Here is a 54,852-nt window from a genome sequence, read left to right as displayed (position 1 = left end):
CGCCCACGGCCCACCGCCACGGCCCGCCGCGCCGTGACGAACCGGCGCACGCGCCCCGCTCCGCGCCCGCCCGAGGGCACACCGCCGACCGCGGAGCTGGCCGGCCAGGCACGCGAGGTACTCGCCGACGCGGTGCGCATCGCCCGCTGGGCGGCCGCCCACCACGCGGAGGGCAGCGCGGCCGAGCGGGAACGGGCCGCCGAGGACCTGCGGCTGACACCGGGACAGGTCCACGCGGGCTGGGACCGCGCCCGGCTCGCCGGGCTCGTGGAACTGCATGCGGGCACGGCGCGTCCCGGCTGGCGGCTGAACGCCTGGGACCGCGACGACAGCGCCGTCCTGCGCGGCTGGGTCGCGCTGTTCGACGCATGGCCCCTCGTGCACCCCGCCCCCGCGGACGTGGTGCCCGCCGCGGTCGCCGAGGCCGTGGAGGCCGTCCCGCAGGTGCTCTCCCTCCTCCAGCTCTCCGCCGGGCCGGTGCTCCTGCCCGTGCTGCTGGACCTGCTCCAGCAGCGGGTGGCGGAACTGCGCGAGGAGCGCTGCGAGGTGCCCTACGGGCCCGAGCCCGACCCCGCCGCCCCCGCCGGCCCGCCGGAGACCGTTCTCCCCGCGCTGCTCGACTGGGCCATGGAGGGCCTTGCGGCCGTCGGCGCGCTGACCCTCGGCGAGGGCCACGCCACCCTCACCCCGCTCGGCAACTGGGCCGTGTGGGTCAAGCTCGAGCAGATCTGCGTCGCCGCGCAGAGCCCCGCGGGCCACATCGAGCAGTCCGCCGAGGAGATGCTGAGGGGCTGCGCCCGGCTCAGCCCGGGCCCCGCCCGCGCCGAGTACCGGGCCTGGCTCGCGGCCCGTTCCGTCTCCAGCGCGGTCACCGAACTCGTCGCCGCCGCCCGGGGCGAGGACGCCCTGCTGCGCGGACTGGCCTTCGAAGCCCTCCGCGTCGTCGGAGCCGCCGCCGAGGCAGATGTCCGTGCGGCGGCGGAGGAGCCCTCGCTGCGCCCGTACGCCCTGCTGTGGCTGGCCGAGTACGAAGGAGCCGACCCCGAGGACACCGCCGAGGTACTCACCCGGGAGGAGGCGACCTGGCTCTGGGTGGACACCGCAGCCGCCGTCGCGGACCACGGCGAGAGCGCCCTGCTGGTGCGCCATCTGGACTCGGCGGTGCAGGGCACCGTCCCCGCCCTGCTCGACGAGGTCAGGGCCGTGGGCCATCCGCGCACCGTGCAGGTCCTGGTCGCCCTCGCGGCCGCGCACCCCGACCCGGCCCTGGCGAAGGCCGTCCGGCGGGCGGCCTTCCAGGTGCACACCGGAGGCGCGTGACCGCGGTCGCCCGAGCCGCCGTGCGGGGAGGGGGACGCGGCCGCGGCGGCCCTCAGGACTCCCCGGCCCCGGGCCGGTACGTGCCGAAGCTCCAGACGTTCCCCTCCAGATCGCGGGCCATGTAGTCGCGGGCGCCGTACTCCTGGTCGGTGGGCGGCATCAGGATCTCCACCCCGTGCTCCACCGCCCGGTCGTGGTGCGCGTCCGCGTCGTCCACGTGGACGAAGACCCCGGCCGGGCCCGAGGACGCCATGACTCTGTCGAACTCGCTGCCCGTGCCCTTGCTGCCCAGCATCACCACCCCGTTCCCGTAGGCCAGCTCGGCATGCGCCACCGCGCCGTCCTCGCCCTCGTACACCGCGCTCCGGGTGAAGCCGAAGGCCTCGGTGAGCTGCTTGATGGCGGCCCTTGCGTCCCGGTAGAGCAGCGTGGGGCAGATGCTCGGTGCCTCCGCCACGCCGACCACCCCCTCTCCTCTTCACCGCTTCTCGGCGGTCTTCTCATGGACGGTGGGATGTGACCCGCGTCTCAGTCTGGCAGGGGGCACCGACATCGCCCGGCAGCCGCCGGGACGTTCAGCGGAAGGTGTTGCACCGGGCCATGTCACCGGTGCGGTAGCCCTGGTAGAACCACTGCTGGCGCTGGGCGGCCGAGCCGTGCGTCCAGGTCTCCGGGGTGACCCGGCCCTGGATCCGCTCCTGGATCCGGTCGTCGCCCACCGCGGCGGCCGCGTCGAGCCCGTCGCGGATGTCCTCGTCCGTGAGCCGGGTCAGCAGCGGCCGTCCGGTCCTGTCGTCCGGCGTGGCCGTCGCGTGCCGCGCCCACACCCCGGCGTAGCAGTCCGCCTGCAGTTCCACGCGCACCGCGTTGCTGCCCTCGCCCTGCCGCTGGTCCTGGGCACGGGCGAGGGTGCCCATCTGGTTCTGGATGTGGTGGCCGTACTCGTGCGCCACGACGTACGCCTGGGCGAACGGGCCGCCGGTCGCCCCGAACCGGTTGCGCAGCTCGTCGAAGAAGCCGAGGTCCAGATAGACCTTCCGGTCGGCCGGGCAGTAGAAGGGCCCCACCGCGGAGGTCGCCGTCCCGCACGCCGTGGCGACCCGGCCGGTGAAGAGCACGGTCGAGGCGTCCGTGTAGCGGCCGCCGCGCCTCGTGTACTCGGCCCGCCAGAAGTCCTGCAGGCTGTTGACCACGGCGACGATCCGGCAGTCCTCGCGGGTGTTCGCGTCGGAGCCCTTGCGGCAGGTCTGCGCCACCTGGGCGGCGGACTCGGACGTCTGCTCGGGGGCGGTGCCGTCCTCCGTGAGCCCGAGCTGCTCGGGGCCGACACCGAAGAACAGGCCCAGGATCAGGGCCAGAAGACCGGCGATGCCGCCGCCGACGGTCGCTCTCCCGCCGGGGACGCGGCTGCGGCGCACATCCTGGACCTCCGAGGTGTCCAGGTCGGCGTCGTCGTCGAACTGCATGACCCGAGTATCGATCAGTACGGTGCCCCCCGCCCGTTTTGATCGCCTGTGCCGGGACCCCCGGCCGCCGTGCCCCGGCACCTGCCCGCGTCCCCCGTTGGGCCCCGCGCCCCTGCCGGACGCCGGCACGCTGCCCCCGGCGGTTCCGTCGCCGCCCGGCCGACCGCCGGCTCCGCGCCCTGGCCGCCCGAACTCCCGCCCGCAGTGCGCCCGGGCACCTCCGCGCCGTGGCGGGCGCCACAGAAATCCGGTTGCCGGGGCCCGGTAGACTGGCCGTATGGCAATTCTCCTCATGGATTAGACGGCGTCGAAGCCTCCGCACGCCCCGTCGTCCTTCCGTCGTCCATCCGTCCTGGAGTCTTTCCGTGATCACCGCTTCCGGCATCGAGTTGCGTGCCGGCGCCCGCGTCCTCATCGAGTCCGCCACCTTCCGCATCGCCAAGGGCGACCGGATCGGCCTGGTCGGCCGCAACGGAGCGGGCAAGACGACCCTCACCAAGTGTCTCGCCGGCGAGGGCATCCCCGCCGCCGGCCAGGTCGCCCGTTCCGGCCCGGTCGGCTATCTGCCGCAGGACCCGCGCACCGGCGACCTGGACGTGTTCGCCCGCGACCGCATCCTCTCCGCGCGCGGCCTCGACGTCCTGATCCGCAAGATGCGCGAGAACGAGCACCGCATCGCCACCGGCCAGGGCGCCACCCGCGAGAAGGCGCTCAGGCAGTACGAGCGCCAGGAGACCGAGTTCCTGACGAAGGGCGGGTACGCCGCCGAGTCCGAGGCCGCCACGATCGCCGCCGCGCTCAACCTGCCCGACCGGGTCCTCGGCCAGCCGCTGCACACGCTCTCCGGTGGCCAGCGCCGCCGCGTCGAGCTCGCCCGGATCCTGTTCTCGGACGCCGACACGCTCCTGCTCGACGAGCCCACGAACCACCTCGACGCCGACTCGATCGTCTGGCTGCGCGAGTACCTGAAGACCTACCGTGGCGGTTTCGTCGTCATCTCCCACGACGTCGACCTCGTGGAGACCGTCGTCAACAAGGTCTTCTACCTGGACGCCAACCGGTCCACGATCGACGTCTACAACATGGGCTGGAAGCTCTACCAGCAGCAGCGCGAGGCGGACGAGAAGCGCCGCAAGCGCGAGCGCCAGAACGCGGAGAAGAAGGCCGCCGCGCTCAACGCCCAGGCCGACAAGATGCGCGCCAAGGCCACCAAGACCGTCGCCGCGCAGAACATGGCCCGCCGAGCCGAGCGGCTGCTGGCGGGCCTGGAGGACGTGCGCCTCTCCGACAAGGTCGCGAAGCTGCGCTTCCCCGAGCCGGCGCCCTGCGGAAAGACCCCGCTGACGGCCGAGGGGCTGTCCAAGTCCTACGGCTCGCTCGAGATCTTCACCGATGTCGACCTGGCCATCGACAAGGGCTCCCGCGTGGTCGTGCTCGGCCTCAACGGCGCCGGCAAGACCACCCTGCTGCGGCTCCTCGGCGGGGTGGAGAGGCCCGACACCGGCGAGGTCCTGGAAGGCCACGGGCTGAAGCTGGGCTACTACGCCCAGGAGCACGAGACGCTCGACCCGGACCGCACGGTCCTGGAGAACATGCGCTCCGCCGCGCCCGATCTCGACCTCGTCGAGGTCCGCAAGGTGCTGGGGTCGTTCCTGTTCTCCGGCGACGACGTCGACAAGCCGGCCGGCGTGCTCTCCGGCGGGGAGAAGACCCGGCTGGCACTGGCCACGCTGGTCGTCTCCTCGGCGAACGTCCTGCTGCTCGACGAGCCGACGAACAACCTCGACCCGGCCAGCCGCGAGGAGATCCTCGGCGCCCTGCGCACCTACAAGGGCGCCGTCGTCCTGGTGACCCACGACGAGGGCGCGGTCGAGGCCCTGCAGCCGGAGCGGATCATTCTGCTGCCGGACGGGGTCGAGGACCTGTGGGGCGCGGACTACGCGGATCTCGTCTCCCTGGCCTGAGGGCTGCGCGGCGGGATCGGCGGCCGGACGGCTCCAGAGGCGGCTCGGCGACCGGCCGGGCTGCTTCCCGCGCCTGCCGAGTGCCCCCGTCCGGGAAGATCGATCCGGACTGATCCACTCCGTATGGATCATTCGGCTCACGCGTGATCCTTCATCTGAGTGAGTGCGTCTCGTACCGCGGCGTGGCGGTGCGCCGAAACGGTCCGCCACCCGCACGGGCGAGCGGTGCGGGCGAGGGCGCCCCTGACCTGGAATTTCGGCCTCCGGGCCGCCGGAGTTCCCTCGCGGCCGCCGCCGGAATGACGCATTCCGGTCGCGCTCGGGCGCGTACGACGGTCAAAGCTCGTCGTACGGACCTTGTCGAATGGGTGGCCATGAAGCCCTGTAGGGGTGATCATGAGAGTCCAGAGCGCACTTCCCATGAGGAGGCACGGGTGGCCGAGACTCTGAAGAAGGGCAGCCGGGTGACCGGCGCCGCGCGCGACAAGCTCGCGGCAGACCTGAAGAAGAAGTACGACTCCGGTGCGAGCATCCGGGCGTTGGCCGAGGAGACCGGCCGCTCCTATGGATTCGTCCACCGGATGCTCAGCGAGTCCGGAGTCACGCTGCGTGGACGCGGCGGGGCGACGCGAGGCAAGAAGGCGGCTTCGACCTGACGACCGATTTCCCGAGCGTCGTCTGAGGCCGGCCGGTCTCCGGTGCCGGCCACCCGGCCGATCCAGCGGTCGGCCGGGTGGTTACTGTGCAGTCACTTGATGTTTGCTGCACTGACCGCACCGGAACCGGAGGCGCCTCATGACTTCGCTGGACTCTGTGCTCGACAAGGACGGCGTACGGCTCACCGTCGAAGACGCGGTGGCCACGGTGACCCTCACCAACCCGGCCAAGCGCAATGCCCAATCCCCCGCTCTCTGGCGGGCGTTGGCCGAGGCCGGGCGGTCGCTGCCGGGTACCGTGCGGGTCGTCGTGCTGCGCGGCGAGGGCAAGTCCTTCTCCGCGGGGCTGGACCGGCAGGCCTTCACGCCGGAGGGATTCGACGGCGAGCCGTCGTTCATCGATCTCGCACGCGGCTCGGACGCCGAGCTCGACGCCGTCATCGCCGAGTACCAGGAGGCGTTCACCTGGTGGCGCCGCAACGACATCGTGTCGATCGCGGCCGTCCAGGGGCATGCGATCGGTGCCGGGTTCCAGCTCGCCCTCGCCTGCGACCTGCGGGTCGTGGCGCAGGACGTGCAGTTCGCCATGCGCGAGACCGGGCTGGGCCTGGTCCCCGACCTCACCGGGACGCACCCTCTCGTCTCGCTGGTCGGCTACGCCCGTGCGCTGGAGATCTGCGCCACGGGCCGCTTCGTCCTGGCTGACGAGGCGGAGCGGATCGGACTCGCCAATCTCGCCGTGGCCGCCGAGGAACTCGACGGGTCGGTGCGGGACTTGACCGCAGCGCTGCTCGCCGCGCCGCGTGACGCGGTGATCGAGACCAAGGCGCTGCTGCGTGGTGCCCAGTCGCGTGCGTACGAGGACCAGCGCACCGCCGAGCGCGCCGCGCAGGCACGCCGGCTGCGTGATCTGGCGGGGCTCGCCGACTGAACGACGCGGGCCGGTCCCGCTCGCACCGGCCGGCGCCTTCGCGCCGGCCGGTGCCGTTCGCGCCCTTTTCCGGGCGGACCCCGGCCGGGAGTGTGGGGGCGGTTCCGTGCCCGCGTGGATACGACGCGCGTAGGCAAGGGAGGCCGGCTCCCGGCGGCGGGGCCCCACCGTCGCCCGGGGACGTCCATCAGCGGGCGCCGTCACGCCCCGCAGTCGACCTCGGTGACGAGGACCGTGACCGGGAGGGGCGACAACAGGACCGAGGTGACCGCGGCGCGGACCGCGCGGGCCACCTCCACGGGACGGTGCCCCGACGCCGTCGCGCACTCCACCCGTACGCCGGACTCCTCGACCCGTACGGCGGCCCCGAGCGTGCCGGTGAGGCGGGCGACGCCCGGGACTGCGGCCGCGGCGGCGGCGATCACGTCCCGCGGTTCCGCCGCACCGGCGCCGCCCCGCCGCTCAGCGGCACCCTCCACCGGCCTCTCGGCTGCTGCCGTCCCCCGTGACCCCCGCAGGGCGTCCCCGGCGCGTGCCCCGTCACCCGGCTCCTTCGCCGCGGCAGGCGCCTCTTCCGGCCGCAAGCCCTCTGACCCGGGGGCGGGTACCGGCGCCGGTGCTCCCGCGGGTTCCGGCGGCGCGTCCAGCAGGGTCGTCACCCGGAGATCGACGACCGTGACCGGGAGTCCGAGGTGTTCCCCGGCGGCGGTGAGCAGCGCGGTACGCAGCTGCTCGGCCAGTTCGGGAAGGGGCGCCGCGGTGGCCGAAGCGAACTCCGCCTCGATCCGCAGCGGCCCCGGCGGCAGCGCGGCCGGGGGAGGCGGGACGGCCGGCGTCCCGGCCGAGCCCGGGTCGGCGAGTCCGGTCCTGATCGTGCCGGGCACCACGCCCGGCACTTCCGCCGCGGCCCGCCGCAACACCGGCTCCGCCGCCCGTTCCGCCAGCCAGGCGCCGTCCTGCGCGGTACCGAGCGGAAGCAGTCTGCCCAGCCCCAGCCGGGCCCGCACCGCCCCGGTCCAACCCTCGGCCGTCGTCATCGGCACCGCCTCGTCATTGCTCCAGCCTGCCGCATCCACCGGCGCGGGAGCGTGCAAGCGGACTTAGTGTGGTCAGCGTAGTCGGGAGTTCACCACCGCCCGGAAAGGTACGCATGGCGATGACCGACACGGATGTCAGTGTGACCAAGGAACCGGCCGGCACGGTCCGGCGAGGCGGCGGCGACCCGGCGACCCGGGGCCGCACCACCATCGCCGACGGCGTCGTCGAGAAGATCGCCGCGCTCGCGGCTCGGGACGTGGTCGGTGTCCATGCCATGGGCAGCGGACTGTCCCGCACCTTCGGCGCGGTGCGCGACCGGGTGCCCGGTGGCAAACCGCCCGTCACCCGCGGGGTGAAGGCCGAGGTCGGCGAGAAGCAGACCGCCCTCGACCTGGAGATCGTCGTCGACTACGGCGTCGCGATCGTGGACGTGGCCCGCGCCGTCCGCGAGAACGTCGTCGCCGCCGTCGAGCGGATGACCGGCTTGGAGGTCGTCGAGGTCAACATCGCCGTCGGCGATGTGAAGCTGCCGGACGAGGAAGACGAAGAGACGGAACCGCGGATCCAGTAGCGGAGCTCGAGAGAGGGGCCCGTAATGAGCATGGCGGTGGCCGGTCTGCTGGCCGGAATGGCGCTCGGATTCGCCGGGTACTTCGGCGGGTTCGCGGCGTTCCTGCTGGTGGCGGCACTGGGTGCGGTCGGTTTCGTCGTCGGGCGCGTGCTCGACGGCGATCTCGAACCGAGCGACTTCTTCCGGGGCCGCGAGCACGGCGACCGGCGGGGGTGACCCGGCGTGGCCGCCGAGACGCCTCCCTCCCCGGTCCCTTCGGCACCGGCCGCGGGCCCGCCCGCACCGGCGTCCTCGAACCACGGGGGGAAACGGATCCCCCCGGCCGAGCGGGGTGCGACCGCCATCGCCGACCGGGTGGTCGCGAAGATCGCCGCCCAGGCGGCCCGTGAGGCACTCACCCATGTGCCGGAGGGCGGCTCCGCACCGCATGCGACGGTCACCGTGCACCATGACCACGCCCGGGTACGGATCAGCCTCGAGCTCGACTACCCGTGCGACATCGGCGGGCAGTGCCGTGCCGTGCGTCGTCATGTCGCCCAGCGGGTAGAGGCGTTGGCGGGAATGGCGGTGCCGGAGGTCGCCGTACGGATCGAGCGGCTGCACTCCGTCCACACGCGCCGGGCTGCCCAGGGGAGGCTCCGATGAGCGAACCGGTGAAGGGATCCGTCCGGGGGAGCGGCCCGGTCACGGAATCCGCACGGGAACTGGACCAGTCGGCCTCCGCCGCCGCGTACCGGCCGCTGCCGGCGGCCGACGACGACGGCGGCGCCGGGCGCTTCTGGTCGCGGCGGCGGGTCCCCGCCGCGCTGCTCGCCCTGGTGGTGACGGCCGGGGCGGGGCTGCTGCTGTTCGACGTCGCCTCGGTACGGGCCGAGCGCCCCGGGATGGGCTGGCGGCGGTCGCTCGCCGGCGAACTGGCGAGCCGACCGGTGGACGACACCTGGGTGCTGGCGGGTGCGGGTGCGGCCGTCGCGGTCGGAGTCTGGCTGGTGGTGCTCGCCGTGACGCCGGGGCTGCGGAATCTGCTGCCCATGCGCCGCCGGGCGGGCGACGCGGACGTGCGGGCCGGGCTCGACCGGGACGCCGCCGAACTCGTCCTGCGCGACCGGGCGATGGAGGTCTCCGGGGTGCAGTCGGTACGGGTGCGGGTACGGCGCTCCCGGGTCGCGGTGCGGGCGGTGTCCCACTTCCGCGAACTGGACGAGGTCAGATCCGATCTGGACACCGTGCTGGGCGAGGGCATCCGTGAGCTCGGGCTGGTGCGGCGGCCGGCTCTGTCCGTACAGGTGCGCCGCCCGGCGAAGAAGGGGTGAGCGGGATGCTGCGGGTCGTCAACCGGGTGCTGATCGGGCTGGCCGGTCTGGTGCTCGTCCTGCTGGGGGGAGCGGTCCTGGCGGCGGGGCTGCGGCTGCCGGTGCCGTCCTGGTGGCCGTGGCCGGGGGCCGACGCCGTCCTGCTGAGCGATGGCCGCCGGCAGCGGTGGGAGGACCAGGGCTGGTGGTGGCCCGTGGCGATCGCGGTACTGGTGGTCGTCGTCCTCCTCGCTCTCTGGTGGCTGCTGGCGCAGTTCCGCCGTTCGCGGCTGACCGAGGTGCTGGTGGACAGCGGTGACGGGGAGGGGGCGCTGCTGCGGGGCCGGGCCATGGAGGCCGTGCTCGCGAGGGAGGCAGAGGACCTGGACGGTGTGGCCCGGACCCAGGTCGTCCTGCACGGCCGCCGCACGGCCCCGGCGGCCCGTGTGCGGCTTCTTCTCGAACCCTTCGCGTCACCGGGCGAGACCCTGCACCGCCTCTCGGCCGAGGCCCTGACCCACGCGCGCGACTCGGCGGGGCTGGCGTCGCTGCCCGCGGAGGTGCGGCTGCGCGCCCAGAAGCACCGGGCGAAGCGCGTGACGTGACCTGGGGCGACGGGTCAGGCCGGCGTGTGGCCTGGGGCGACGGTTCCGGGCGGCGCGTGGCCTGGGGCGACGGCCGTCGTGCGGCGGGTGGTTCGGCGGGCAGGGCTGTTGCGGGCCGTGCCGGGAGCGCGGGGCACCGGGAGAGCGCGCTCGGGCGGTGGGTGTCCGGGGCGCGGTCGGCGTTCGGGATGCGAGCGGGCAGGTGCCCTGGTTCGCTGAGAGTGGTCCGCTGGAAGCGACGTCCGAGGAGGGCATGAGCATGTCAGACGAAATCGGCGGCCGGGTCCGGCAGATGCGGCAGAAGGCCGAGGAGCTGAAGCAGGCCGCGGAGCGCGTGAACGATCCCGAGGAGAGCAAGCGGCTCAAGGAGAAGGCGCGCAGGCTCCAGGAGCAGAGCGAGCAGGAGAGCGCGATGGGGTCCGGGGACATCTACCCCATGGAGTGACCGCCGTGCCGTACGCACCGGCCGGTGACCGTCCGCGTCACCGGCCGGTGCGTGTACGGGCCCGGCACCGGCACGCGGCGCGGGGCCGTGTCCGTGAAGGGCCGCCCCGCCCGCCGGCGGACGGCCGCTGCCCTCCGGACCGGGCCTCGCACGCACGCGTCAGAAACCGGACCTCGCCCCGCCGTCCACCGGCAGCATCACACCCGTGAGGTACGACGCGGCGGGCGACAGCATGAACGCCGCCGTGCGCCCGAACTCCTCCGGAGTGCCGTAGCGCCGCAGCGGAATACGGGCCTCGTTGGCGGCACGGGCCGCGTCCGCGTCTCCGGACAGCGAGTCCAGCTCGCGCACCCGGTCGGTGTCGATACGGGCGGGCAGCAGTCCCACGACGCGGATGCCACGCGGGCCCAGCTCGTCGGAGAGCGACTTCGCGAAACCGGCCAGGCCGGGCCGCAGGCCATTCGAAATGGTCAGCCCGGGAATCGGCTCGTGGACCGAGCCGGACAGCACGAAGCCGACGACGCCGCCCTCACCCAGTGCGGCAGCCGCGCCCCGCGCCAGCCTGACCGCGCCCAGGAACACCGACTCGAAGGCCGCCTGCCACTGCTCGTCCGAGTTGTCGGCGACGAAGCCCGGCGGCGGGCCGCCGACGCTGATCAGCACGCCGTCGAAACGGCCGAAGTGCGCTCGGGCGGCCCCGATCAGCCGCTCGGCGGTCTCCGGGTCGGCGTTGTCGGCCGCGATGCCGACGGCGTCCGGGCCGATCTCGGCCGCCGCGTCCGCCGCGGCCTTCGTGTCCCGTCCGGTGATGATCAGCTTCGCGCCGTCGGCTGCGAGCGCCCGGGCGGCGGCGTTGCCCAGCCCGCGGGTCGCCCCGGTGACGACGTAGACACGGTCCTTCAGTCCAAGATCCATGGGCCCTATCCTGCCGCGCCGCGTGCGGCGAGGGCCAGGGCTGAGCCCACCAGCCCCACATGGCTGAACGCCTGGGGGAAGTTCCCGAGCTGCCGCCGCGCCACCGGGTCGTACTCCTCGGCCAGCAGCCCCACGTCGTTGCGCAGTTCCAGCAGCCGCTCGAAGAGGTCCTTGGCCTCCTCCACCCGGCCGGTCGCACGGAGCGCGTCGACCATCCAGAACGAGCAGACGAGGAACGTTCCTTCACGGCCGGGCAGCCCGTCGACGGACGGACCCTTGGTGCTGTAGCGGTCGATCAGCCCGTGCCGGCTCAACCCGGCCCGCACCGCGTCGACCGTGCCCACGACCCTCGGGTCGTCCGGCGGGAGGAAGCCCAGCCGGGGAATGAGCAGGGCCGCGGCGTCCAGTTCGTCCGAACCGTAGTACTGCGTGAAGGTGTTCCGCTCCGCGTCGAAGCCCCTGTCGCACACCTCCCGGTGCACCGCGTCCCGCATCGCCCGCCACCGCGTCACGTCACCGGGCAGACCGGGGTCGTCCTCCAGCGTCCGTACGGCACGGTCGGCCGCGACCCAGGCCATCACCTTGGAGAACACGAAGTGGCGCCGCGGCCCGCGCACTTCCCACAGGCCCTCGTCGGGCTCACGCCAGGTCGACTCCAGGAAGCCCAGCAGGCTCAGCTGGAGGTTCCAGGCGTGCGGCGGGGACTCCAGACCGGCCTCGCGGCCCAGCCGCAGCGAGTCCATGACCTCGCCGTAGACGTCGAGCTGGAGCTGGTCGACGGCGCCGTTGCCGATCCGGACCGGGGCGGAGCCCTCGTACCCGCGCAGCCAGGGCAGTTCCGTCTCCGGCAGTCGGCGCTCCCCGGCCACGCCGTACATGATCTGCAGGTCCGAGGGGTCGCCCGCCACCGCGCGCACCAGCCAGTCGCGCCAGGCGGCGGCCTCGTCGGCGTAGCCGGTGGCGAGGAGTGCGCCGAGGGTCAGGGTGGAGTCGCGCAGCCAGCAGTAGCGGTAGTCCCAGTTCCGTACACCGCCCGGATCCTCGGGCAGCGAGGTGGTGGGGGCGGCGACGATCCCGCCCGTCGGGGCGTACGTCAGCGCCTTGAGGGTGATCAGGGAGCGGACCACGGCATCCCGGTACGGACCCTCGTAATCGCACCGCGCGGACCACTCCTGCCAGTCGGCGACGCTCGCCCTCAGCGCCTCGAAGGGATCGACGAGCCGGGGAGCCTCCTCGTGCGAGGGGTGCCAGGTGAGGACGAAGGCCACGGTCTGCCCGGCGCCGACGGTGAACGACGAGACGGTGCTGAACTGCTGTCCCCAGGTCTTCACCGGCACGGAGTCGGGGTTCTCCAGGCGCAGCCACACGGAGTCGGGGCCGGCGACCGCGACCCGGTGGTCGTTCGTCCGCCGCATCCACGGGACGACAGAGCCGTAGTCGAAGCGCAGCCGCAGGGTCGCGCCCATTTCGACGGTGCCGCTGACGCCCTCCACGATCCGTACGACGTCGGGGGCCTTGTCGCGTTGCGGCATGAAGTCGGTGACCTTGACCGTGCCGGTCCGGGTTTCCCAGAACGACTCCAGGACGAGAGTGCCCGGCACATAGCGGCGGCCGGTGCAGTGCCCGGCGCCCTTGGGGGCGAGCCGCCAGTGGCCGTTGTTCTCGTCGCCGAGCAGGGCCGCGAAGCAGGCCCCGGAGTCGAAGCGCGGCAGGCACAGCCAGTCGACCGAGCCGTCTCTGCCCACCAGACCCGCGGTCTGCAGATCGCCGATCAGGGCGTAGTCCTCGATGCGTTGGGTCACGACATGCCGTTTTCCCTCGCCTGCGGCCGCCTAAGCGGTTGCGTTGCCCACGTGCGCGACGGCCGTCGCGGAGCCGAGCCGGCCCGGGGCTCGTGCGGGGGATCGGCGGGCTGTCGTGAGGGAGGGGCTCGCGTCGGCCGCGAGGGGTGCGGCACTCGGCCGCCGGGCGGGCCGGACCGCGGGTGTCCCGGCCGGGTCCGTCGGGTTGCCGCAGCCCGGGTCGACCATGTCCGTCGGACCGGGCCCGGAGGGTCAGCCTGCCGCCGCGCCCGCCGTCGCGGGCGTCTCCTCGGCGGCGGGCGCGACGGCCGCCGAGGCCCGGTCGCGCTTCTCGCGGCGTACGAGGACGACCCAGCCCACCGGGACACCGGCCGCGAACAACCACCACTGCACCGCGTACGCCATGTGCGCGCCGATGGAGTCGTGGTCGGGTTCCGCGATCAGCTCGGGGGTGCCGCCGGCCGGCTCCGGGGAGGTCTGCTGGAGGTAGCCGCCGAGCACCGGCCGGCCCAGGCCCTTGGCCTGCTGCGCGCTGTCGATCAGCATGATCTGACGCGGAGGCAGCCCGCTGAGGTCCTTGATCCCGCTCGCGCCGGTGGTCTCGTCGGCCATCAGCCGGCCCGTGACGGTGACCTCGCCCTTCGGCGCGGGGGGCACGGCCGGGTAGGCGGTCTGGTCGGCCGCCGCGGGCACCCAGCCGCGGTTGACCAGGACGGCACGGCCGTCGGCGAGGACCAGCGGGGTGACGACGTGCACCCCGACCCGCTCGTCGTTGTCGGTGCGGCGGCGTACGACGACCTCGTGGGCGGTGTCGTACGTGCCCGTGGCCGTGACGTGCCGCCAGTAGTCCGCGCGCGGGACGGTGTGTCCCGGGGAGGTCAGCTCGGTGACGGGGACAGGCCGTGCGGCGAGGTTGTCCGCGATCAGCTCGTTCTGCGCGACGCGGCGCTCGTGCCGGTGCATCTGCCAGAAGCCCAGCTCGACCATCACGGGAATGAGGACGAGGCTGACGAGGGTGAGGATCACCCACTGCCGGGACAACAGGAAGCGGTACACCCCACGACCGTACAACTCGGTCGTGGGGTGCCGGGCAGCAGGGTCCCGGGCGTGGCCCGGGATCGTGCCGGGCGGGCGGGGGAGTGCTGCGGGGCCGGGGAACCGGCCGCGTCACACCTTGTCGACGATGCCCGTCCTCCCCTCGGCGCGGGCGCAGTGCCCGCCGCAGTACCAGTGGCCCTGGACCTCGACGCCCTGGCCGATGATCTGGACCCTGCAGTGCTCGCAGATGGGGGCCATCCGGTGGATGGCGCAGGAGAAGCAGTCGAAGACGTGCACCGCGCCCTGCGCGTGCACCTCGAAGGACATGCCGTAGTCGTTTCCGCAGACCTCGCAACGTGCCATGCGCCGCATGGTCCGGAGGGCGGCGGACCGGAGCAAGATCCCTCCGGGCGGGTCGGGGCGGCTGCACCCGACCGGCGCACGCGCACCGGGCCGCGCGTCGCCCGGCCGGGGCCCGGCCGGGAGAGAGGCCGTGAGCGAGACCGGCGGGGGCGTCGGCGAGGCGTCACTCCCCGGCCGGGGCCACGTCCCTGAGCAGCTGGGTGAACGCGGCCTCGTCGATGATGGGCGTCCCGTACGACTTCGCCCGGACCGTCTTCGACGTGGGCGCGTCCGGGTCGTTGGTCACGAGGAGGCTCGTCAGCCGCGAGACGCTCGTCGCGACATGGAGACCCGCCTCGACAGCACGGTCCTCCAGCAGCTCCCGCTCCACCGAGGTGTCACCCGAAAAGGCCACCCGCATGCCCTGTTTGAGTGGCTTGTCCGCTTCGTAGCGACCCGGGTTCGGGTGCGGGCACGGTGGCCGCTTGCGTGCCGGGCGCCAGCCGTTCGGCCGGTACGAGGACCCCGACGCCTGCCGCCCGATCCGCGGCGCGGAGGGCGCGGTGGACCACTCCGTGAGCGGACGGCACTCCAGCAGCGGCAGCCGCACGCCGCGTTCGGCCGCCGTGTGCAGGCTCGGCCGGAAGGCCTCGGCCAGCACCCGGGCATCGTCCAGGGCGTTGTGCGCATGACGCTGGACGACGCCGAAGTGCGCCGCGAGCGACTCCAGCTTGTGGTTGGGCAGCGGCAGCGACAGCTCCTTGGACAGCGCGATCGTGCACAGCCGCTGGCGCACGGGCGCGACGTGCTCCGCCCGTGCGTACTCCCTGGCGATCATGGACCAGTCGAATACGGCGTTGTGCGCGACGAGCACCCGGCCGTCCAGCCGGTGCGCGAACTCACGGGCGATGTCGCCGAAGAGCGGCGCGCCCTCCAGCATGTCGCTCGTCAGCCCGTGGATCCACACCGGACCGGGATCCCGCTCCGGGTTGACCAGGGAGTACCAGTGGTCCTCGACGTTTCCCTGTGCGTCCAGGCGGTAGACGGCAGCCGACACTATCCGGTCGTCACGGGCGAGTCCGGTGGTCTCCACGTCGACGACCGCGTACCCCTGTGGATACGCGGCCGGCCACGCTGCTGCTGTCGTACGGTCGTCGAGCATGGTCACAGAGCTTACGGGCCGCCACTGACACGGCCGATCCGGACCGTGTGCCGCCGGGCCCGGCGCCCGTCCGGCGGGGCGCATGTCTGGGGCCCCGTCAGTCCCGTACGGAAACGGCGGAATTCACCACGGCCGACTGATGCGGATCTTGCCTGATACGTCCGGAATTCCGTGACGAGGCGGTGCACCGGCTCCCCCTCCCTCAGTTGTTCCCCTGGGCCAGCAGGGACTTCACCAGCGCCCTGACGGACGCGGTGAACAACCGCTCGGGGTCCACGGGGCGCGCCAGCGCACGGGCCAGGGCCGGGTCCTTCCTCGCGCTCACGGTCTTCCCCGGCCGCTCCCGCCCGGTCGCCTGCGCCGGCGCCAGTTCGCGGGCACACTCGACCAGGACGAAACCGACCACCTGGAACTGCACCGCGCGGACCGCCTCGGCGGCGCGCGCTCCCCGCAGCCCGGCGCTGTGCACCTCGCGTACGAGCGCGCGCTGCGCGGGCAGGAACACCCGCTCGGTCAGGCCGCGTTCATGGACCACGGCGATCAGATGGGGCCGGGCGTGCAGCTCGCCGCGCAGCCGCCGGGCGACCGAGACGATCCGGGTGGCCGGGGTGCGGCCGGTCGGCTGTATCGCCCCCATCTCCTCCACCGTCCGCTCGACGAGCGCGTCGAGCAGCGACTCGCGATTGCCGACGTGCCAGTAGATGGACGTCACGGCCGTACCGAGCCGGGCGGCGAGCCCCCGCATGGTGAGTGCGTCGGGACCGTGCTGTTTCACGAGGTCGTCCGCGGCCTCCAGCACCTCCTCGCGGGTCAGTGCGGTACGTGACATGAAACCCCCAGCTTCGGTCAACTACGTTGCACAACTGCCTCTTCGCTCTTCATCGGCCGACGGTGTAACTGCGTTACAGGCAGGTGCTCCGGTCTGTGTCCCGCGTGACTGCCCCGCCTTCACGCGCGTGTGGCGGCTGCGCCCGCGGCGCCCGGAGTGAGACCCTCCCGGCGTGACGCAACCGACACCCCACCACGAGCCCCACGGCGCATCCATGGGCACCCGTCTCAACTGGCTCCGCGCCGCGGTCCTCGGCGCCAACGACGGCATCGTGTCGACCGCCGGCATCGTCGTGGGCGTGGCGGGTGCGACCGGCGACCGCGCGACGCTGCTCACGGCCGGACTCGCGGGACTGCTCGCCGGATCCATGTCGATGGCCGCCGGCGAGTACGTCTCGGTCTCGACCCAGCGCGACTCGGAGAAGGCGGCACTGGCCCTGGAGAAGCGCGAGCTCAGGGAGCAGCCCGCGGCCGAACTCGACGAACTGACGGCCCTCCTGGCCGCCCGCGGCCTCTCCCGCGAGGTCGCCCGTGCGGCCGCGGAACAGCTCACCGCACGCGACGCGCTGCGCGCCCACGCCCGGGTCGAACTCGGTATCAACCCCGACGAGCTCGCCAACCCCTGGCACGCGGCCGGCGCCAGCTTCCTGGCCTTCACCGTGGGCGCGCTGCTGCCCCTGCTGGCCATCGTCCTGCCGCCGTCCACCGCCCGGCTGCCGGTGACCGTCGTGTCGGTGCTGGTCGCCCTCGCCTTCACCGGCTGGTGGAGCGCCCGCCTCGGTGTGGCACCGGCCGGGCGGGCGATGGTGCGCAACGTGTGCGGGGGCGCGCTGGCGATGGGAGTGACGTACGCGGCGGGCTCGCTGCTGGGCGCTGCGGGGATCTGAGCGCTGCTGCCCCGCGGTCCCGGCGGGCGTACGGTGCGGCACCGGGCCCGCCGTCCGGCCCCCACCCGGCCGCTCCGGCCTCCGCGCCGCGCGTCCGCCCCCCCCGGGGCCGGTTGGCGGAAGTCGCCAAAACTTCCTGACAACCCGTCTCACAAACTTGTCGGTAACACCATCTGGCCGAGCCGCCGCACCCGCCTCTACGGTGCCCGCATGCCGTCCAACCTGCCCGATGTCGTGCTGTGGTCGATCCCGGCCTTCGTCCTGCTCACCGTCGTGGAGATGGTGAGCTACCGGCTCCATCCCGACGACGAGGCCGCCGGTTACGAGGCACGCGACGCCGCCACCAGCATCGGCATGGGACTCGGCAGCCTGTTCTTCGACCTGCTGTGGAAGATCCCCGTCGTCGCGATCCACACCGCCGTGTACGAACTCACGCCGCTGCGGGTGCCCGTCCTGTGGTGGACCGTGCTGCTGATGCTGCTCGCACAGGACTTCTGCTACTACTGGTCCCACCGCGGCCACCACGTCATCCGCGTTCTGTGGGCCTGCCACGTCGTCCACCACTCCAGCCGGAAGTTCAACCTCAGCACCGCGCTGCGCCAGCCGTGGACCGCCTTCAGCTCATGGCCGTTCTACCTCCCGATGATCGCGTGCGGAGTGCACCCGGCCGCCCTGGCGTTCTGCTCCTCCGTGAATCTCGTCTACCAGTTCTGGATCCACACCGAACGGGTCGGCAAACTGCCGCGCCCCGTCGAGTACGTGCTCAACACCCCGTCCCACCACCGGGTGCACCACGCTTCCCAAGGCGGCTACCTGGACCGGAACTTCGGCGGGATCCTCATCCTCTGGGACCGGCTCTTCGGGTCCTTCGCGGCCGAGACCGAGCGGCCCGTGTACGGGCTGACCAAGAACATCGCGACGTACAACCCGCTGCGGGTCGCCACGCACGAGTACGTGGCGATCGTCCGTGACGTACGGTCGGCGGCCGACTGGCGCGAGCGGGCCGGGCGGTTGTTCCGCGGGCCCGGCTGGCAGCCGCAGGGCGCCGCCCCGGTGGCTGCCGCCACCGCTCCGGGACCCGCCGGCGCCCCCGGACCCGCGGGCACGGCCGGTGCCCCCGCCGCCGCGGAGCGCCTCGCGTGAGCACTGCCGGCCGCGCGCTCGGCGGCCTTGTCCGGCCGACGGCCCGGGCGGTGCGGCTGCTGCCGGCCGCCTTCGCGGCGGCCGTCCTGCTCGACCTCGCCTCCCTCCTCGTCGGCTGGGAAACCGGGCACCTCGTCGCGAAGCCGCTGCTCATGCCGCTGCTCGCGGCGTACGCGGCGGCCCGGGGCGGTCCGCGGACCCTGGTCGCCGCGCTGCTGTTCGGCTGGGTCGGCGACGTGCTCCTGATGGCCGGAGCGGACCTGGCGTTCCTCCTGGGCATGGCGGCGTTCGCCGCCGGGCACTGCTGCTATCTCACGCTGTTCGGACGCGGGCGGACCAGTCCGCTGCTCGGTGCCGGGTACGCCGTCGTCCTCGCCGGTGCCCTCGTGGCGCTGTGGCCGGACCTCCCCGCGGGACTGCGCCTGCCCGTCGCCGCGTACTCGCTTCTGCTCACGGCCATGGCGTACCGGTCGAGTGCCGCGGGCGCCCTCGCGGGCCTCGGCGGGGCGCTCTTCCTGCTCTCGGACATGCTCATCGCCACCGGCCTCGCCGCCTGGCCGCGGCTCCCGGCCGCCGACTTCTGGATCATGCTCACCTATGCCGCGGCCCAGTGCCTGCTCACGCTGGGTGCCCTCGGGCGGGCGTCCGCCGGGGACCGGGCGTACGGTGAGGCGCGTACCGACGTCTGAGCAGCGAGGATCCGCCCGACATGCGCGCCACCACCATCCACGCCCCGTTCGACCTGCGGGTGGAGGAGGTGCCCGACGCCCGTGTCCGGGAACCTACCGACGCGGTGGTGCGCGTGGTGCGTGCCTGCATCTGCGGCAGCGACCTCTGGGCCTACCGCGGCGAGGCCGAGCGGCAGCCCGGCCAGCGCATCGGCCACGAGTTCCTGGGCGTCGTCGAGGAGGCCGGCCACCAGGTGACCGGCTTCGCCCCCGGCGACCTCGTCGTCGCGCCCTTCGTCTGGTCCGACGGCACCTGCGAGTTCTGCGTGGAGGGGCTGCAGACGTCCTGCCCGCAGGGCGGCTTCTGGGGATCGCCCGGCAGCGACGGCGGCCAGGGCGAGGCAGTGCGCGTCCCGTTCGCGGACGCCACGCTGGTCGGGCTCCCCGCCGCGGCGCTCTCCGACGAACGGCTGCTGACCGCGCTCCTCGCGCTCTCCGACGTCCTGGGCACGGGCCACCACGCCGCACTCGGCGCGGGCGTCACCAAGGGCAGCACGGTCGCGGTCGTCGGCGACGGCGCGGTCGGGCTGTGCGGCGTCCTCGCCGCCCGGCGGCTCGGTGCCGAGCGGATCATCGCCCTCGGCCGCCACCGCGTCCGCACCGACATCGCCCGCACCTTCGGCGCCACGGACGTCGTCGCCGCGCGCGGCGACGAGGCCGTCGCGGCCGTGCGCGAGCTGACCGGCGGTCACGGCGCGCACGCAGTGATCGAGGCGGTCGGCACGGAGGAGTCGATGCGCACCGCCGTCGGCATCACCCGGGACGGCGGCGCCGTCGGCTACGTCGGCGTCCCGCACGGCAGCGGCACCGGACTCGACCTCGGTGTGATGTTCGACCGCAACATCGCGCTGCGCGGCGGGGTCGCGCCGGTCCGCGCCTACATCCCCGAACTGCTCCCGGACGTCCTGGACGGCACTGTCGACCCGTCGCCCGTCTTCGACATGACGGTCGGCCTGGACGGCGTCCCCGAGGGCTACCGGGCCATGGACGGGCGCACGGCCCTGAAGGTGCTCGTCAAGCCCTGAGCCGCACCTGGCCCCCGCGGCCCCGGCGTATCCGCCCGTGCCCGTCCGGCCACGCGAAGGGCCCGGGCGTGTTCCCCCACGCCCGGGCCCCTCGTCCGTGCCCGCGCCGTCCGACGGACGGCGCGCCGCCTACCGGACGACGTGACCGGCTACCAGCGCACGGCGTCCAGCGCGTCCGCCATCCCGGCGCCGTAGAAGCCGTTCTTGCCCTTTCCGCCCTCGCACACCGCGTCGACCGTGCCGTCGCCGTTGATGTCGTACGGGTTGGTGCAGGCACGGTCGTCGGCCTGTGCGTACAGGAGGGCCTTCACCCCGGCCGCCGACAGCTTCGGGTGCTTCGACTTGATCAGCGCGACGACACCCGCGACGTGCGGCGACGCCATCGACGTGCCCGCCTTGTAGTTCCAGGTGTGGCCGCCCCTGAACGTGGTCGAGAGGATCAGCCCGCTGGTGGCGGGGGCCTCCGGCGGCTGGAGGGCGGTGGAGTCACCGCCCGGCGCCGTGATGTCCACGACCCCGTTGCCGTAGTTCGAGTACGACGACTTGAGGCCCTTGGCCCCGGTCGCCGACACCGTCACCACACCCGGCAGCATGGCCGGGATGTCCGGGCACTCGCGCGGGTTGACGACCCGTGAGACCGGAGTGGTGTCGTTCGGGCTCGTCGTGTCGGTGACCTGGTCGGCGGCGAGGTCGGCACGGGAGTTGCCGGCCGCGGCGACGTTCACCACGCCCTTGCGCTCCGCGTACCTGGTGGCCCGGGCGAGGGTCTCGACGAGGGCCTTCTGGTCCTCGTCGTTCTTGCAGTTGTACAGCCACGGGTCGACGTAGTAGCTGTTGTTGGTCACGTCGGCGCCGTGGTCCGCGGCCCAGACGAAGCCGCAGAGGACCGCCTCGGTGTAGAAGAACCCGTCCGGGTTCGCCACCTTGAGGCTGGACACCTTCACTCCGGGCGCCACGCCGGTGACCCCGAAACCGTTCTTCGCGGCGGCGATGGTGCCCGCCACGTGCATGCCGTGGTCGCTCTCGTCCGCGGCCGGACGCCATGCGTCGTTCTCCGTGACGGGCACGCCGCTCACGCAGTTCGCGGACGCCCGGCGGTCGAAGTTCGGCGCGATGTCCGGGTGGGTGTCGTCGACACCCGAGTCCAGGACGGCGACCGTGACCTTGCTGCTGCCCAGCGAGCGCTGGTGGGCCTTGTCGGCCTTGATGGCGGGCAGATCCCACTGCAGGGGCTCCAGCGGGTCCTGCTCGTCCGTCGCCTTGGCCGCGGCCGCCTTCGCCTGAGCGGCGGTCAGGGGCTGTTCGGCTTCGATGGCGTTGTCCCGCTGGGGGACCAGCGGGTTGGTGCGCGTGGCGCCCGCCGAGGCGACGCCCTTCACCGTGCGGATCTGCTTGGCGAAGTCAGGGTTCTGCGAGTGGACGACGACGACGCCGATCCGGTCGTAGGCGATCACCACCGTGCCGCCGGCCTTCGCGACCGCCCTCTTCACCTTGGCGACGGCCGCTCGGCCGCCGTCGACGTTGACGACGTAGGACAGCTTCGGGCCGTTGGTCGAGACGGCTGCGGGCGTGTCGTCGGCGGGGGCGGCGGTCGCCGCGCCCGCGGGCAGGAATCCGAGCGAGGCCGTGAGCGCCAGACCCGCGGGCAGTGCTATCGCGCGCGTTCGTCTGGATCGCAGATGAGCCATGGGATCTCCACATCATCCGGTTGGCCGCCCAGACACCCCGTGCGTATGGGCGGGTACATGACGAGTGAAGCTATCGCCGATCATCCACGCGCATCAACGACTTCGGGAACTCGGTTCCGAAAATCGGGCAGAAATGCGGTCGCGATTACGGCGGGAGGTGAACCGCTCCGCGGTGCGCTCCGTGCCGTTGTCAGGGGAAGGGGCGAGCCGCCCCGCTCCCCGCAACGAGACCCCGTCCCGTCCATGTCTGCCGCACCGCGGCGCGAGGAGAGTCCGTGACCACCGATGCACCGCCGCCCCCCGGGGGCAAGGACCTCGGTCCCGCCCAGCCCACGACCGAACAGTTCGTCGAGGTGCAGGAGAGCGCGGAATTCGCCGAACTGCGCCGCACCTACCGGTCCTTCGCCTTCCCCCTGACCGTCGCCTTCATCCTCTGGTACCTGCTGTACGTCCTGCTGTCCAACTACGCGGGCGGCTTCATGGGCGCCAAGCTCTTCGGCAACATCAACGTGGCCTTCGTCTTCGGCCTCGCCCAGTTCGCCACCACCTTCCTCATCGCCTGGTTCTACGCACGGCACGCGGCCGAGAAGCTCGACCCCAAGGCGGATGCGATCAAGTCCCGTATGGAGGCCGACGCATGAGCAACACGACACTCCAGGCCGTCGGGCTCGCGGCGGCGAGCGACGCCAGTGAGCACCGCCCGCTGATCATCACCCTGTTCGCGGCCTTCGTCGTCGCGACGCTGTTCATAACGGTCTGGGCCGGCCGGCAGACCAAGGACGCCGCCGACTTCTACGCCGGCGGGCGCCAGTTCACCGGCTTCCAGAACGGACTCGCCATCTCCGGCGACTACATGTCCGCCGCGTCCTTCCTCGGCATCGCCGGCGCCATCGCCCTCTTCGGCTACGACGGCTTCCTGTACTCCATCGGCTTCCTCGTGGCCTGGCTCGTCGCCCTGCTTCTCGTCGCCGAACCGCTGCGCAACTCCGGCCGGTTCACCATGGGCGACGTCCTCGCGTACCGCATGCGGCAGCGGCCCGTCCGCACCGCCGCCGGCACGTCCACGATCGTCGTCTCGATCTTCTACCTGCTCGCCCAGATGGCGGGTGCGGGCGTGCTCGTCTCGCTGCTGCTCGGCATCACCAGCGACGCGGGGAAGATCGCCATCGTCGGCCTCGTCGGCGTGCTGATGATCCTCTACGTCACCATCGGCGGCATGAAGGGCACCACCTGGGTGCAGATGGTCAAGGCCGTCCTGCTGATCGCGGGCACCCTGCTCATCACCTTCCTGGTGCTCTGGAAGTTCAACTTCAACGTCTCCGACCTGCTCGGCACCGCGGCGGAGCAGAGCGGCAAGGGCGCGGCGTTCCTGGAGCCCGGCCTCAAGTACGGCGCCACCGGCACCTCCAAGCTGGACTTCATCTCGCTCGGCATCGCCCTGGTGCTCGGCACCGCCGGTCTGCCGCACATCCTGATCCGCTTCTACACCGTGCCCACCGCCAGGGCCGCCCGTAAGTCGGTCATCTGGGCCATCGGGATCATCGGTGCCTTCTACCTGATGACGATCGCGCTGGGGTTCGGCGCGGCCGCCCTGGTCGGACCCGAGGAGATCACGGCCTCCAACAAGGCCGGCAACACGGCGGCACCGCTGCTCGCGCTCCACATCGGCGGCGCCGACTCCGCGGGCGGCGCGATCCTGCTGGCCGTCATCTCCGCGGTGGCCTTCGCCACCATCCTCGCCGTCGTCGCCGGGCTCACGCTGGCCTCGTCCTCGTCGTTCGCGCACGACATCTACGCCAACGTCATCCGCAAGGGACAGGCCACCGAGAAGGAGGAGGTCCGCGCGGCCCGCTGGGCGACGGTCCTCATCGGCATCGTCTCCATCGCGCTGGGGGCCATGGCCCGCGATCTGAACGTGGCCGGCCTGGTGGCGCTCGCCTTCGCGGTCGCCGCCTCCGCGAACCTTCCGACGATCCTGTACAGCCTGTTCTGGAAGAGGTTCACGACCTCGGGCGCCCTGTGGTCCATCTACGGCGGTCTGGTCTCGTCGGTGGTCCTGGTGCTGTTCTCCCCGGTCGTGTCCGGCAAGCCCTCGTCCATGTTCCCCTCGGTGGACTTCGCCTGGTTCCCGCTGGAGAACCCCGGGATCGTCTCCATCCCGCTGGGCTTCCTGCTCGGCTGGCTCGGCTCCCTGCTGTCCAAGGAGGAGCCGGACAAGGGCAAGTACGCGGAACTGGAGGTCAAGTCCCTCACAGGCGTCGCCGCCCACTGAGGAGGAAGACGTCATACGCCTGTACGCGGCCGCGTCGTAGGGTCCTACGACGCGGCCGCGCCGTACCTCGTGGCAATCGACCCCTGCCGTTGTCGGAGGTCTCGCGTAGGCTCGCTTGTAGTAGTTCCTCACTCACGCGACGAGTGCCAGTACGACTTCCGGACACGGGGAGGGGGCCCACAGTGCTCATCGACACCTACGGCCGTGTGGCCACTGACCTGCGGGTCTCGCTCACCGACCGGTGCAATCTGCGCTGTTCGTACTGCATGCCGGAGGAGGGCCTGCAGTGGCTCTCGAAGTCCACGCTGCTCACCGACGACGAGATCGTCCGGCTCGTCCGCATCGCGGTGACCCTGCTCGGGATCACCGACGTCCGGTTCACCGGAGGTGAGCCGCTGCTGCGGCCCGGGCTCGTGGGGATCGTGGAGCGCTGCGCCGCGCTGGAGCCCCGCCCCAAGCTGGCGCTGACCACGAACGGGATCGGACTGAAGCGCACCGCGACGGCCCTGAAGGCCGCCGGGCTCGACCGGGTCAACGTCTCGCTGGACACCCTCCGCCCCGAGGTCTTCAAGACCCTCACCCGCCGCGACCGCCACCACGACGTCATCGAGGGCCTGGAGGCCGCCCGTGACGCCGGTCTGACCCCCGTGAAGGTCAACACGGTGCTGATGCCGGGGCTCAACGACGACGAGGCCCCCGAGCTGCTCGCCTGGGCCGTCGAGCACGCCTACGAACTGCGCTTCATCGAGCAGATGCCGCTGGACGCCCAGCACGGCTGGAAGCGCGACGGGATGATCACCGCGGGTGACATCCTGCAGTCGCTGCGCACCCGCTTCGAGCTCACGCCCGAGGGCGACCAGGCACGTGGCTCCGCGCCCGCGGAGCGCTGGCTGGTGGACGGCGGCCCGCACCGGGTCGGGGTCATCGCCTCCGTCACCCGGCCCTTCTGCAGCGCCTGCGACCGCACCCGCCTCACCGCCGACGGGCAGGTCCGCACCTGCCTGTTCGCCCGCGAGGAGACCGATCTGCGCGGCGCGCTGCGTTCCGGCGCGCCGGACGAGGAGATCGCCCGGATCTGGAAGCTCGCGATGTGGGGGAAGAAGGCGGGATCGGGCCTGGACGACCCGGAGTTCCTTCAGCCGCAGCGCCCGATGTCAGCCATCGGCGGCTGAGCCGCGCCCTTCGCCGGACGCCCGCCCCTCCCACTCGCCGAGCGTCACGACGTCCTTCAGGAACCCGCGCACACCAAGGAACTTGGACAGGTGCTCGCGGTGCTCCTCGCAGGCCAGCCACGTCTTGCGGCGCTCCGGCGTGTGCAGCTTCGGGTTGTTCCATGCCAGCACCCACACGGCGGCGGCTCGGCAGCCCTTCGCGGAGCAGATGGGGAAGTCGGCGCTCACCGGGTCAGTACTCACCGGATCATTGTCCACAACGAGGCGACGCCGAGCAGCCACGGGGGGAGCTGCCCGGCGTCGGTCCGTCGCTCCGACGGGGGATGCGGAGCGCACTGGCAGTATGTCACGCGGAACGGGCCGTGGTGCACCGGAACTTCATGATTGATCTGAGCTTTTCCTGAGCTTCGCGGCGCGGGTGCGGACGGCCTCGCGGAACCGCCGTTCAGCCGTGCCGGAACTGCCGTTCCGGGGCGTCCTCCGCTCGGCGTTCCGCATCGTCCTTCGCGGGCTCCGCCCAGGTGGCGCCCGCGGTGTGCGCCGTGTCCTCCGGAGCCGGCCGCGGCGCCGGCGTGCCGCTCTCCAGAGCGGGCCTCGTGGGGGCCGGCACGAAGGTGGCGAGCGGCCTCGGCGCGCTCTCGCGGCCCGCGTTGGCGATCACCACGGCGATGTACGGCAGCGTCACACCCAGGACCAACGCCACGATCGCCACATGGCGCTCGACGTTCCACAGGACCGCGGCCAGGACCACCGCGAGGGTGCGGATCGACATCGAGATCACATAACGGCGCTGACGGCCGCGTACGTCGTCGGCCAGACCCTGACGGGCACCCGTGATCCGGAAGACCTCGGTCTCCTTGTGCTTCCGCATGTCGTTCCGCCGCTCAACCGCCGCACCGGGCCCTCCCCGGCGCGAACCTGTTTCCACGGTACGCCGGAGCTCCGGCGCATTCGAGACCGGGTCCCCTGTGTCGGGCCTATGGCGGCATCGCGTACCGCAAGCGCAGCTGTCCGACATGCGCTGTATAGCAGATACGTCGAAACTGTCCGTAACTGCTCACGTCGATCCGAAAGCGGGAGGCAGCCATGGGCTGGTTGTGGGCGATCATCGTCGGATTCGTGCTGGGGTTGCTCGCCAAGGCGATCCTGCCGGGGAAGCAGCACAGTCCGCTCTGGCTGATCACGATCTTCGGCATCATCGGCGGCATCGTCGGCAACGCGCTCGCGGGAGCGTTCGGGATCAGGGAGACGCCCGGTATCGACTGGGGCCGCCATGCCCTGCAGATCATCGCCGCCCTGGTCATCGTCGGCGTCGGCGACATGCTCTACATGTCGCTGCGCGGCAGGAAACAGACGGCCTGACGGGCCCGCGCGCACGGCCGGGGGACGCGAGGCGCGTGCCCCGGCGGGCGGATGGGCCGGCGGCCTGAGCGCGGCGGGACCACGGGCGCGGGCGGCACGGGCCGGGACCACGGCCGCGGCGGCGGGTCCGGGCGTGACACGTCCGGACCCGCCGGCCCCCGTACGACGAGCCGCGGTACGACGCGCTCCGGTACGACGACGACGACGGCGGACGGGCGGGAATCCGCCCGGCCGCCGCCTCACGCTCTGCCGTGTGCCGTGTGCCGTGTGCCGTGCCCGGGGCACGGGCGCGGGCTCAGCCGCCCGTGACCTCGACCGCGGCCAGGTTCTTCTTGCCGCGCCGCAGCACCAGCCAGCGCCCGTGCAGCAGCTCGTCCGCGGCCGGGACCGCGTCCTCGGCGGCCACCTTCACGTTGTTCACGTAGGCACCGCCCTCCTTGATGGTGCGGCGGGCGGCCGACTTGCTCGCCACCAGGCCCACCTCGGCCAGCAGGTCCGCCACCGGCGCCGGCTCCGGCACCCGTGCGTGCGGCAGCTCGGAGAGCGCCGCCGCCAGGGTCGCCTCGTCCAGCTCCTTCAGCTCGCCCTGGCCGAACAGCGCCTTGGACGCGGCGATGACCGCGGCGCACTGGTCGGCGCCGTGCACCAGCGTCGTCAGCTCCTCGGCCAGCGCACGCTGTGCGGCGCGGGCCTGCGGACGCTCCTCCGTGAGCCTCTCGAGCTCCTCCAGCTCCTCACGGCTCCGGAAGCTCAGGATGCGCATGTATCCGGAGACGTCGCGGTCGTCCACGTTCAGCCAGAACTGGTAGAACGCGTACGGCGTCGTCATCTCCGGGTCGAGCCAGACCGCGCCGCCCTCGGTCTTGCCGAACTTGGTGCCGTCCGCCTTGGTCATCAGCGGCGTGGCGAGCGCGTGCACGCTCGCATGCGGCTCCAGGCGGTGGATCAGGTCCAGACCGGCGGTCAGATTGCCCCACTGGTCACTGCCGCCCTGCTGCAGGGTGCAGCCGTAGCGCCGGTACAGCTCCAGGAAGTCCATGCCCTGCAGCAGCTGGTAGCTGAACTCCGTGTAGCTGATGCCCTGGTCGGACTCGAGCCGGCGGGCGACCGAGTCCTTGGTCAGCATCTTGTTCACCCGGAAGTGCTTGCCGATGTCCCGCAGGAACTCGATGGCGGACATGCCCGCCGTCCAGTCCAGGTTGTTGACCATGACCGCCGCGTTCTCGCCCTCGAAGGACAGGAACGGCTCGATCTGGGCGCGGACCCGCTCCACCCAGGCCGCGACGGTCTCCGGGTCGTTCAGGGTGCGCTCGGCCGTCGGCTTGGGGTCGCCGATCTGCCCCGTCGCCCCGCCCACCAGCGCCAGCGGGCGGTGTCCCGCCTGCTGGAGCCGGCGCATGGTGAGCGCCTGCACCAGATGACCGACGTGCAGGCTGGGCGCGGTCGGGTCGAAACCGCAATAGAACGTGACGGGACCGTCCGCGAGCGCCTTGCGCAAAGCGTCCTCGTCGGTGGACAGGGCGAACAGCCCGCGCCACTTCAGCTCGTCGACGATGTCCGTCACGGTTCCGGTTCTCCTCGAACAGTGGAAAGAAGGTGATGGTCGCCCAGGGGGCATCCAGCAGTCTATGGGTTCGCCCGCGGCCTCAGACGCCCTGGCTGACCGAGCTCATGTTGAAGTCCGGGACGCGCAGCGCGGGCATCGCCGCCCTGGTGAACCAGTCGCTCCACTCACGCGGCAGCGTCTTCTCCGTCCGCCCGGCCTCCCGGGCCCGCGACAGCAGATCGACGGGAGACTCGTTGAAGCGGAAGTTGTTCACCTCGCCGGTGACCTCGCCGTTCTCGACGAGGTAGACGCCGTCCCTGGTCAGCCCGGTCAGCAGCAGCGTGGCCGGGTCGACCTCCCGGATGTACCAGAGGCAGGTCAGCAGCAGCCCCCGCTCGGTCGAGGCGACCATCTCCTCCAGCGAGCGCTCACCGCCGGCGTCCATGATCAGATTGTCGGCGGCCGGGGAGACCGGCAGCCCGGTCAGCCCCGCACTGTGCCGGGTGGTGATCAGCCGCTCCAGCGCACCCTCCCGCATCCACTCGGTGGAGGGCACCGCGAGGCCGTTGTCGAACACCGAGGCGTCGCCGCCGGATGAGTGGGCGATCACGAACGGCGCGCACTCGAGACCCGGCTCGTCCGGGTCGCTGCGGAGCGTCAGCGGCAGCTCGGACAGCCGCTCGCCGATCCGGGTGCCGCCGCCCGGCTTGGAGAAGACCGTGCGGCCCTCCACCGCGTCCCGGCCCGAGGAGGACCACAGCTGGTAGATCAGCAGGTCCGCGACGGCGGTCGGCGGCAGCAGCGTCTCGTACCTGCCCGCGGGCAGTTCGATCCGGCGCTCCGCCCAGCCCAGCCGGGTCGCGAGCTCGGCGTCCAGCGCCGCCGGGTCCACGTCCTTGAAGTCGCGGGTCGCGCGCCCCGCCCAGGCCGAGCGGCTGCGGTCCGGCGACTTCGCGTTGAGCTCCAGCGTGCCGTTGGGCTGGTCGTGGCGGAGCCGCACGCCCGTGGACGTGCCGAGGTACGTGGAGGTCACTTCGTGGTTGGCGAAGCCGTACAGCTCACGGCCGCCGGCGCGGGCACGGGCGAAGGACTCGCCGAGCGCGGGCGCGAAGTCGGCGAAGACGGCCGATGAGGTCTCCGCCGGCGCGTCGGTGAAGTCGCCCGCCGCCGGGACACCGCCCACCAGCGGCTGCGCGTCCTCGGCGGGACCCGCGGCCCGGGCGGCGGCCTCGGCCGCCCGCACCAGCGGCTCCAGGTCGGCGGCCGTCACGGCCGACCGGGACACCACTCCGGACGCGGTGCCCTGCGCCCCGTCCACGGTCGCGATCACGGTGAGCGTACGGCCCCGGGTCACGCCGTTCGTGGTGAGGGTGTTCCCGGCCCAGCGGAGATTGGCCGACGAGTGCTCGTCCGCGATGACGACGCAGCCGTCGGCGGTGGACAGTTCGAGGGCACGCTCGACGATCTCGTGCGGCTTGCTGACGGGGCTCATCGACCGGCCTCCTGGGTGGTGTTCAAGATGTTGACGCCGCGGAACAGCGCGGACGGGCAGCCGTGCGAGACGGCCGCGACCTGGCCCGGCTGGGCCTTGCCGCAGTTGAAGGCGCCTCCCAGGACATACGTCTGCGGACCCCCGACCTTCTCCAGCGAGCCCCAGAAATCGGTCGTCGTCGCCTGGTAGGCGACGTCGCGCAGCTGCCCGGTCAGCCGGCCGTTCTCGATCCGGTAGAAGCGCTGGCCGGTGAACTGGAAGTTGTACCGCTGCATGTCGATCGACCAGGACCGGTCGCCGACGACGTAGATGCCGCGCTCCACCCCGCCGATCAGGTCCTCGGTGGAGAGTCCGCCCGGTTCGGGGCGGAGCGACACGTTCGCCATCCGCTGCACCGGCACGTGCGAGGGCGAGTCCGCGAAGGCGCAGCCGTTGGAGCGGCCGAGGCCCGTGAGGCGCGCGATCCGGCGGTCGAGCTGGTAGCCGACGAGCGTGCCGTCCTTCACCAGGTCCCAGCTCTGGGACGCGACGCCCTCGTCGTCGTAACCGATCGTCGCCAGCCCGTGCTCCGCGGTCCGGTCCCCGGTCACGTTCATCACCGTCGAGCCGTAGCGCAGCTTCCCGAGCTTGTCGAAGGTCGCGAAGGACGTGCCCGCGTACGCCGCCTCGTAGCCCAGCGCCCGGTCCAGCTCGGTGGCATGCCCGATCGACTCGTGGATCGTCAGCCACAGGTTCGACGGGTCCACGACCAGGTCGTACGTCCCCGCCTCGACGCTCGGCGCGCGCATCTTGGCGCCCAGCAGTTCCGGGATCTCCTCCAGCTCCGAGTCCCAGTCCCAGCCGGTGCCGGTCAGGTACTCCCAGCCGCGGCCCACCGGCGGCGCGATGGTGCGCATGGAGTCGAACTCGCCGGTCGTCTCGTCCACGGCGACCGCCGTGAGCTGCGGATGCAGCCGGACCCGCTGCTGCGTGGTGACCGTGCCCGCGGTGTCCGCGTAGAACTTGTTCTCGTGCACGGTCAGCAGGGATGCGTCCACGTGCGCCACGCCGTCCGCCCGCAGCAGCCGCGCGCTCCAGTCCGCCAGCAGCGCGGACTTCTCCGCGTCCGGGACGTCGAACGGGTCGGTCTCGTACGAGGAGATCCAGGTGCGGTCCTCGTGCACCGGCTCGTCGGCCAGCTCGACCCTCTCGTCGGAGCCGGCGGCCGCGATCACCTTCGCCGACAGCTTCGCCAGCGCCACGGCCTGGCCCGCCACCCTGGCGGCGCCGTCCATGGTCAGATCGACGCCGGAAGCGAATCCCCAGGCCCCGCCGTGCACCACCCGCACCGCGTATCCCAGGTCGGTGGTGTCGGACGAGCCGGCCGGCTTCGCGTCGCGCAGCCGCCACGCCGCGCTGCGCACCCGCTCCAGCCGGAAGTCGGCGTGCTCGGCGCCGAGCACGCGCGCCCGCGCGAGCGCCGCGTCGGCGAGCGCCCGCAGCGGCAAGGCCGTGAAGGCTTCGTCGATGGAATGAGCCACGAATGTCTCCTGTCATGGTGGAACCCGTCGGCAGGACCGGTCGCCCCGATCATGTCGCGCCCGGCTGCCCGCTGCCTACCGCTTTCTGTAGGGACCCGACAGCGCATCCGTGACGCCACTGTCAGGGGTCGATCCCCTGCACAGAGGGCGGTACCGATAGGTTTTCGCAGTATCAGACCGCTATCGAAAGGGTGATCCGTTGAGCCGCTCGGTTCTCGTCACCGGAGGAAACCGGGGCATCGGCCTCGCCATCGCCCGCGCTTTCGCCGAGGCCGGAGACAAGGTCGCGATCACGTACCGCTCGGGCGAGCCCCCCAAGGAGCTGGCAGAGCTGGGCTGCCTCCCGGTCCGCTGCGACATCACCGACGCCGAACAGGTGGAGCAGGCCTACAAGGAGATCGAGGACAAGCACGGTCCCGTCGAGGTGCTGGTCGCCAACGCCGGCGTCACCAAGGACCAGCTGCTGATGCGCATGTCCGAGGAGGACTTCGTCTCCGTCCTCGACACCAACCTCACCGGCACCTTCCGGGTCGTCAAGCGCGCCAACCGCGGCATGCTGCGCGCCAGGAAGGGTCGCGTCGTCCTGATCTCCTCCGTGGTCGGGCTGCTCGGTTCCGCGGGCCAGGCCAACTACGCCGCCTCCAAGGCCGGCCTCGTCGGCTTCGCCCGCTCCCTCGCCCGCGAACTCGGCTCGCGGAACATCACCTTCAACGTCGTCGCGCCCGGCTTCGTCGACACCGACATGACCAAGGTGCTCAACGACGAGCAGCGCTCGGGCATCGTCTCCCAGGTGCCGCTCGGCCGTTATGCCAAGCCGGAGGAGATCGCCGCCGCGGTGAAGTTCCTCGCCTCCGACGACGCCTCGTACATCACTGGAGCCGTCATCCCGGTTGACGGCGGATTGGGCATGGGTCACTGATCACATGAGTGGAATCCTCGCCGGCAAGCGCATCCTCGTCACCGGGGTGCTGATGGAGTCGTCCATCGCCTTCCACGCCGCGAAGCTGGCCCAGGAGCAGGGTGCGGAGATCATCCTGACGGCCTTCCCACGGCCCACCCTGACCGAGCGCATCGCCAGGAAGCTCCCGAAGCCGACCAAGGTCATCGAGCTCGACGTCACCAACGACGAGCACCTCGGGCGCCTGGAGCAGATCGTGCGCGACGAGCTCGGCGGCCTGGACGGAGTCGTCCACTCCATCGGCTTCGCCCCGCAGGACGCGCTCGGCGGCAACTTCCTGAACACGCCGTTCGAGTCGGTCTCGACCGCGATGCACGTCTCGGCGTTCTCGCTGAAGTCGCTCACCATGGCCTGCCTGCCGCTGTTCCCGCAGGAGGGCGCCTCGGTGGTCGGTCTGACCTTCGACGCCCAGTTCGCCTGGCCGCAGTACGACTGGATGGGTCCGGCGAAGGCCGCGTTGGAGGCCACCTCCCGCTACGTCGCGCGTGACCTGGGCAAGCAGAACGTCCGCTGCAACCTGATCTCGGCGGGCCCGCTCGGCTCGATGGCCGCGAAGTCCATCCCCGGCTTCAGCGACCTCGCGGACGTGTGGAACCACCGCTCCCCGCTGGAGTGGGACATGTCCGACCCGGAGCCCACCGGCCGCGGCATCGTCGCCCTGCTGTCCGACTGGTTCCCGAAGACCACGGGCGAGATCATCCACGTCGACGGCGGCGTGCACATGATGGGTGCGTAACGCAACGTAACCCACGGGCGGCCGTCACCTGGTCGCTTTCGATGCCCCGGTCACCCGCTGTGTGCGGAGGGCCGGGGCATCGCCCGTTCGGGTCAATGCAGCGGGCGGGCAGGCACCCGTCCGGGGGACCCTGGAGAGGCAATCCCTCCCTTGTGGTGCAGCAGCGGCGCAAGCCGCAGTACGGCCGAGGAGGTCCTGGTTGTGCGTACGTCGTTGCGATCCGCGTCCCTGCTCGGGGTGCTCGGGGTCCTGGTGTGGCCCGCCTCCACGGCGGCTGTCTCCGAGCAGCCGGGCGAGCCCGCGCCGCGGCCCTTCGGGGCCGCGTGCAGCGTCTACATCGAGGGCTCCAGGGCCACGGCCCACTGCCACAACCCGTACCTGGACACCGACCGGGTGCAGCTCCACGTCGAGTGCGAGCGCTGGTGGGACGTGGACGCGGACAGCACGCCCGTCGACCTCGGCCCGACCGGCCGCGCCACACTCAGCGAACGCTGCTGGAAGGAGATACGCAGCGTGTGGGTGAGCCATCTGCGCCGCTGAGGCGTCCGCGGTGAGCGGCGGCGGGCCAGGGGCGCTGCGGGCCGCGCGCACCCCTCGTACCCCGCGTGCCCGGGCCGGTCCGCCCGGGAACCCGCGGGCACCGCGTACCGCTCACACCCCGCCGCGCAGGCACAGGAACGGATAGCTCGCCGCCTCCGCGGCCGCCGTCGCGCCGTCGCGGGCGCGGATCGCCTCCAGCAGCCGGCCGTGGTCCATGTGGTTCTCGGGGCGCAGCTCCCCGCCCACGTCGTCCCGCAGCCAGTCGCGCAGCAGATCGCCCAGGTCGGCGTAGAGCGCGGTGAGCACGTCGTTGTGGGAGGCCGCGACCACGGCCAGGTGGAAGGTGGCGTCGGCGGCGACGAACCGTTCGGCGTCCCCCGACTCCCACGCCTCCTCCCGCCGGGCCAGCAGAGCGTCCAGCTGCTTCAGGTCCTTCTCGGTGCGCCGCTCGGCCGCCAGCCGTGCCGCCGAGGACTCCAGCGTGGAACGCAGCTCGGCGATGTGGCGGGGATCGGCGTCGGCGAACCTCCTGTGCATCACCCCGGCCAGCTCGCTCGTCGCCACCACGTAGGTGCCGGAGCCCTGGCGGATGTCCAGCAGCCCGTTGTGCGCCAGCGCCCGGACCGCCTCGCGGATCGTGTTGCGGGCGACGCCCAGCTGCTCGACCAGTTCCGGCTCGGTCGGGATCCGCGAGCCCACCGGCCACTCGCCCGAGGTGATCTGGTTCCGCAACTCGGTGATCACCTGGTCCGAGAGGGCGGAACGCCGGGGGGAGGTCAGCGCCATGGTGCTCCTTGTCCGGGTGTGGGTCCACGGCCCGGCCTCCCGCGGCGTTCCGGCCTCCGGCGGCCCGGCCTCCACGAGATTGTCCGAGATTGGACAACCAATCATCCCATGATTCTATGATGGCTCCATGCCGGACGAGACCCAGACCCTGAACCCCGCCGCCACGGCGGTCCGTACATCAGCCGATTCTTCCGCGTCCCCGGCCGGAAAACCTCCGGCCTGGGTCCTCCGGCTCGTCCTCGCCGGTCTCGTGCTCGCCGCTCTCAACCTCCGGCCCGCCATCACCAGCCTCGGCGCCCTCCTGGAGGAGGTCCAGAACGGCCTCCACATGAGCGGCAGCGTGGCCGGAGTGCTGACCTCCGTGCCCCCGCTCTGCTTCGCCGCCTTCGGGCTCGCCGCGCCCAGGCTCGCCCGTCGCTTCGGGCCCGCGGCGGTCGTCTGTGCCGGCATGGTGGCCATCACCGCGGGCCTCGCGGTCCGGCCGTTCGCCGGCGGCACCGCGACGTTCCTCGCGGCCAGCGCACTCGCCCTGATGGGCATCGCCGTCAGCAATGTGCTGATGCCGGTGATCGTCAAGCGCTGGTTCCCCGACCGCCTCGGCAGCGTCACCGGTCTGTACTCCATGGCGCTGTCCCTCGGCACCGCCGTCGCGGCCGCCGCGACCGTGCCCATGACCCAGGCGCTGGGCGGCAGTTGGCGCACGGGCCTGGCCGTCTGGGCCGCGCTGGCCGCTACCGCCGTACTGCCGTGGATCCCGCTGTTCCGCGTCCGGGGTACGGACGCCTCCGGGCCCACCGTGACGGGCACCCGCGCCCCCGGCACCACGCCGCAGGCCCCCGGCCCGCGCACGGCCCGCACGCCGCAGGCCCCCGCGGCGCGCATCGCCCGCAGCCGCACCGCCTGGGCCCTCGCCTGCTTTTTCGGCCTCCAGGCCACCGGCGCGTACATCACCATGGGCTGGATGCCGCAGATCTTCCGCGACGCCGGGGTCCCGGCCGGTACCGCGGGCGTGCTGCTCGCCGTGACCATGGTCATGGGCGTTCCGCTCGCCTTCGTGATCCCCCGGCTCGCCGCCCGGCTGAGGACGCAGGGCCCGATCGTCCTCGCGCTCGGGCTGTGCGGACTGACCGGCTACACGGGCCTCTTCCTCGCTCCCGCCGCCGGAGCCTGGGCATGGGCGCTTCTGCTCGGCATCTCCAACTGCGCCTTCCCGCTCGCCCTCACCATGATCGGCATGCGCTCCCGCACCGGGGCCGGGGTCGTCCGGCTGTCCGCCTTCGCGCAGAGCACCGGTTATCTGATCTCCATTCCCGGACCGCTCCTCGTCGGCGTCCTCTACCAGCACAGCGGCGGCTGGGACCTGCCGCTCGCGCTGATGGCCGGGCTGATCGTGCCGCAGGTGGCGGCCGGCGTCCTGGCGGGCCGGGACCGCACGATCGAGGACGAGGCCGGGATGCGACACTGACCCCATGCCTGTGCTCGACCCGAACCCCCCGAACGGCCAGAAGAAGCTCCTGCTCGTCTTCGGCACCATGATCGGCATCACCGTGATCATCGGCATCATCGCCTCGATCGCCTCCCCCTGAACACCCGGCCACCCCAGCCGCGGCGGGGGTTTTCCCCACCGTCCCCTAGGGGGCCGGTGTCAGGGGGAAGTGGGTGGCTCACCGGATGGGCGGCCGAGTCCATGATCCGTAGGTTGGAAGCAGCTCAGCAGGAGCCCAGCTTCGGACCTCACGGAGGCGGCCATGTCGGCCCGTACGCACTCCCGGCACCGCGCCCCGGCGGCCGCCGGCGACACCGGGGCGAGGAGCGGCGGCACCGGCCCGAAGGCCGTCGGCGCGGGAGCGCAGGGCGTCGTCACCGGGCCGCGGGTCGCCGGTACCGCGCCGAGTGGCGTCGGCACCGGACTGCGGTGGTGGGCGGTCGTCCTGCCGGTGATCGCCTTCTCGGTTCTGCTTCTGCTCATGACCGGAACGGGGCAGGCGCAGGCGGCCGCGGGCCACTCCCCGCCCGCGTTCCTCGGCTGGATCCAGGTGGCCCTGACCGGCTCCTGAACGGGGCGCGGCGCGCGCCCCGCCTGCCGTCGCGGACGCGTTCCCCCTTCGTGCGGCGACCCCTCAACACCCTGCGCCTGCTGGCTGATTTCATGCGAAGCTGGGGAGCATGAGCGCCGATACACCGCGAAGGATCGTCCTACTCCGCCATGCGAAGGCCGACTGGCCCCAGGTGTCCGACCACGAGCGGCCGCTCGCCGACCGGGGCCGCATGGACGCCCCCGTCGCCGGCCGCAGGCTCGCCGACACCGGCATCCCCTTCGACCTCGCCCTGTGCTCGACCGCCACGAGGACCCGCGAGACCTGGAAGCTCGCGGTCCACGAGTTGCCCGAGCGGCCCAGGACCGTGTATGAGGAGCGGCTCTACGAGGCCTCCCTCGGAGATCTGCTCGCGCTGCTCAACGAGACCCCGGACGAGGTCGACGATCTGCTGCTCATCGGCCACAACCCCGGGATGCACGCCCTCGCCGACGCCCTCGCCGGCAAGGCGGAGGGCGACACCCTGCAGCGGATGAGCCGCGGCGGCTTCCCGACCGCCGCGTTCGCCGTGATCGGATTCTCGGGTTCCTGGAAGACCGTCGAGCACGGCGTGGGCACGCTCCTCGACTACTGGGCCCCGCACGACTGAACGGCCCGAGCCGACGACGGAACGGCCCCGGTCCGCACTCGGCGCACCGGGGCCGTTCCGTACCGCCGACGCCGTCCTCCGCGCGGATGCCTCGCAGGCCACCGGCGCCCGACCCGTCGCCGGAGGCGCAGCGGGCCTCAGTCCTCGTGCGCGTCCGCGGCCTCGACCTCTTCACGGGTGATCCCGAGCAGATAGAGCACCGCGTCGAGGAAGGGCACGTTGACGGCGGTGTCGGCGGCCCTGCGCACCACGGGCTTGGCGTTGAAGGCGACGCCGAGACCGGCCGCGTTCAGCATGTCCAGGTCGTTGGCGCCGTCACCGATCGCCACGGTCTGGGCGAGCGGCACCCCGGCCTCGGCCGCGAAACGGCGCAGCAGCCGCGCCTTGCCGGCCCGGTCGACGATCTCGCCGGTCACGCGCCCCGTGAGCCTGCCGTCCACGATCTCCAGCGAGTTGGCCGAGGCGAAGTCGAGACCCAGACGCTCCTTGAGATCGTCGGTGACCTGGGTGAACCCGCCCGAGACCACGCCGACCTGGAAGCCGAGGCGCTTCAGCGTACGGATCAGGGTGCGCGCCCCCGGGGTGAGCCGCACCTCCGTGCGCACCTTGTCCACCACCGACGCGTCCAGGCCCGCCAGCAGCGCGACCCGGGCGTGCAGCGACTGCTCGAAGTCCAGTTCCCCGCGCATCGCGGCCGCCGTGACCTCCGCGACCTCCGCCTCGCAGCCCGCGTGCGCGGCGAAGAGCTCGATGACCTCGTCGGTGATCAGCGTCGAGTCGACGTCCATCACCACCAGGCGCTGCGCCCGGCGGTGCAGTCCGGCCGAGACGACCGCGACGTCCACCCCGATCTCCGCCGCCTCGGTCGCCAGCGCGGTCCGCAGAGGCTCGGTCTCACAGCCCGAGACCGCGAACTCCACTGCGGTGACCGGGTACTTGGCGAGCCGGTGGATACGGTCGATGTTGCCGCCCGTGCCCGTGATCCTGGCCGCTATGGCGGCCGTGGACTCCGCGGTGAGCGGATGCCCGAGCACGGTCACGTGCGAACGCCCGCTGCCCCGGGGCCGGTTGTCGCCGAGACCCGAGATGATCTCGGCCTGGAGCTTCAGCGACTCGGCCCAGCTGTGCACGGTGGCACGCAGCTCGCCCTCGGTGCCGGCAGTCGGCTCGGTGACGAGTGCGCACAGGGTGATGCGTCCCCGCGTGACGACCTGCTCGATGTCGACGACGTCGACGGAGAAGGCGGCGAGAGTGTCGAAGAGCCCGGCCGTGATGCCGGGACGGTCCTTCCCGAAGATCTTCACCAGCAGGGTGGGGAAGTCGGGCGTCTGCGGGGGCTGCGATGCGCTCATGGTGCTCCCACCGTATCGGGCACTCCGTGCCGGGCGCCGCCCCGTCCCGCGTACCGGACAGCCTGCGGCCCGTCCCGGCCGTGTGCAGGTGACGCCGGGGTTGCCGCAGGGCCGACGGCGGCCGTACGGGCGGAGGAGTGCGCGCGATGCCGCCCACCGGACGCGGCGCGACCCGGGGCCCCGGGGCGGGGAGCGGCCCGTGGAGCGCGCCCGTGGGACCGTCGTGTGACCGTTGTGTGAACGGGCCGGAGGGGCCGTCGCTCCCGCCGCGCCGGTGCGCCGCGCGGCCGGCCGGCGCCGGCCGGCCGCGGACCGGGTTCGCATCCCCGTTCGGCGGGGGACGGGGTACCGACGACCGGTACGCACCGGCGGCCGGCGCGGGGCGCTGCCGGTGGAGGAGGCGGTGCGAGCGGCAGCCCACCCCGGGCTCACCCCGTGCGCCTCGCCGCGGCGCGGCCGCTCGCCGCCGTCAGGACCCCGATCCGTATGGACTTGACCGCTTCACACCCGATCCGTGCCCACTCGTGACCGCATAGCCGACTCCGGGGGTGTTTCTCCTCCGTCAACGGTGCACGGGCGGAAGGGTGGAGGCCGTCTTCACAAGGCCCGACTTTCGGATACGCGACCGTGCCTGGAATAGTTCCTCACGATGTTCGCCATCCCTAGACTCCCGTTGACGGGGGTAGCTCGGGGGACAAGTAGTGGGGCATGGAGTGCCGGAACTCGTACTGGAATTGAACGGAAGGACCTGGACCCTCGATCCGTCCAGGTCGTACACCCTGGGGCGGGATCCCCAGGGTGACGTGGTGATCGACGACGCCAGGGTGTCGTGGCGGCACGCCACCATCGGCTGGGGCGGCCGGAGTTGGTTCATCGAGGACCACGGCAGCACCAACGGCACGTATGTGCAGGGCAGGCGCATCCACCAGATGGAGCTCGGCCCCGGCTCCGCGGTGCATCTCGGCAACGCGACCGACGGCCCGCGGCTGAGCCTGTCCGGCACCGAGGCCGGCGCGTACAGCGCACAGGGAGCCGTTCCGCAGCAGGCGGCCCAGGCCCAGCAGGCGCCGGCCCAGCACGGCTGGTCGCAGCAGCAGGCCCCTCAGGCGCAGCAGCCGGCCCCCCAGGGCCGGGAGCAGTGGCAGCAGCCCGCCGCCCAGGTGCCGCACCAGCAGGGTCCGCGCGAAGAGTACGTCCAGAAGACGCCCGGCGGTGCCGCGGGGGCCCCGCCGGTCCACGGCGACCGCAGCCCCACCACGTTCCACCAGCTGTCCCTGGGCCGCGTGATGCGCATCGGCCGCGCGCTGGAGAACGACCTGGTGGTCTCCGACCTCCAGGTCTCCCGCCACCACGCCGAGTTCCACGCGACGCCCGACGGCCGTTTCGAGATCCGCGACCTCGGATCGCACAACGGCACGTACGTCAACGGCCAGCCGCTCGCCAAGTCCGGCACGGCGCTCATCGGCCCGAACGACACCGTCGGCGTCGGTCACTCGACGTTCCGGCTCGTCGGCGACCGGCTCGAGGAGTTCGTCGACACCGGTGAGGTCTCCTTCTCCGCCCGCCACCTCACCGTCACGGTCGACGGCGGCAAGCAGATCCTCAAGGACGTCTCCTTCGGCGTCCCGGAGAAGTCGCTCATCGCGGTCATCGGCCCCTCCGGCTCCGGAAAGTCGACCCTGCTCAAGGCGCTGACGGGCTACCGCCCGGCCAACCAGGGCGATGTGCTCTACGACAACCGGAACCTGTACAAGCAGTTCGCCGAGCTGCGCCAGCGCATCGGTCTGGTCCCGCAGGACGACATCCTGCACAAGGAGCTGACCGTCAAGAAGGCACTCAAGTACGCGGCCAAGCTGCGCTTCCCGGCGGACACCACGGCGGCCGAGCGCGAGGCCCGCATCGACGAGGTGCTGCGCGAGCTCAAGCTCGACATCCACAAGGACAAGAAGGTCACGTCCCTTTCCGGCGGCCAGCGCAAGCGCGTCTCCGTCGCCCTGGAGCTGCTGACCAAGCCGTCCCTGATCTTCCTGGACGAGCCGACCTCCGGTCTCGACCCGGGCATGGACCGCGATGTCATGCAGCTGCTGCGCGGCCTCGCCGACGACGGCCGCACGGTGCTCGTCGTCACGCACTCCGTGGCCGAGCTGGCCCTGTGCGACAAGCTGCTGGTGATGGCGCCCGGCGGCTCGGTGGCCTACTTCGGCCCGCCGGAGGAGGCACTGAACTTCTTCGGGTACGACACCTGGGCCGATGTGTTCTCCGCCTTCGAGAACTACCGCGACTACGACTGGGCGGGCCGCTGGAAGGGCTCGCAGCACTACCAGATGTACGCCGCGGACATCGACGCCGTCGCCCCGCAGTCGGTGCACATGCCGCCGCCGCAGGCGATCCGGCCGCCGAAGCCGCAGGGCTGGTTCTCCCAGCTCGGCACGCTGGTCCGGCGCTATGTCTCGGTGATCGTCTCCGACCGGGGCTTCCTCGCGCTGATGGTGGTCCTGCCGGCGGTCCTCGGAGCGGTGAGCCTGCTCATCGACCCGGACAAGGGCCTGCTCCCGAACGGGGTGAACCCGCAGAGCGGCAGGGTCGTCCCGAACGGCACGGCCACGACGGTGCTGCTGATCCTCGCCGTCGGCGCCTGCTTCGCCGGTGCGGCCAACTCGGTGCGCGAGCTGATCAAGGAGCGGGTGATCTACGAGCGGGAGCGCGCGACCGGTCTGTCACGCTCCGCGTACCTGATGTCCAAGGTGATCGTGCTCGGCATGATCACGGTTTTCCAGGGCGCGCTGGTCGGCGTCATCGGATTCTCCAGCCGGGAGATCCCCGAGGAGGGCCTGGTCCTCGGCTCGGCCACGCTCCTGGAGCTCTCGCTGCCGATCATGGCGCTCGGCTTCACTTCGATGATGTTCGGCCTGATCATCTCGGCGCTGGTGAAGACCGCCGAGAAGACCATGCCGCTGCTCGTGATGTTCGCGATCGTCCAGGTCGTCTTCACCGGCTGCCTGTTCATCCTGAACGGAACCGTCGGGGTGAACGAGTTCTCGTACCTGATGCCGTCCCGCTGGGCGGTCGCGGCGGCCGGTGCCACCCTGGACTTCAACAAGATCAGCCCGAACCAGGACGACCCCGGCAACACCGACCCGCTCTGGGACCACGAGGTGGGCGCCTGGGGCATGGACATGGCCGCCCTGCTCGCGCTCGGCGCCCTGTGCGGCTTCTTCGTGGCACGCTTCCTGCGCCGCCACGAGCCGGAGGTCATGCGCAAGTAGCGGACGGCTCCGCTCGCGCGGAACGGACGACGCCGGAGGGCGGCACCCGCAATGCGGGTGCCGCCCTCCGGCGCATGTGTGTCCGGCTCGCGGCGTCCGTCAGTAGGCGCTGTTGACGTTGTCGATCGTGCCGTAGCGGTCGGCCGCGTAGTTGCAGGCGGCGACGATGTTGGCGACCGGGTCGTACTGGTCCTTGGCGGTTCCGGGGACGTGGTACGCGTCGAAGGTCGGCTTGATGACCTGCAGCAGGCCCTTCGACGGGACGCCGTTGATGGCGTTGATGTCCCAGTTGTTGATCGCGCGCGGGTTGCCGCTGGACTCGCGCATCACGTTCTTGTGGATGCCGTGGTAGGTGCCCGGGATGTTGTGCTTCTTCATGATGTCCAGGGCCTCGCGGATCCAGCCGTCCAGGTTGTTCGCGTAGACGGGCTTGCGGGCGGCGGCACGGCTGGCGGCCTGCTCGACGGCGCGCTTCTTGGCGGCGGCCTCGGCCTTGGCGGCGGCGACGGCCTTGGCCTTCGCCTGCGCGGCGGCCTTGGCCTGGGCGGCGGCCTTGGCGTTCGCGGCGGCCTGGGCCTTCGCCTGGGCGGCGGCCTTGGCCTGGGCGGCGGTGAAGGCGTTCTGCTCGGCGATGCTGGTCTGCAGCGCGGTGGCCTTCGCGGTGTCGACGGTGGTGGACCAGGCGACCTCGGAGGCCGGCGCGGCCTGCGTCTCGGTACCGGCGACGGCGTTGCCCGGGACGAGCGAGAACGCGAGGGCGGAGGCGCCAACGGCGGCCACACCGGCAATCGAGAACTTGTGGGTCTTGGACATACGGCGGAAGCCGGGGGTGCGGGACGCGGACATGCGAGACGTACCTCTTCGAATAGCGGGTGTCGCTTCGGCCGGGGCGGCGCAGCGCCTGCTCGGCGGCGACGGACGCAATTCTTAGCGGCAGCAAAATCCTGTGGCAAAGGTGTGACATACGATCCTGGGTAGTGGACACGGAAGCCCCAAAATCGGACAAGTCACTCACCTTGGCCTGCTCACATGTCCTTTATGTATCCACTAGCGCGCTTCGTAAGTGATGTGGGTCCTATGTGCGGGCTCACATCGCGCTGCGGCCTCGCTCACCTTCCGTTGCTCAAGCAATGCACTCAGTGAGTGTCCTGGTCCGGAAGGATGAGGTGGACGTCGCCGAACTCGTGCCACAGGTAGAGACGCCGTAGCGCCTCGGTGTAACTCCTGGCCAGCGCCTCGCGCCCGGCGATCGCCGCCAGCATCAGCAGATGCGAGGCCGCCGGCTCGTGCAGGCCCGTCAGCAGGCCCTCCACCACCCGCACGCCCCGCGCGGGCGTGACGACGAGATCCGTCCAGCCCGCAGCGGGACGCACCGTCCCGTCCGGATCCGTCGCCGACTCCAGCGCCCGCACCGCCGTCGTACCGACCGCCACGATCCGCCCGCCGCCTCCGGCCCGACGGCGCGCACGAGCCGCGTTCAGCAGCCACGCCGTGGCCGCGGGCACCTCGAAGCGCTCCGGGTACGGCGGCTCGTGCGCCTCCGAGGAGGCCACGCCCGTGTGCAGCGTGACCGGGGCGAACTGCACCCCGCGCCGCACCAGCTCCGCGACCAGCGGCTCCGTGAAGGGCCGCGCCGCACTCGGCATCTCGGCCGAGCCCGCGCCGTCCGGCTCGGGCAGCGCGAACACCGTCTGATACACGGAGAGCGGCTGGTCCCGCTCCGTGTAGCCGTACCGGATCGGCCGCCCGTACCGCGCCATCAGCCCGGGCACGTCCACCGACACCGCGGCCCACCACAACCGGGGCGACCCCTCCACCAGCGGCTCCCGCGGAACGAGCAGCCCGCCCCCGGGGAGGCGTATCCGGGCGCCCGCGGGCCCGCCCGCCCGTGGCAGCGTGCTGCCCGCCCCGTCCGGCGACCGCAGCTCCACCGCCCACAGCCCGCCACCGGACGCCGTCCCGGCGCGCTCCCCGTCCGCGCGTGTGGAGAAGTGGACGACCAGCCGCTCCCCGCCCAGCCGCGCGTTCACGGCCGCCGGAAGCGTCGCGGAGGTGTTCACCGCCAGGACGTCCCCGGCCCGCAGCAGCCCCGGCAGCGCACGGAACGCGTGGTGCGTCACGGCGCTGCCGCGCGACACCATCAGTCGTACGTCGTCCCGCCCCGTCCCGCGCTCCTCGGCCGGGACCCGCGCCGACAGCCCGTCCGGCACCCGCAGGGCCTCCAGGACGCTCATCGGCCGGCCGCCAGCGCCGGCGCGGCGTACCGCCCGCTCGCCGGCCGCTCGTCCAGCAGCCGCAGGAACCCAGGCACCACGTCGTCGGGCGCCGGCCTCGGCTCGTCGTCGTCCGGCACCGCCGCCGCGTACAGGTCCGTGCGCATGTCGCCCGGGTCGACCGCCCACACCCGCAGCTCCGGCTCCTCGACCGCGAGCACGGCCGCCAGCAGGTCGAGAGCGGCCTTCGACGCCCCGTAGCCGCCCCACGTCTCGTACGCCTCGGCCGCCGCGTCCGACGACACGGCGACCACCGCGCCCGGCCCACCGGCCCGCAGCAGCGGCAGCGCCTCCTGCACCAGCCCAAGCGCCGCCACCACATTGGTCTCCAGCGCGGTCCGCAGGCCCGCCACCGGCAGGTCCTCCAGCCGCACCAGCGGCTCGGCACCCAGCGCGCTGGCGTTGCTCACCAGCAGGTCGAGGGAACCGCCCAACTCGCGTGCCGCGGACACCAGCTCGGCCCGGTGCCGCGCGTCGGTGACGTCCCCGGGCACGGCCCTCACCCTCGTCCCGTGCCGGCGCAGCTCCTGCGCCGACGCCTCAAGGGCCGGCGCCGTCCGCGCGTCCAGCACCAGGTCCCAGCCGCGCCGTGCGAGCGCGGCCCCCAGTGCGTGCCCGAGCCCCTTCGAAGCCCCCGTGATGATCGCGACAGGCATGACGTCCGTCCCCTCTTACCGTGCGGTGCCGTTACCGATGGGACTCAGGCTGGCCCGGTGCCGGGGCCCGCCGCCTCGTCCCCGCGGCCGTACCGGGCAGGGCACTTCGACCTAGGCCCAGCGACCGGGGCGGCTGCCGTCCACAGGCCGATACGCACCGTCACCCCGCCCCGGTACGGTGATCCCATGAGCCATCGACCGAGCTCCGGCCTGGCCGCCGTCAGCACCGCTCTGCTCGCGATGAGCAGGCATCTCGAGGTCCGGGACGTCCTCAAGACGATCGTGGCCTCGGCCCGCGAGCTGCTCGACGCGGAGTACGCGGCGCTCGGCGTCCCCGACGACCACGGAGGCTTCGCCCAGTTCGTCGTCGACGGCGTCAGCGACGATCAATGGCGGGCGATCGGACCGCTCCCGCGCCAGCACGGCATCCTCGCCGCGATGCTGAGGGGCGCGAGGACCGAGCGGCTCGCGGACGTGCGGAAGGACCCCCGGTTCGAGGGCTGGCCCTCCGCCCATCCCGACATGGCGGACTTCCTGGGCCTGCCCATCAAGGACGGCGACGAGACGATCGGCGCGCTCTTCCTCGCCAACAAGCGGTGCCCCAAGCCGGACGGCAGCTGCGGCTTCACGGAGGCCGACGAGGAGCTGCTGTCGATCCTCGCCCAGCACGCCGCCATCGCCCTCACCAACGCCCGGCTGTACGAGCGCAGCCGCGAACTCACCATCGCCGAGGAGCGTTCGCGCCTGGCGCACGAACTCCACGACGCCGTCAGCCAGAAACTGTTCTCCCTCCGGCTGACCGCACAGGCCGCGGCCCGCCTCGTGGACCGGGACCCGGCCCGGGCCAAGGGCGAGCTCCAGCAGGTGGCCGCGCTCGCCGCCGAGGCCGCCGACGAACTGCGGGCCGCGGTGGTCGAGCTGCGCCCCGCCGCCCTGGACGAGGACGGTCTCGTCAACACGCTCCGCACCCAGATCCAGGTCCTCGACCGCGCCCACAGCGCACGCGTCACCTTCGACAGCTGCGGCGTCCGCGCTCTGCCGGCCGCCCAGGAGGAGGCCCTGCTGCGGGTCGCCCAGGAGGCCCTGCACAACGCGCTGCGGCACTCGGGCGCACCCCGGGTCGCGGTCAGCCTGGCCCGCCGGGGCCAGGGCGCGGTCCTCAGCGTCACCGACGACGGCAGGGGCTTCGAGCCCGAAGCGGTCCGCAGGGCCGGCCGCCACCTCGGCCTGGTCTCCATGCGCGACCGGGCGAGCGGCGTCGGCGGAAGACTCACGGTGGAATCGGCGCCCGGCAAGGGCACCACGGTCGAGATGGAGGTCCCCGGTGGCTGAGAGGGAAAGCCGAGGTGCAGAGCGCCCCGCCGGAGGGCCGCAGGCGGCGGACGGGCGGGCGATCCGCGTACTGCTGGTGGACGACCACCAGGTGGTTCGCCGCGGTCTGCGCACCTTCCTCGAGGTGCAGGACGACATCGAGGTCGTCGGCGAGGCGGGGGACGGGGACGAGGGCGTGGCGCGCGCCGAGGAACTGCGGCCCGACGTCGTGCTGATGGACGTGCGGATGCCCGGCACCGACGGCATCGAGGCGCTGCGCAAGCTCCGCGCGCTCGACAACACGGCGAAGGTGCTGATCGTCACCAGCTTCACCGAGCAGCGCACGGTCGTTCCCGCGCTGCGTGCCGGCGCCTCCGGCTATGTGTACAAGGACGTCGACCCCGACGCACTCGCCGCGGCGATCCGGTCCGTGCACGCGGGCCATGTGCTGCTCCAGCCGGAGGTGGCGGGGGCGCTCCTCGCGCAGGACGAGCCGGGCGGCGGACAGGGGAGGGGTACCTCGCTCACCGAGCGGGAGCGCGAGGTGCTCGGGCTGATCGCCGACGGCCGCTCCAACCGGGAGATCGCCCGGGCGCTGGTCCTCTCGGAGAAGACCGTGAAGACCCATGTGTCGAACATTCTGATGAAGCTCGATCTCGCGGACCGCACCCAGGCGGCGCTCTGGGCCGTACGGCACGGGCTCTCCGGCTGAACTCCGGCCTGGTCAAAACGTTTCGGCAGGTCATCGGGGCAGGTGAGCGGAGCGGTTCCTTCCGGTGTGAGATTCATACCGTCGTGTGTATGTCGCCCACACGGCGTATCCCCTGCCCGTGCCGGGCGTTCTCCAGGGCGAGCCGCGGCGGTCCAGCCGCGGTGACGCCTAGGAGGATCCAGAAGTGAAGAACCTGAAGAAGGCCCTCGCCGTCTCCATGGTCGCCGGCGGAATCGTCGCCGCCGGTGCCGGTGTCGCGTCTGCCACCAGCGCGCACGCGGACGGCCACGCCACGCACTCTCCGGGCGTCGGCTCCGGCAACCTGATTCAGGCGCCGGTCCACGTCCCGGTCAACGCCGTCGGCAACACGGTCAACGTCATCGGCGCCCTGAACCCGGCCTTCGGCAACGCGGGCGTCAACGGCTGAGCGAGCCGCCCGTCCTTCGACGGCCCGGCATCGCCGCCGGACCCCGGGCACCGTCCGGGGCCCGCCGGCCTGCCGGGCCCGGGTGCGCGGCGGCCGTCTCCATCCCGCACCGGAGGGCGGCGAGCAGCTGCCGTCCGCGGCCGGGCACCTGGGGCAGGGCCGGGCTTCCCGGCCCCGGTCCACGCCTCCGTCACGGGCCGACCTCCTGGGGCGTCTTACGCCGGGCCCCCCTTCCGGCCCGCGCCCCTACTCCGCCTCCGTCACGGGCCGATCTTCTGCCGCGCCTCCTGCCGCGCCTCCGTCACGGGCCAGGGGCGACGCGGGACCGGCGCGGGCGGTCCGCTCCCGTCACAGACCCGCCCGGCGCTCCTGGTCCTCCACGTACGCGTTGTACGCCGCGACCTGCGCGCGCCGCGCCACACGCTCCACCGGCCGCAGCGCCGCCCCACGGGCCGCCATTTCCGACGCGCTCATCGCCCCGCCGTGCCCGTTCTCGTACGCCAGGGACAGCAGGAGCCCGATGCGCTGGGCCAGCTCCAGGACGCGCACAGCGCGCGAGGGATACCCGGGCGCGAGCACGTCGCGGGCCCCCCTGGCCTCCGCCCGCGCCCGGTACGCGTCGAGCGCGGCCTCGGCCACCGGTCCGGAGGCCGCCACGTCCAGCCGCGACAGCACCTCCGTCGCCTCCCGCAGCCCCTCCGCGAGCTCGCGCTCCGCCTCCCCGAGGGAGGGGACGTCGGCGGGCGGGGCCTCCCGCACCGGCAGACAGTGCCAGACCACCTCGACGTGCACATCGCCGTCCGGGCCCGCCTCGTGCACCTCGGGGACCAGGCCGTACGCGGTGCCGTGGCAGACGACCGCCTCCTCCGCCTCCAGGGCCCGCGCGTTGAACTCCGGCGGTCCGCTCAGCCCCAGCGGATGCCCCGGCGCGGGCAGCGCGACCCGGAATCCCCGCACGCCGGCCGCGCGGAGCCGGCCCAGCCCCAGCGTGAGCCCGACCGGTCCGTCCTCGCCGGGGAGCCCTTCCACACGGTGCACCGCGTCGTCCCGGACAATCGCGGTCACTGCGTCATCTGGTGATACAAATCCGGCCAGGAGGGCATTTCCCCAAGCGGCCAGGCGTCCTGAGCGTGGTTCCGAGAGCATGGACCCAGCCTAGGTACCGGACCCGGGGCAGGAGCACAGGACGGGTGGCGTAGGTTTACCTGGGGAGCCGCGCCCACAGGCGCGCAGGGCCCGAGACTCGACGACTGCATGGGGAGACAACGCGCTCATGAGCGATGTACTGGAGCTGGTGGACGTATCCGTGGTCCGCGACGGACGTGCTCTGGTGGACGACGTCTCCTGGTCGGTCAAGGAGGGCGAGCGCTGGGTGATCCTCGGCCCGAACGGCGCCGGCAAGACGACCCTCCTCAACATCGCCTCCAGCTACCTGTTCCCCACCACCGGCACCGCCACCGTCCTCGGCGACCGCCTCGGCAAGGTCGACGTCTTCGAGCTCCGTCCCCGTATCGGCGTGGCCGGCATCGCCATGGCCGAGAAGCTGCCCAAGCGCCAGACCGTCCTGCAGACCGTCCTCACCGCCGCCTACGGCATGACCGCCACCTGGCACGAGAACTACGACGCCGTCGACGAGCAGCGCGCCCGCGCGTTCCTCGACCGCCTCGGCATGTCCGAATACCTGGACCGCAAGTTCGGCACCCTCTCCGAGGGCGAGCGCAAGCGCACCCTCATCGCCCGCGCGATGATGACCGACCCCGAACTGCTGCTCCTCGACGAGCCCGCCGCCGGCCTCGACCTCGGCGGCCGCGAGGACCTGGTACGCCGCCTCGGCCGGCTCGCCCGCGACCCGTACGCGCCCTCCATGATCATGGTGACCCACCACGTCGAGGAGATCGCACCCGGCTTCACCCACGTGCTGATGATCCGTCAGGGGAAGGTGCTCGCCGCGGGCCCGATGGAGACCGAGCTCACCTCCCGCAACCTCTCCCTCTGCTTCGGACTCCCGCTCGTCGTCGAGCGCAACGGCGAGCGCTGGACGGCCCAGGGCCTGCCGCTCTCCTGATCGCGCCCTGTCGGGGCGGCGTTCGCCGCCCTACCATGCCCATGTGGACATCGACGCATGGGTGTGGTGGCTCGTCGCAGCGGTGGGACTGGGAATCCCCCTTGTGATCACCGCCATGCCCGAACTCGGCATGCTCTCCGTCGGCGCGGTCGCCGGAGCCGTCACCGCGGGCCTCGGCTTCGGCGTGGTCGCCCAAGTGGTGGTGTTCGCCGCCGTCTCGGTCGCGCTCATCGCCGTCGTACGGCCCATCGCGGCACGCCACAGCGCACAGCGCCCCCAACTCGCCACCGGAGTCGACGCACTGAGGGGCCGTCAGGCCGTCGTGCTGGAACGGGTCGACGGCGACGGGGGCCGCATCAAGCTCGCAGGCGAGATCTGGTCCGCACGCGCCCTCGACGCCTCCCGCGCCTTCGAACCGGGGGAGCAGGTGGACGTGGTCGAGATCGACGGGGCGACGGCCGTGGTGATGTGACACACCGGGTGCGGTTCGTCATGATCATGTGACGGAACCTCACCCACGACCGGCCGCGGTCTGGGAAACTCGATCATCAGAGACTCATCCGGCAGCGAAGGGCACGGGAAGCACGATGCCATCGATCATCATCGTTCTGGTCATTCTGGTGGTGCTGGTCTTCATCGCCCTGATCAAGACGATCCAGGTCATCCCGCAGGCCAGTGCCGCCATCGTCGAACGGTTCGGCCGCTACACGCGCACGCTCAACGCGGGGCTGAACATCGTCGTCCCGTTCATCGACTCGATCCGCAACCGGATCGACCTCCGCGAACAGGTCGTCCCGTTCCCGCCCCAGCCCGTGATCACCCAGGACAACCTCGTCGTCAACATCGACACCGTCATCTACTACCAGGTGACCGACGCCCGCGCGGCGACGTACGAAGTGGCCAGCTACATCCAGGCGATCGAGCAGCTCACCGTCACCACCCTGCGCAACATCATCGGCGGCATGGACCTCGAGCGCACCCTCACCTCCCGCGAGGAGATCAACGCAGCCCTCCGCGGCGTCCTCGACGAGGCCACCGGCAAGTGGGGCATCCGCGTCAACCGCGTCGAGCTCAAGGCGATCGAGCCCCCGACCTCCATCCAGGACTCGATGGAGAAGCAGATGCGCGCCGACCGTGACAAGCGCGCCGCCATCCTCACCGCCGAGGGCATCCGCCAGTCCCAGATCCTCACCGCCGAGGGCGAGAAGCAGTCCGCCATCCTCCGCGCCGAGGGCGAGGCCAAGGCCGCGGCCCTGCGCGCCGAGGGCGAGGCCCAGGCGATCCGCACGGTCTTCGAGTCCATCCACGCCGGCGACCCCGACCAGAAACTGCTCTCGTACCAGTACCTCCAGATGCTCCCGAAGATCGCCGAGGGCGACGCCAACAAGCTCTGGATCGTGCCCAGCGAGATCGGCGACGCGCTCAAGGGCCTCTCCGGCGCCATCGGCAGCTTCGGCGGGCCCCTCTCCGGCAACAGCGGCGGCGGGAACGGCGGAGGGAACAACATCCCCCGCCAGACCGGCGGCACGGAGCGACGCGAGCAGCCCCCGATCGACTGACACCCCGGCACGGTCGTGCATGATCGGTGCGGCCCCCCGACCTCGACGGCGGGGAGGCGACGCACTGATCATGTGAGGAGATGGCCTTGTCCATCTGGGAAGCGGTCGCGATCTTCGTGGCAGGCACGGCAGCGGGCACGATCAACACGATCGTCGGCTCGGGAACCCTCATCACCTTCCCGGTTCTGCTGGCCACCGGACTCCCGCCCGTCACCGCCACCGTGTCGAACGCCCTCGGCCTGATACCGGGATCGATCAGCGGAGCCATCGGCTACCGCGCCGAACTCACCGGCCAGAAGCGCCGCATCCTCCGGCTCGGCCTCGCCGCACTCGTCGGCGGACTCGCCGGCGCGATGCTCCTGCTCCTGCTGCCGCCGAGGGCCTTCGAGACCATCGTCCCGGTCCTCGTTGCGCTCGCCCTCGTCCTCGTCGTCCTCCAGCCCCGGATCTCCGCCGTCGTCCAGCGCCGGCGCGAACGCCGCGGCACCGGTGCACCCCACCCCGACGGCGGACCGCTCCTGTTCACCGCCCTGATGCTCGCCAGCGTCTACGGCGGCTACTTCACGGCCGCCCAGGGGATCATCTACCTCTCCCTCATGGGCATGCTGCTCGACGACAGCCTCCAGCGCCTCAACGCCACCAAGAACGTACTCGCCGCGATCGTCAACTCCGTGGCCGCGCTCTTCTTCCTCTTCGTCGCCGACTTCGACTGGACCGCCGTGCTGCTCATCGCGGTCGGCTCCGCCATCGGCGGCCAGCTCGGCGCCAGGATCGGCCGCAGGCTCTCACCCGTGGTGCTGCGGACCTTCATCGTGCTCGTCGGAACGGCCGCCATCGTCCAGCTCCTCCTGCGCTGACGCACACGGAAGCCCGCCTCCCACCGGAGACGGGCTTCGGCGTACATCCACGACCGCACCGGCATACGGCCGGCGCCGGCCGGAGAACTCTCAGGCCGCCGACCGGGCGACGGGCGGCACACCCGGCTGCCCGCCGTGCTGACCCAGCCACTCCGGCAGCGACGACCGCTCACCCGCCCGCAGTGCCAGCAGCATCGCGTCCGCCGGCGTCGGTACGAACGGCTCGTGCAGCAGCGGCATCCCCGCCTGGTCCGGCGTGCGGTTCGCCTTGCGGTGGTTGTCCTCCGCGCACGACGCGACCGTGTTCAGCCAGCTGTCCGCACCACCCTGCGACCGCGGCACCACATGGTCCACGGTCGTCGCCCGCTTCCCGCAGTAGGCGCACCGGTGCTGGTCGCGAACCAGCACACCCCGTCTCGACCACGGCGCCTGTCTTCGGAACGGCACCCGTACGTATCTGCAGAGCCTGATCACCCGTGGTACGGGAAGTTCCACCGCTGCCGCACGCACCCGGAGCGCGGGGTGGGCCTGCTCGACGACGGCCTTGTCCTGCAGCACCAGCACCACCGCACGGTTGAGCGTCACCGTCGAAAGCGGCTCGAAGCTCGCATTCAGTACCAGCGTGTCCCGCATTGTGCCCCACCTCCCGTGTGCAGGCCCGGCCCTTGTGGCGGGCTCTGGGCTGGGATCAACTCTGGCCGGGCACGCCGCGTTGGACAACGCAATATCCGCGTACAACGAAAGATGCCCGCTCCTGATCTCTCCAAGACCAGGAGCGGGCAAACAACGGGCGAACGCTCGTAAAGCTAGCCGCGGTTCTCGTACTCGCCGATCAGCTGGGCACGCGCCAGCGTGTGGAACCGCAGATTGAAGCCCACGACCGCGGGCGACACATCGGCACCGGGGCCCAGCTTCTCGGAGTCCACCGCGTACATGGTGAACACATAGCGGTGCGGACCGTCACCGGGCGGCGGGGCGGCGCCGCCGAAGTCCTTCGTCCCGTAGTCGTTCCGGACATGGACGGCGCCCTCGGGCAGCCCCTCGAACTTCCCGCTGCCCGCACCCGCGGGCAACTCGGTCACCGACGCCGGGATGTCGAACAGCACCCAGTGCCAGAAGCCGCTGCCCGTCGGGGCGTCGGGGTCGAAGCACGTCACGGCGAAGCTCTTCGTCTCCGCCGGGAAGCCCTCCCACCGCAGCTGCGGGGACGTGTTGCCCGCCGAGTGGACCTGTGCGTCCCGCAGGACACCGCCGTCCTCGACGTCGGTACTCGTCACCGTGAAGGACGGCACCTGCGGATGGAAGTCATGAGGCAGCGGAGCCCTCTTCGCCTCGGACACGTCTGAACCTCCGTGATCGGGAGTCCCGCGCTTACGCTCGCGCGCTTACGGCACCGAGCGTAGAGCCCTACAGCCAGTTACGACGGCCGCCGACCTCAGCGAGCCACTGGTTGAGGTAGGCGGCGTAGTCCGTCCCCTGGAAGTTGTGCAGGTCCACCGTGAACGCCCGGTAGGAGTCGCTGCCCTCGCTGAACAGGCCCGGCTTCTTGTCCATCTCCAGCACGACGTCCATCTCGCGGTCGTCGGCGACGAAGGTGACCTCGACCTGGTTCAGCCCCCGGTACTGCTGCGGCGCGAAGAACTCGATCTCCTGGTAGAAGGGCAGCCGCTGGCGCGTCCCGCGGATGTGACCGCGCTCCATGTCCGCGCTCTTGAAGCGGAAGCCCAGCTGGATGAAAGCGTCCAGCACCGCCTGCTGAGCCGGCAGCGGGTGCACGTTGATCGGGTCCAGGTCACCCGAGTCCACGGCGCGCGCGATCTCCAGTTCGGTCGTCACGCCGATGTCCATGCCGCGCAGCCGCTGCCCGGCGATCGTCGTGATGGGGGTCTCCCACGGGATCTCCAGCCCGAACGGCACCACGTGCACCGCGCCGGACTGCACCTCGAAGGCGCCCCCGAGCCGCTGCTTGACGAACTCGATGTCCTGCTTGACCTCATGGTCGCCGCCCTCGACCTCGACCCGCGCCTGCAGACCGACGGACAGCCCCTCGATCTGCTGGTTCACCGAACCGCCCTGGATGCGAACCTCGCCCTGCACGACCCCGCCCGGCACGACGTTGTCCTCGGTGAGCACCGTCTCGACCGAGGCACCGCCGGCCCCGAGGCTCGCGAGCAGCTTCTTGAAGCCCATGATCCATCCCTCCTGTGTACTGACCTCTACATACGCGCGACGACGGTAGCCGGTTCCCCGGACGGGGCGAGTACCCTCGTACGGCATGATCGAGAGCCCCGACCGTACGCCGCTGCCCCGGGACTTCTTCGACCGGCCCGTCCTGGAGGTCGCGCCCGATCTCCTCGGCCGGACCCTGGTGCGCCGGTCCGAGGCCGGCACCATCGAACTCCGGCTCACCGAGGTGGAGGCCTACGCGGGCGAGATCGACCCGGGCTCGCACGCGTTCCGGGGTCGCACCGCCCGCAACGGAGTCATGTTCGGGCCGCCCGGACACGCGTACGTCTACTTCACCTACGGCATGTGGCACTGCCTCAACCTGGTGTGCGGTCCGGAAGGCACGGCGAGCGGGATTCTGCTCCGCGCCGGCCGGATCCGGGTGGGCGAGGAACTCGCCTTCAAACGCCGACTTTCGGCCCGCAGCAGCAAGGAACTGGCCAAAGGGCCGGCCCGGCTGGCGACCGCCCTCGACATCGACCGCACCCTCGACGGCGCGGACGTCTGCTCCGACGGGAACGGAGCCCCCGAGCCGCTGACCGTCCTCACGGGCACCCCGCCCGCCCGCGACCAGGTACGGAACGGACCGCGCACCGGCGTCGGCGGAGAGGGCGCGACCCACCCCTGGCGCTACTGGATCGACGGCGACCCCACGGTGAGTCCGTATCGGGCCCACTCGCCACGCCGTAGGGCAACTTGACTCGGCGTCGCAAGACGCCTAACGTAGCCCGAGCCGCATAAACAGGGACTGCTGTTCTACAGCCCCCGGAGCGGCCATCCACTACCTATGACGGACCCCAACGGGTGCGATTTCGGCATGCCGAAATCCTGCTCGATCGCCTCGATTATGAGTCGCAGGGGAAATCGGTTAACGTAGTGAACACGCCGAAAGGCAAAAGGCCCTCCAGCGGCCACCGGAAATGAATTCCGAACCGGGAACGGAACGGAAAACGGATCTGGTAAGGTTGGAAACACCGAAGGGAAGCGCCCGGAGGAAAGCCCCAGAGAATGTTCTGCGGGTGAGTACGAAGGAAGCGTCCGTTCCTTGAGAACTCAACAGCGTGCCAAAAGTCAACGCCAGATATGTTGATAACCCCGTCCATCCGCACGGATGGTCGTGGTTCCTTTGAAAAAACACAGCGAGGACGCTGTGAACCGGGAAGACTATTCCTCTTCCTGGTTCCGCTCTCGTGATGTGTTCGCCCCGATCACGGGGAAGCATTCACGGAGAGT

58 protein-coding genes (1 of these 58 only partly in view) are annotated in these 54,852 nt (G+C 72.0%); 34 read left to right on the top strand and 24 right to left on the bottom strand.

Translation table 11 applies throughout. The features are described from left to right. Positions 1-1,320: the 3' portion of a hypothetical protein gene (locus tag BLT82_RS07515; RefSeq protein ID WP_167745982.1), read on the top strand. Its footprint begins 42 nt before the window's first position; 1,320 of the gene's 1,362 nt are visible here — the last part of the coding sequence; the start codon falls outside the window, past its left edge; its stop codon occupies positions 1,318-1,320. A 52-nt stretch (positions 1,321-1,372) separates the two neighbouring features. Here BLT82_RS07515 and BLT82_RS07510 read toward each other — a convergent pair whose 3' ends face one another. Both BLT82_RS07510 and ypfJ read right to left on the bottom strand, forming a co-directional pair. Next, the gene (locus BLT82_RS07510; RefSeq protein ID WP_404203270.1) at positions 1,373-1,777 is read right to left on the bottom strand and encodes a VOC family protein; all 405 of its coding nucleotides are present in this window, start codon (positions 1,775-1,777) and stop codon (positions 1,373-1,375) included. Positions 1,778-1,895: 118 nt separating this feature from the next. Beyond that, positions 1,896-2,786, bottom strand: coding sequence for a KPN_02809 family neutral zinc metallopeptidase (ypfJ, locus tag BLT82_RS07505; protein WP_093653072.1), 891 nt, complete (start codon positions 2,784-2,786; stop codon positions 1,896-1,898). A gap of 365 nt (positions 2,787-3,151) precedes the next feature. Between ypfJ and BLT82_RS07500 the strand changes: the two genes are divergently transcribed. The 3 genes from BLT82_RS07500 (at position 3,152) to BLT82_RS07490 (ending at position 6,337) form a co-directional block, all read left to right on the top strand. Beyond that, the gene (locus tag BLT82_RS07500; RefSeq protein ID WP_093653071.1) at positions 3,152-4,750 is read left to right on the top strand and encodes an ABC-F family ATP-binding cassette domain-containing protein; all 1,599 of its coding nucleotides are present in this window, start codon (positions 3,152-3,154) and stop codon (positions 4,748-4,750) included. 434 nt (positions 4,751-5,184) lie between these two features. Next, positions 5,185-5,406: a helix-turn-helix domain-containing protein gene (locus BLT82_RS07495; protein ID WP_017948860.1), complete on the top strand. Its 222-nt coding sequence runs from the start codon at positions 5,185-5,187 to the stop codon at positions 5,404-5,406. A gap of 139 nt (positions 5,407-5,545) precedes the next feature. Then, positions 5,546-6,337, top strand: a complete 792-nt coding sequence (locus BLT82_RS07490; protein WP_093653069.1) for an enoyl-CoA hydratase/isomerase family protein — start codon at positions 5,546-5,548, stop codon at positions 6,335-6,337. Positions 6,338-6,537: 200 nt separating this feature from the next. Here BLT82_RS07490 and BLT82_RS07485 read toward each other — a convergent pair whose 3' ends face one another. Beyond that, positions 6,538-7,374: a hypothetical protein gene (locus tag BLT82_RS07485; protein ID WP_167745981.1), complete on the bottom strand. Its 837-nt coding sequence runs from the start codon at positions 7,372-7,374 to the stop codon at positions 6,538-6,540. A gap of 119 nt (positions 7,375-7,493) precedes the next feature. Here BLT82_RS07485 and BLT82_RS07480 point away from each other — a divergent pair, with 119 nt between their 5' ends. The 6 genes from BLT82_RS07480 (at position 7,494) to BLT82_RS07455 (ending at position 10,288) form a co-directional block, all read left to right on the top strand. After that, on the top strand, positions 7,494-7,946 hold the full coding sequence (locus BLT82_RS07480) for an Asp23/Gls24 family envelope stress response protein (protein WP_208867759.1): 453 nt from the start codon (positions 7,494-7,496) through the stop codon (positions 7,944-7,946). Between the two features lie 24 nt (positions 7,947-7,970). Continuing rightward, positions 7,971-8,162 (top strand): hypothetical protein, encoded by a 192-nt coding sequence (locus BLT82_RS07475; RefSeq protein WP_093653066.1) that lies wholly within the window; start codon positions 7,971-7,973, stop codon positions 8,160-8,162. A gap of 6 nt (positions 8,163-8,168) precedes the next feature. Then, entirely contained in the window at positions 8,169-8,591 is a 423-nt protein-coding gene (locus BLT82_RS07470) for an Asp23/Gls24 family envelope stress response protein (protein WP_093653065.1), read from the top strand. Next, a complete protein-coding gene (locus tag BLT82_RS07465; protein ID WP_093653064.1) occupies positions 8,588-9,259 on the top strand; it encodes a DUF6286 domain-containing protein in 672 nt (223 codons plus the stop codon). The genes BLT82_RS07470 and BLT82_RS07465 overlap by 4 nt, the downstream gene beginning before the upstream one ends. A gap of 5 nt (positions 9,260-9,264) precedes the next feature. Then, positions 9,265-9,843, top strand: a complete 579-nt coding sequence (gene amaP, locus BLT82_RS07460; protein ID WP_093653063.1) for an alkaline shock response membrane anchor protein AmaP — start codon at positions 9,265-9,267, stop codon at positions 9,841-9,843. Positions 9,844-10,096: 253 nt separating this feature from the next. Then, positions 10,097-10,288, top strand: a complete 192-nt coding sequence (locus BLT82_RS07455; protein WP_208867758.1) for a DUF6381 family protein — start codon at positions 10,097-10,099, stop codon at positions 10,286-10,288. Positions 10,289-10,447: 159 nt separating this feature from the next. On the opposite strand, the gene BLT82_RS07450 is transcribed toward BLT82_RS07455, so the two are convergent. The 6 genes from BLT82_RS07450 to BLT82_RS07425 form a co-directional block, all read right to left on the bottom strand. Then, a complete protein-coding gene (locus tag BLT82_RS07450) occupies positions 10,448-11,203 on the bottom strand; it encodes an SDR family oxidoreductase (RefSeq protein WP_093653062.1) in 756 nt (251 codons plus the stop codon). Positions 11,204-11,208: 5 nt separating this feature from the next. Then, on the bottom strand, positions 11,209-13,005 hold the full coding sequence (locus BLT82_RS07445; protein WP_093653061.1) for a glycoside hydrolase family 15 protein: 1,797 nt from the start codon (positions 13,003-13,005) through the stop codon (positions 11,209-11,211). 252 nt (positions 13,006-13,257) lie between these two features. After that, positions 13,258-14,061, bottom strand: coding sequence for an SURF1 family cytochrome oxidase biogenesis protein (locus tag BLT82_RS07440; RefSeq protein WP_093653060.1), 804 nt, complete (start codon positions 14,059-14,061; stop codon positions 13,258-13,260). 111 nt (positions 14,062-14,172) lie between these two features. Then, positions 14,173-14,406, bottom strand: a complete 234-nt coding sequence (locus tag BLT82_RS07435) for a hypothetical protein (RefSeq protein ID WP_017948874.1) — start codon at positions 14,404-14,406, stop codon at positions 14,173-14,175. Between the two features lie 163 nt (positions 14,407-14,569). Then, on the bottom strand, positions 14,570-15,553 hold the full coding sequence (locus BLT82_RS07430) for a DEDDh family exonuclease (protein ID WP_093653059.1): 984 nt from the start codon (positions 15,551-15,553) through the stop codon (positions 14,570-14,572). Positions 15,554-15,749: 196 nt separating this feature from the next. Next, the gene (locus BLT82_RS07425) at positions 15,750-16,376 is read right to left on the bottom strand and encodes a TetR/AcrR family transcriptional regulator (RefSeq protein WP_093653058.1); all 627 of its coding nucleotides are present in this window, start codon (positions 16,374-16,376) and stop codon (positions 15,750-15,752) included. A gap of 214 nt (positions 16,377-16,590) precedes the next feature. Between BLT82_RS07425 and BLT82_RS07420 the strand changes: the two genes are divergently transcribed. From BLT82_RS07420 to BLT82_RS07405, 4 genes are all read left to right on the top strand, one after another. Next, entirely contained in the window at positions 16,591-17,262 is a 672-nt protein-coding gene (locus BLT82_RS07420; RefSeq protein ID WP_093653057.1) for a VIT1/CCC1 transporter family protein, read from the top strand. 210 nt (positions 17,263-17,472) lie between these two features. After that, complete coding sequence (locus tag BLT82_RS07415; protein ID WP_093653056.1) at positions 17,473-18,405, top strand: sterol desaturase family protein; 933 nt, start codon at positions 17,473-17,475, stop codon at positions 18,403-18,405. Beyond that, positions 18,402-19,094, top strand: coding sequence for a lysoplasmalogenase (locus BLT82_RS07410; protein ID WP_093653055.1), 693 nt, complete (start codon positions 18,402-18,404; stop codon positions 19,092-19,094). Before BLT82_RS07415 ends, BLT82_RS07410 begins: the two co-directional genes overlap by 4 nt. Positions 19,095-19,114: 20 nt before the next feature. Then, positions 19,115-20,158, top strand: coding sequence for a zinc-dependent alcohol dehydrogenase family protein (locus BLT82_RS07405; protein WP_093653054.1), 1,044 nt, complete (start codon positions 19,115-19,117; stop codon positions 20,156-20,158). Between the two features lie 149 nt (positions 20,159-20,307). On the opposite strand, the gene BLT82_RS07400 is transcribed toward BLT82_RS07405, so the two are convergent. Beyond that, positions 20,308-21,846: a S8 family peptidase gene (locus tag BLT82_RS07400; protein ID WP_093653053.1), complete on the bottom strand. Its 1,539-nt coding sequence runs from the start codon at positions 21,844-21,846 to the stop codon at positions 20,308-20,310. A 275-nt stretch (positions 21,847-22,121) separates the two neighbouring features. Here BLT82_RS07400 and BLT82_RS07395 point away from each other — a divergent pair, with 275 nt between their 5' ends. From BLT82_RS07395 to moaA, 3 genes are all read left to right on the top strand, one after another. Continuing rightward, positions 22,122-22,487: a DUF485 domain-containing protein gene (locus tag BLT82_RS07395; protein ID WP_093653052.1), complete on the top strand. Its 366-nt coding sequence runs from the start codon at positions 22,122-22,124 to the stop codon at positions 22,485-22,487. Next, positions 22,484-24,118: a solute symporter family protein gene (locus BLT82_RS07390; RefSeq protein WP_093653051.1), complete on the top strand. Its 1,635-nt coding sequence runs from the start codon at positions 22,484-22,486 to the stop codon at positions 24,116-24,118. Before BLT82_RS07395 ends, BLT82_RS07390 begins: the two co-directional genes overlap by 4 nt. 182 nt (positions 24,119-24,300) lie before the next feature. Further along, positions 24,301-25,290 (top strand): GTP 3',8-cyclase MoaA, encoded by a 990-nt coding sequence (gene moaA / locus BLT82_RS07385; protein ID WP_093653050.1) that lies wholly within the window; start codon positions 24,301-24,303, stop codon positions 25,288-25,290. Here moaA and BLT82_RS07380 read toward each other — a convergent pair. Together BLT82_RS07380 and BLT82_RS07375 are read right to left on the bottom strand one after the other, a co-directional pair. Continuing rightward, the gene (locus BLT82_RS07380; protein ID WP_093653049.1) at positions 25,273-25,533 is read right to left on the bottom strand and encodes a hypothetical protein; all 261 of its coding nucleotides are present in this window, start codon (positions 25,531-25,533) and stop codon (positions 25,273-25,275) included. The two genes, moaA and BLT82_RS07380, sit on opposite strands and share 18 nt — an antisense overlap. A 202-nt stretch (positions 25,534-25,735) precedes the next feature. Then, positions 25,736-26,161, bottom strand: a complete 426-nt coding sequence (locus BLT82_RS07375) for a DUF3099 domain-containing protein (protein ID WP_093653048.1) — start codon at positions 26,159-26,161, stop codon at positions 25,736-25,738. Between the two features lie 215 nt (positions 26,162-26,376). On the opposite strand from BLT82_RS07375, the gene BLT82_RS07370 reads away from it, so the two are divergent. Further along, positions 26,377-26,652 (top strand): GlsB/YeaQ/YmgE family stress response membrane protein, encoded by a 276-nt coding sequence (locus tag BLT82_RS07370; RefSeq protein ID WP_093653047.1) that lies wholly within the window; start codon positions 26,377-26,379, stop codon positions 26,650-26,652. Between the two features lie 295 nt (positions 26,653-26,947). Here the strand turns inward: BLT82_RS07370 and tyrS are convergent, their stop codons facing one another. The 3 genes from tyrS to BLT82_RS07355 form a co-directional block, all read right to left on the bottom strand. Further along, positions 26,948-28,216 carry a tyrosine--tRNA ligase gene (tyrS, locus tag BLT82_RS07365; protein ID WP_093653046.1) on the bottom strand — a complete coding sequence of 423 codons (1,269 nt, stop codon included), beginning with the start codon at positions 28,214-28,216 and terminating at the stop codon, positions 26,948-26,950. Between the two features lie 82 nt (positions 28,217-28,298). After that, on the bottom strand, positions 28,299-29,690 hold the full coding sequence (locus BLT82_RS07360; protein ID WP_093653045.1) for a metallopeptidase TldD-related protein: 1,392 nt from the start codon (positions 29,688-29,690) through the stop codon (positions 28,299-28,301). Then, positions 29,687-31,210, bottom strand: a complete 1,524-nt coding sequence (locus BLT82_RS07355) for a TldD/PmbA family protein (RefSeq protein WP_093653044.1) — start codon at positions 31,208-31,210, stop codon at positions 29,687-29,689. The genes BLT82_RS07360 and BLT82_RS07355 overlap by 4 nt, the downstream gene beginning before the upstream one ends. Positions 31,211-31,409: 199 nt before the next feature. Here BLT82_RS07355 and fabG point away from each other — a divergent pair, with 199 nt between their 5' ends. The 3 genes from fabG to BLT82_RS07340 all read left to right on the top strand — a co-directional run bounded on the left by fabG (position 31,410) and on the right by BLT82_RS07340 (position 33,444). After that, positions 31,410-32,129, top strand: a complete 720-nt coding sequence (gene fabG, locus BLT82_RS07350) for a 3-oxoacyl-[acyl-carrier-protein] reductase (RefSeq protein WP_093653043.1) — start codon at positions 31,410-31,412, stop codon at positions 32,127-32,129. Positions 32,130-32,133: 4 nt separating this feature from the next. Further along, on the top strand, positions 32,134-32,904 hold the full coding sequence (gene fabI / locus BLT82_RS07345) for an enoyl-ACP reductase FabI (protein ID WP_093653042.1): 771 nt from the start codon (positions 32,134-32,136) through the stop codon (positions 32,902-32,904). 201 nt (positions 32,905-33,105) lie between these two features. Beyond that, positions 33,106-33,444, top strand: coding sequence for a hypothetical protein (locus BLT82_RS07340; RefSeq protein WP_208867756.1), 339 nt, complete (start codon positions 33,106-33,108; stop codon positions 33,442-33,444). A gap of 111 nt (positions 33,445-33,555) precedes the next feature. Here the strand turns inward: BLT82_RS07340 and BLT82_RS07335 are convergent, their stop codons facing one another. Next, positions 33,556-34,230, bottom strand: coding sequence for a FadR/GntR family transcriptional regulator (locus BLT82_RS07335; RefSeq protein WP_093653041.1), 675 nt, complete (start codon positions 34,228-34,230; stop codon positions 33,556-33,558). Between the two features lie 127 nt (positions 34,231-34,357). Between BLT82_RS07335 and BLT82_RS07330 the strand changes: the two genes are divergently transcribed. The 4 genes from BLT82_RS07330 to BLT82_RS07320 all read left to right on the top strand — a co-directional run bounded on the left by BLT82_RS07330 (position 34,358) and on the right by BLT82_RS07320 (position 36,915). Further along, a complete protein-coding gene (locus tag BLT82_RS07330) occupies positions 34,358-35,695 on the top strand; it encodes a CynX/NimT family MFS transporter (protein ID WP_093653040.1) in 1,338 nt (445 codons plus the stop codon). A 4-nt stretch (positions 35,696-35,699) separates the two neighbouring features. Further along, positions 35,700-35,816 (top strand): SGM_5486 family transporter-associated protein, encoded by a 117-nt coding sequence (locus BLT82_RS38550; RefSeq protein WP_267905275.1) that lies wholly within the window; start codon positions 35,700-35,702, stop codon positions 35,814-35,816. Positions 35,817-35,978: 162 nt separating this feature from the next. Beyond that, on the top strand, positions 35,979-36,287 hold the full coding sequence (locus tag BLT82_RS07325) for a hypothetical protein (RefSeq protein WP_093653039.1): 309 nt from the start codon (positions 35,979-35,981) through the stop codon (positions 36,285-36,287). 109 nt (positions 36,288-36,396) lie between these two features. After that, entirely contained in the window at positions 36,397-36,915 is a 519-nt protein-coding gene (locus BLT82_RS07320; RefSeq protein WP_093653038.1) for a SixA phosphatase family protein, read from the top strand. A 137-nt stretch (positions 36,916-37,052) separates the two neighbouring features. Here BLT82_RS07320 and serB read toward each other — a convergent pair whose 3' ends face one another. Further along, positions 37,053-38,267: a phosphoserine phosphatase SerB gene (gene serB, locus BLT82_RS07315; RefSeq protein WP_093653037.1), complete on the bottom strand. Its 1,215-nt coding sequence runs from the start codon at positions 38,265-38,267 to the stop codon at positions 37,053-37,055. A gap of 701 nt (positions 38,268-38,968) precedes the next feature. Here serB and BLT82_RS07310 point away from each other — a divergent pair. Continuing rightward, positions 38,969-41,533, top strand: a complete 2,565-nt coding sequence (locus BLT82_RS07310; protein WP_093653036.1) for an ABC transporter ATP-binding protein/permease — start codon at positions 38,969-38,971, stop codon at positions 41,531-41,533. A gap of 99 nt (positions 41,534-41,632) precedes the next feature. Here the strand turns inward: BLT82_RS07310 and BLT82_RS07305 are convergent, their stop codons facing one another. From BLT82_RS07305 to BLT82_RS07295, 3 genes are all read right to left on the bottom strand, one after another. After that, positions 41,633-42,379 carry a transglycosylase SLT domain-containing protein gene (locus tag BLT82_RS07305; RefSeq protein WP_093653035.1) on the bottom strand — a complete coding sequence of 249 codons (747 nt, stop codon included), beginning with the start codon at positions 42,377-42,379 and terminating at the stop codon, positions 41,633-41,635. Between the two features lie 290 nt (positions 42,380-42,669). Further along, the gene (locus BLT82_RS07300) at positions 42,670-43,767 is read right to left on the bottom strand and encodes an S-adenosylmethionine:tRNA ribosyltransferase-isomerase (RefSeq protein ID WP_093653034.1); all 1,098 of its coding nucleotides are present in this window, start codon (positions 43,765-43,767) and stop codon (positions 42,670-42,672) included. Continuing rightward, a complete protein-coding gene (locus BLT82_RS07295) occupies positions 43,764-44,462 on the bottom strand; it encodes an SDR family NAD(P)-dependent oxidoreductase (protein WP_093653033.1) in 699 nt (232 codons plus the stop codon). Before BLT82_RS07295 ends, BLT82_RS07300 begins: the two co-directional genes overlap by 4 nt. A gap of 186 nt (positions 44,463-44,648) precedes the next feature. On the opposite strand from BLT82_RS07295, the gene BLT82_RS07290 reads away from it, so the two are divergent. The 3 genes from BLT82_RS07290 (at position 44,649) to BLT82_RS07280 (ending at position 46,912) form a co-directional block, all read left to right on the top strand. Beyond that, positions 44,649-45,794 (top strand): GAF domain-containing sensor histidine kinase, encoded by a 1,146-nt coding sequence (locus BLT82_RS07290; protein ID WP_093653032.1) that lies wholly within the window; start codon positions 44,649-44,651, stop codon positions 45,792-45,794. After that, the gene (locus BLT82_RS07285) at positions 45,787-46,485 is read left to right on the top strand and encodes a response regulator (RefSeq protein WP_404203245.1); all 699 of its coding nucleotides are present in this window, start codon (positions 45,787-45,789) and stop codon (positions 46,483-46,485) included. The genes BLT82_RS07290 and BLT82_RS07285 overlap by 8 nt, the downstream gene beginning before the upstream one ends. 184 nt (positions 46,486-46,669) lie before the next feature. Next, positions 46,670-46,912 (top strand): chaplin, encoded by a 243-nt coding sequence (locus BLT82_RS07280; protein ID WP_093653031.1) that lies wholly within the window; start codon positions 46,670-46,672, stop codon positions 46,910-46,912. A 348-nt stretch (positions 46,913-47,260) separates the two neighbouring features. Here the strand turns inward: BLT82_RS07280 and BLT82_RS07275 are convergent, their stop codons facing one another. Continuing rightward, positions 47,261-48,058, bottom strand: a complete 798-nt coding sequence (locus tag BLT82_RS07275; protein ID WP_093653030.1) for a hypothetical protein — start codon at positions 48,056-48,058, stop codon at positions 47,261-47,263. A 127-nt stretch (positions 48,059-48,185) separates the two neighbouring features. On the opposite strand from BLT82_RS07275, the gene BLT82_RS07270 reads away from it, so the two are divergent. The 4 genes from BLT82_RS07270 to BLT82_RS07255 all read left to right on the top strand — a co-directional run bounded on the left by BLT82_RS07270 (position 48,186) and on the right by BLT82_RS07255 (position 51,393). Then, the gene (locus tag BLT82_RS07270) at positions 48,186-48,977 is read left to right on the top strand and encodes an ABC transporter ATP-binding protein (protein ID WP_093653029.1); all 792 of its coding nucleotides are present in this window, start codon (positions 48,186-48,188) and stop codon (positions 48,975-48,977) included. Positions 48,978-49,020: 43 nt separating this feature from the next. Further along, the gene (locus tag BLT82_RS07265) at positions 49,021-49,449 is read left to right on the top strand and encodes an NfeD family protein (protein WP_093653028.1); all 429 of its coding nucleotides are present in this window, start codon (positions 49,021-49,023) and stop codon (positions 49,447-49,449) included. Positions 49,450-49,564: 115 nt separating this feature from the next. Continuing rightward, positions 49,565-50,536 (top strand): SPFH domain-containing protein, encoded by a 972-nt coding sequence (locus tag BLT82_RS07260; protein ID WP_093653027.1) that lies wholly within the window; start codon positions 49,565-49,567, stop codon positions 50,534-50,536. 80 nt (positions 50,537-50,616) lie between these two features. Then, positions 50,617-51,393, top strand: a complete 777-nt coding sequence (locus BLT82_RS07255) for a sulfite exporter TauE/SafE family protein (RefSeq protein ID WP_208867753.1) — start codon at positions 50,617-50,619, stop codon at positions 51,391-51,393. 90 nt (positions 51,394-51,483) lie between these two features. On the opposite strand, the gene BLT82_RS07250 is transcribed toward BLT82_RS07255, so the two are convergent. The 3 genes from BLT82_RS07250 to BLT82_RS07240 form a co-directional block, all read right to left on the bottom strand. After that, positions 51,484-52,026, bottom strand: coding sequence for an HNH endonuclease (locus tag BLT82_RS07250; RefSeq protein WP_093653026.1), 543 nt, complete (start codon positions 52,024-52,026; stop codon positions 51,484-51,486). A gap of 173 nt (positions 52,027-52,199) precedes the next feature. Next, entirely contained in the window at positions 52,200-52,733 is a 534-nt protein-coding gene (locus BLT82_RS07245) for a YbhB/YbcL family Raf kinase inhibitor-like protein (protein WP_093653025.1), read from the bottom strand. A gap of 67 nt (positions 52,734-52,800) precedes the next feature. Then, positions 52,801-53,583: a sporulation protein gene (locus BLT82_RS07240; protein ID WP_093653024.1), complete on the bottom strand. Its 783-nt coding sequence runs from the start codon at positions 53,581-53,583 to the stop codon at positions 52,801-52,803. An 85-nt stretch (positions 53,584-53,668) separates the two neighbouring features. On the opposite strand from BLT82_RS07240, the gene BLT82_RS07235 reads away from it, so the two are divergent. Beyond that, a complete protein-coding gene (locus BLT82_RS07235) occupies positions 53,669-54,319 on the top strand; it encodes a DNA-3-methyladenine glycosylase (RefSeq protein ID WP_093653023.1) in 651 nt (216 codons plus the stop codon). The last annotated feature ends 533 nt before the right edge of the window (positions 54,320-54,852 follow it).

Origin of the sequence: Streptomyces wuyuanensis (assembly GCF_900103455.1) — a bacterium.
Taxonomy (GTDB): domain Bacteria; phylum Actinomycetota; class Actinomycetes; order Streptomycetales; family Streptomycetaceae; genus Streptomyces; species Streptomyces wuyuanensis.
This window is presented reverse-complemented; position numbering and strand designations above follow the sequence as displayed.

Bases quoted from the DNA above. Each gene is read 5' to 3' on its own strand.
- ypfJ (WP_093653072.1), bottom strand. From the start codon at position 2,786: ATGCAGTTCGACGACGACGCCGACCTGGACACCTCGGAGGTCCAGGAT.
- BLT82_RS07490 (WP_093653069.1), top strand. From the start codon at position 5,546: ATGACTTCGCTGGACTCTGTGCTCGACAAGGACGGCGTACGGCTCACC.
- BLT82_RS07485 (WP_167745981.1), bottom strand. From the start codon at position 7,374: ATGACGACGGCCGAGGGTTGGACCGGGGCGGTGCGGGCCCGGCTGGGG.
- BLT82_RS07480 (WP_208867759.1), top strand. From the start codon at position 7,494: ATGACCGACACGGATGTCAGTGTGACCAAGGAACCGGCCGGCACGGTC.
- BLT82_RS07475 (WP_093653066.1), top strand. From the start codon at position 7,971: ATGAGCATGGCGGTGGCCGGTCTGCTGGCCGGAATGGCGCTCGGATTC.
- BLT82_RS07465 (WP_093653064.1), top strand. From the start codon at position 8,588: ATGAGCGAACCGGTGAAGGGATCCGTCCGGGGGAGCGGCCCGGTCACG.
- amaP (WP_093653063.1), top strand. From the start codon at position 9,265: ATGCTGCGGGTCGTCAACCGGGTGCTGATCGGGCTGGCCGGTCTGGTG.
- BLT82_RS07455 (WP_208867758.1), top strand. From the start codon at position 10,097: ATGAGCATGTCAGACGAAATCGGCGGCCGGGTCCGGCAGATGCGGCAG.
- BLT82_RS07450 (WP_093653062.1), bottom strand. From the start codon at position 11,203: ATGGATCTTGGACTGAAGGACCGTGTCTACGTCGTCACCGGGGCGACC.
- BLT82_RS07435 (WP_017948874.1), bottom strand. From the start codon at position 14,406: ATGGCACGTTGCGAGGTCTGCGGAAACGACTACGGCATGTCCTTCGAG.
- BLT82_RS07425 (WP_093653058.1), bottom strand. From the start codon at position 16,376: ATGTCACGTACCGCACTGACCCGCGAGGAGGTGCTGGAGGCCGCGGAC.
- BLT82_RS07420 (WP_093653057.1), top strand. From the start codon at position 16,591: ATGGGCACCCGTCTCAACTGGCTCCGCGCCGCGGTCCTCGGCGCCAAC.
- BLT82_RS07415 (WP_093653056.1), top strand. From the start codon at position 17,473: ATGCCGTCCAACCTGCCCGATGTCGTGCTGTGGTCGATCCCGGCCTTC.
- BLT82_RS07405 (WP_093653054.1), top strand. From the start codon at position 19,115: ATGCGCGCCACCACCATCCACGCCCCGTTCGACCTGCGGGTGGAGGAG.
- BLT82_RS07400 (WP_093653053.1), bottom strand. From the start codon at position 21,846: ATGGCTCATCTGCGATCCAGACGAACGCGCGCGATAGCACTGCCCGCG.
- BLT82_RS07390 (WP_093653051.1), top strand. From the start codon at position 22,484: ATGAGCAACACGACACTCCAGGCCGTCGGGCTCGCGGCGGCGAGCGAC.
- BLT82_RS07375 (WP_093653048.1), bottom strand. From the start codon at position 26,161: ATGCGGAAGCACAAGGAGACCGAGGTCTTCCGGATCACGGGTGCCCGT.
- BLT82_RS07370 (WP_093653047.1), top strand. From the start codon at position 26,377: ATGGGCTGGTTGTGGGCGATCATCGTCGGATTCGTGCTGGGGTTGCTC.
- BLT82_RS07360 (WP_093653045.1), bottom strand. From the start codon at position 29,690: ATGAGCCCCGTCAGCAAGCCGCACGAGATCGTCGAGCGTGCCCTCGAA.
- fabI (WP_093653042.1), top strand. From the start codon at position 32,134: ATGAGTGGAATCCTCGCCGGCAAGCGCATCCTCGTCACCGGGGTGCTG.
- BLT82_RS07335 (WP_093653041.1), bottom strand. From the start codon at position 34,230: ATGGCGCTGACCTCCCCCCGGCGTTCCGCCCTCTCGGACCAGGTGATC.
- BLT82_RS07330 (WP_093653040.1), top strand. From the start codon at position 34,358: ATGCCGGACGAGACCCAGACCCTGAACCCCGCCGCCACGGCGGTCCGT.
- BLT82_RS38550 (WP_267905275.1), top strand. From the start codon at position 35,700: ATGCCTGTGCTCGACCCGAACCCCCCGAACGGCCAGAAGAAGCTCCTG.
- BLT82_RS07325 (WP_093653039.1), top strand. From the start codon at position 35,979: ATGTCGGCCCGTACGCACTCCCGGCACCGCGCCCCGGCGGCCGCCGGC.
- BLT82_RS07320 (WP_093653038.1), top strand. From the start codon at position 36,397: ATGAGCGCCGATACACCGCGAAGGATCGTCCTACTCCGCCATGCGAAG.
- serB (WP_093653037.1), bottom strand. From the start codon at position 38,267: ATGAGCGCATCGCAGCCCCCGCAGACGCCCGACTTCCCCACCCTGCTG.
- BLT82_RS07305 (WP_093653035.1), bottom strand. From the start codon at position 42,379: ATGTCCGCGTCCCGCACCCCCGGCTTCCGCCGTATGTCCAAGACCCAC.
- BLT82_RS07300 (WP_093653034.1), bottom strand. From the start codon at position 43,767: ATGAGCGTCCTGGAGGCCCTGCGGGTGCCGGACGGGCTGTCGGCGCGG.
- BLT82_RS07295 (WP_093653033.1), bottom strand. From the start codon at position 44,462: ATGCCTGTCGCGATCATCACGGGGGCTTCGAAGGGGCTCGGGCACGCA.
- BLT82_RS07290 (WP_093653032.1), top strand. From the start codon at position 44,649: ATGAGCCATCGACCGAGCTCCGGCCTGGCCGCCGTCAGCACCGCTCTG.
- BLT82_RS07275 (WP_093653030.1), bottom strand. From the start codon at position 48,058: ATGCTCTCGGAACCACGCTCAGGACGCCTGGCCGCTTGGGGAAATGCC.
- BLT82_RS07270 (WP_093653029.1), top strand. From the start codon at position 48,186: ATGAGCGATGTACTGGAGCTGGTGGACGTATCCGTGGTCCGCGACGGA.
- BLT82_RS07260 (WP_093653027.1), top strand. From the start codon at position 49,565: ATGCCATCGATCATCATCGTTCTGGTCATTCTGGTGGTGCTGGTCTTC.
- BLT82_RS07255 (WP_208867753.1), top strand. From the start codon at position 50,617: ATGGCCTTGTCCATCTGGGAAGCGGTCGCGATCTTCGTGGCAGGCACG.
- BLT82_RS07250 (WP_093653026.1), bottom strand. From the start codon at position 52,026: ATGCGGGACACGCTGGTACTGAATGCGAGCTTCGAGCCGCTTTCGACG.
- BLT82_RS07240 (WP_093653024.1), bottom strand. From the start codon at position 53,583: ATGGGCTTCAAGAAGCTGCTCGCGAGCCTCGGGGCCGGCGGTGCCTCG.
- BLT82_RS07235 (WP_093653023.1), top strand. From the start codon at position 53,669: ATGATCGAGAGCCCCGACCGTACGCCGCTGCCCCGGGACTTCTTCGAC.